Raw genomic sequence first — 57,671 nt, forward strand, 5'->3', positions numbered from 1 at the left:
CCGCAGCCAGCCGGTGAGCACGGCGCGGTCGCCCGGTTCGAGGGTGTCGCCGACGGCGTACGCCCGCAGGTCCCGGGCCAGGGCCCGGGGGGTGCTGGTGTCGCGGCGGTCGCCCGGTTTCGCCTCGTTGAGCGCGGTCTCGGAGCGGGCCGGTTCGGTGATCTCGTCGCCGAGTTCGCGCAGCTTCTGCTTGAAGCCGGGCGGTCCGCCGAGGTGGTGCAGCAGGAGGTTGGCGGCGGTGTTGTCGCTGTAGCGGATGGCGGCGTCGGCGATCGCACGCAGTGTCATACCGTCGGCGACGTGTTTTTCCGTGACCGGTGAGTAGGTCACCAGGTCGTCTGCCGAGTACCGCACGACCCGGTCCAGTTCGGCGTCGGTGGTCCCGTGGAGGACCTGCGCGGCGGCCAGGGCCTTGAACGTCGAGCAGTACGCGAACCGTTCGTCGGCCCGGTACTCCACGGTGCGGCCGGTGCCGGTGTCGATCGCGTACACCCCCAGCCGCGCGTCGAACTTCTCCTCGAGCTGCCGGAAATCACGACTCCGGTCGGTCGGGGGCGACACGTCGGCCGTGACCTCCCGGCTCGGCTTCGCCTGCCCGGCGGCTTCGGTGGTGCCGCACGCGCTCAGGCAGACCGCTGCGACCGCAGCGGCGAAGAGGCGTGGCGTGGACCTCATGCTTGCTCCTTCTGCTGTCGGGGAACGCCACCTCGGGGCTGGACGCGAGGTGACGGTTGAGCGTGGACGGCCGTGCGTGCCGGTCCGGACCTGCGGGTGCTCCACCAGATGACGGCGGTGACGGCGATGACGGTGACGGTGGGGATGAGCAGGTACGGCGAGCCGGTGCCGGCCGAGCGGTCCTGCGTGGCGTTGCCCAGATCGACATGAAGGACCAGGGCCAGCAGGAAGGTGAAGGTGTTGAGCACGGCGTGGAGCATGACCGGGATCTCCAGCCCGCCGGTGCGCCAGGTGATGACGGCCAGCCCGGTCCAGAGCACGAAGTACCAGACGATGATGTACGGGTCCGTCGCGCCGTGGGCGGCGGTGAACAGTGCGCTGGAGAACAGGATCCCGGTGACCAGTCCTACCCGTGGATTGCGGCTCCAACTCGCGACGACACGGAAGATCAGCCCGCGGACGCCGTACTCCTCGCCTGCCGACTGCAGCGGGGTGAACAGCATCGTGGCGAGGAAGAGTGCGATGAGGTCGGCGCGCAACCACGGGAACTCGGCGGCGGGGGTGAGAGCGGGCAGGGCGTTGACGACCAGCCAGCCGGGACCCAGGATCAGCAGAGATTTGCCGAACAGGTCGAAGCGGAACCGTGTGGTCACGGAGTGCAGGGACGCGCCGGGTACCCCGTAGAGCCACCGCTGGATGAGCATGCTCCACGGAATCAGCAGGGCAAGAGCGATCATAGAGCTGGCGTGGGAGAGCGGCGTGTAGTCGGTGCCGCCCAGAATCGGCGGGGTCTCACCCATCTGTACGTCGACGAGCGCCGTCGCCCGGCCGATGACCGTCGGAAAGACGACGAGGCCCGCCAGCAGCAGGACGATCGCGAGGATGCCGCGCCCGATCCGGCGCTCGTCACCGGCAAGGACGCGGTGGTATTCCACCCCGGGTGGGATCGGTGGCCCGTTGCGGGGTGCGCCCGAACTGAGGAGCCAGGTCGGCTGGATGGTGGTGGTCATGACTTCCTTTCCGGGGGTCGCTACTTTCCGGCGTGGTCGAGCAGGCTGTAGCGCAGGCGGAACGCCCGTTCGGTGCTCGCCAGCACGGCCCCGACGGCGAGAGCGAAGTTGAGCCAGATCGGCAGCTGTACCGGCGACTCGAAACGTCCGGTGCGCTCGGCTATAGCAGGCAGCTGCGAGACGGGCTCGGCAAGTTGCAGCAGGTTCAGCCCCACACCGATGACGAGAAGTAGTACGGAGAGGAGTCCGAGCAAGCGGCTCAGCGCCGGGTGACCGCGTTCGAGGCGGGCGCGGCGGCCCTCGGCGGACCTGGGATCGGCAATGAGCTGCTGCTCGTCGCCGGCGGCGGTGACGTAGTGGCAGCGCTTGATCCCGAAGGCGCTGATCGCCACCTGTATGGTGCCGCCCTCGACGGTGAAGGCTGCCGGCAGCTTGGACTCGGCATAGTGCCGGCCGTCGAGGTACAGGTGCGCCCTTGCCTTGCCGCTGCCCGTGTCGGACCGGTAGGGGATGTCGACGGCATAAACCGTCCGCCGGCCATCCCGGTGCGGCAGCGGTAGGTGGAACAGCGCCCGGAAGGGCAGCTGCCACCAGCGGATCGGATTCAGTGCCCGCCCGTTCCCGGGCCTGACACGCTTGGCCATGCGCCGTTGCCGCCAGTCGTCGATCATGTTCGCCCGCCCACCTCTCCCCGGTGCGATCCCACTAGCACGCTGTACTAGTGGGAAACTAGCACGGCGTACTAGTACGATGTGATGGGAGGTGGCATGTGACACAGGATCAGGCGGGCACCGGCTCACGGGAGCGAATCCTCGCGGCCGCGGCGGCGATGTTCGCCGAGGACGTGACGACGACGCTGAGTGTGCGCGCGGTGGCGGCCCGGGCCGGGGTGAGCACCGGATCGCTGAGGTTCCACTTCCCGACCCAGCTCGCGCTACGGGAAGCCGTGCTCGCCAGGATCTACAGTCGGATCGCTCCGGACGACCCGATCCTGGACCGCTCGGTGCCCGCCCGGGACCGGCTGGTCAGCTGCCTGCGGCAGGTGCTCGCCCCGGCGGGCGTCGGCGAACAGGCGCGGGAAGCCTGGACCAGGGCGTATCAGGCCTACATCGCGCCCGACCCGACCGAGCGGGTGCGCACCGCGTACTTCGCCGTGGAGCGCGAGGGTCGGCGGCGTGTCGAGTACTGGCTCAGCGTGCTCGCCGACGAAGGGGCGCTGCCCAGGGAGGATCACACCCGCCGGGTGAGATTCCTGCTCACCGTCCTGGACGGGCTCTCGATCGAACGAGCTCTGCCCGCCGAGGATTCGATCCTGAGGGCGGAGACCGAGACTCTCTACATGGCCGTCGACTGCGTCCTCAGCCGCCCGGCTGAGTGACGCCGGCACTCGGTGCCGCGGCGGCTCGCGCGCTCAGCCAGCGTTCCGCCCGCTGGTAGGACCAGCCGTTGTCGTCGTGCAGGGTGAAGAAGTAGGTGCTGCGGGCCCGCCGGCTTCCACGGGCGTGCGTAGCCGGGAGGACTACCACGGTGCGCAGGAGCGGGGCCGTCCCATGAAACGCGGCCGGATGATGCGCGCCATATACCCCCAGGGGGTATATGGTCGGTGGTGAGGAGGTGACGGGATGTCGCGTCACACAACCCGGCACGGCACGTCCGGGCACGGGGATCACGACAAGCACGCCGGGCATGATCCGGAGGCGTTCCGCCGTCGGTTCTGGTTGAGCCTCGTACTGACCGTGCCGATCGTGGTGACCAGTCACATGGTGATGGACTGGTTCGGTTACCACGTCGACTTCCCCGGGATGGACCTGGTCGGGCCGGTGCTGGGCACCGTCGTGTTCGGCTACGGGGGCTGGCCGTTCCTGCAGGGAGCCGTGCGGGAGGTACGGGACCGGGCGCCCGGGATGATGCTGCTGATCGCGATGGCGGTCACCGTGGCCTACGTGGCGTCGCTGGCCACCGCGCTGGGCGCGTTCGACCTGGACTTCTGGTGGGAACTGGCCGCGCTGGTGACCATCATGCTGCTGGGGCACTGGCAGGAGATGAAGGCGATCGGCCAGGCCCAGGGGGCCCTCGCCGCGCTGGCCGCGCTGCTGCCCGACGACACCGAACGCGTCGGCGAGGACGGCCGACCGCGGCCGGTGCCGGTCGCGGACCTGCGGGTCGGGGACGTGGTGCTGGTCCGCCCGGGCGGGCGGGTGCCGGCCGACGGTCAGGTGGTCGACGGTGGCGCCGAACTCGACGAGTCGATGATCACCGGGGAGTCGCGGCCGGTCGCCCGGGGTGTCGGTGACCGGGTGGTGGCCGGCACGGTGGCCACCGACGCGGCGATCCGGGTCCGGGTGGACGCGGTCGGTGAGGACACCGCTCTCGCCGGCATCCAGCGCTTGGTCACCCAGGCGCAGCAGTCCAGCGGGCGGGCGCAGGTGCTCGCCGACCGGTTCGCCGCCTGGCTGTTCTACATCGCCACCGCCACCGCGGCGGTCACCCTCGTCGTCTGGGCCGTCGTCGGCAATCTCGGCGAGGCTGTGGTCCGCACCGTGACGGTGCTGGTGATCGCTTGCCCACACGCGCTCGGTCTGGCCATCCCCCTGGTGATCGCCCTGTCCACCGCCGTGGCTGCCAAGGGCGGGATCCTGGTGAAGGATCGGCTCGCGTTGGAGCGGATGCGCACCGTGGACGCGGTGCTGTTCGACAAGACCGGCACCCTGACCCGCGGCGAACACGCGGTGACCGGCGTCGCCGGCGTCGCCGGCACCACCGACGACGAGGTGCTCGCCGTCGCCGCCGCGGTCGAGGCCGACAGCGAGCACCCCCTCGCCCGGGCGATCGTGTCCGCCGCGCGGCACCGGCAGTTGTCCCGCCGGGCATCGGGGTTCCGGTCGTTGACCGGGCGGGGCGTACGGGCCGAGGTCGACCGCGTCAGCTACGCGGTCGGCGGTCCGGCGCTGCTGCGGGAACAGGGCGTGGTGGTGCCCGGGGAGTTGGGCAGCCGACAGCGGGAGTGGTCCGACCGGGGGGCCGCGGTGTTGCACCTGCTGCGCCTGGACGGCGAACAGGCCACCGTCGTCGGTGCCCTCGCGTTGGAGGACGAGGTCCGCCCGGAGGCCCGGCAGGCCATCGCCGACCTGCGTGACCAGGGCGTACGAAAGATCGTCATGATCACCGGGGACGCCCGGTCGGTCGCCGAGGCGGTCGCCGCCGACCTCGGCTTCCGCCCCGGCGAGGACGAGGTCTACGCCGAGGTGCTGCCCGCCGACAAGGACGACGCCGTGGCCGAGCTGCAGAAGCGGGGCCTGCGGGTGGCGATGGTCGGCGACGGGGTGAACGACGCCCCGGCGTTGGCCCGTGCCGACGTCGGTATCGCCATCGGCGCCGGCACCGATGTGGCCATCGAGTCCGCCGGGGTGGTGCTGGCCTCCTCCGACCCGCGCGGGGTGACCGGGGTGATCGCGCTGTCCCGGGCCTCGTACCGCAAGATGGTCCAGAACCTGGCCTGGGCCGCCGGCTACAACGTCGTGGCGCTCCCTCTCGCCGCCGGAGCGCTGGCGTGGGCCGGGGTGACGCTCAGCCCGGCCGTCGGGGCGGTGCTGATGTCGGCCTCGACGATCGTGGTGGCGCTCAACGCCCAACTGCTGCGCCGCGTGCGCCTGCGCCCTGAGCAGACGAGGTGACGAGGTTGGCGACGCGAGCCGCCAGGTGCCCGGTAGCGTGATGGCTGTGACGGGCATGTCGGTGGTGCGAGGCGGATGGCTCGTCCGTCTCGTGCTGTCGACCGCCGTCCTGATCGGGCTCGCGGCGATGCACAGCCTGGGTCACGAGCCCGTCATCGCTGACCACCACGACCGGTCGGGCATGTCTGCGACCACGCACACGGTGCTTCAACCCGTAGCGGCCTTGACGGGGACGGGTGCCGCGATGGGTACGGCTGCCCCGAGCGGGTGTGCCGGGGCTGGGTGCGCCGGGCTGAGTTCCGCCCCGGGTGACCCACCCGGGCACATGCCTGGCTGGGTCGTCTGCCTGGCGGTCGTCGGCGCGTTCGGGGTGGCGCTGGCGCTCGGGGCGGCCCTGCTGCGGCGCGCGACGGTCACCACGCCGGGTGACCGTCGCCAGTCCTCCGTGGCGGCGTCCCGTGGCCCGCCCGCCTGGCCCCGGTCGGGACAACGCGTCGCCGAGGTGTCGGTGCTGCGCATCTAGGAGCGACCCCGCGGCGGGCACCTGTGCCCGCGCGACCGGCCTCCGCGCATCCTCACCGACCGAAAGGCTTATCTCGACATGTCCCGTACCGTTCTGCGCCGTGCCCTCGTGGCCGGCGTGACCCTCACCGCCGCCGCCGTTCTGGTCGGCTGCGGCAGCAACGACCACAGCGCAGCCGGCGGCGACCACGGATCGCCCACCGCCACCGCCACCGGCCCGTCCGACGGCACGTCGTCCGCGGCGCACAACGCCGCGGACGTGATGTTCGCCCGGATGATGGTCCCGCATCACCAGCAGGCCGTGGCGATGACGGACCTGGCCGCCACGAGGGCCGCCGACCCGCAGGTCAAACAGCTCGCGAATCAGATCAGGAACGCCCAGGCCCCGGAGATCGCCACGATGAGCGGCTGGCTGACCGCCTGGGGCACGCCAGCGCCGACCGGTACCCCCACCGCCATGCCGGGCATGGACCACGGCGGTGGCGCCGGCCCGACCACCTCCGGCATGCCCGGGATGGACCACGGCATGCCGGGCATGATGTCCGACGCCGACATGAACCGGCTGGCGGCGGCCTCGGGCCGCGACTTCGACAGGCAGTTCCTGACGATGATGATCGCCCACCACGAAGGGGCGGTCACCATGGCGCGGACCGAGGCGGCGCAGGGGGCCAACAGCGACGCCAAGGCCCTCGCCGAGCGGATCAGCATCACCCAGCAGACCGAGATCGATACGATGAGGACCATCCTGGCCCGGATCTGACCAGGGGGCCGCGGTGGCCGGACCCGTCCGGCCACCGCACCCGGGACCAGGTACGCGAGGCTGACCGTCAGGCGGGTCTGCAACGGGCCGGGATCCGGTCACCGGATGACCATGGCCGCCCCACCACGCGAATCCCTAGGATGTCGCCTATGGTGAGGCAGGCACGTGCTGAGCAGACACGAGCGGCGATCCTCCGAGCAGCAGCCGACGTCTTTGACCAGTTCGGCTACCAGACGACCAGCCTCGGCGACATCATCGCCAAGGCCGCAGTGACCAAAGGTGCGCTGTACTTCCACTTCGGTTCCAAGGCCGAGTTGGCACAGGCCGTCGTCGATATGCAGCACGTCGCCTGGATGAGAGTTGCCGAGCGGGCGGCGGCGCCCGGCACCCGCGCACTGGACACGATGATCAAGCTCTCGCACGCCCTCGCCGGCCAGATGATCAAAGATCCGGTGATTCGCGGTGGCATTCGCCTCACCCTGGAGCGGGGTGCCCTCGAGCAGGACGGAAGAACTCCTTACCTGGACTGGATCGGCATGACCGGGGAGTTTCTGGACCGCGCCGTCGAAGAGCGTGACATCAGCCCGGCGATCGACACCGCTGAGACGGCCCACTTCATCGTAGGTTCATTCACGGGGCTCCAGGTGCTGGCGCAGGTGCTCAATGAGCGGCCCAGGTTGAACGACAAGGTCGCACAGATGTGGCGGTTGGTTCTTCCCGGTCTGGTGCCCGCTTCCAGGCTGCGGGAACTGCTCGAGCTGGCTGACGAGTCACGATCGGAGTTCATTTCTCAGTCAGCATGACGAAACCTTGGGCGGTGTTTCGTTCGTTCTGCCGGAAGTGGACGTCGGCATGCGTGCCGTCGGTCTCCCTGAGCGAGACCAGGATATGGCAGGGTTGGTCCAGTTCGGTGAAGTGCGTGAATTGGACGTCGGCGCCCACCATGGAGAACCGGCGGCCCGCTGTGACGCAGGCGGCCTGGCGCATTGCTTCGTAGAGGAGTATTCCCGGCGCATGGTCGAGGGGATGGTCGAAAAAGACGGGATGTTCGATCGGGACTCTCAGCTCGAGGCCGTCGCGGGGGTTTCCGGCGACGACGACATCACGCGGATCGACGCGACCGACCGAAGCCGGTTCCACTGGCTGTAGGGGCCGCGGTAGTGCCGGCCTGGGACCGCCTTCGCCCCACCTCAACCGTGGATAGGAGGCGGGACTGACGCAGCGGGTCCACCCGGTCGCCGAGGCGAGCAGGCGCGCGTCACGGTGCAGCTCGAACTCGAACCTGATGAAGGACGTGCCGTTCGGACGGATCTGGGCATCCATGCCGCGGACGGTGACCACGCAGTTGAACGGGTGCCCCCCGCTGTGGACGAGGGGTGCGAAGAGCCGCCAACGCAGGCGCTGCATGATGAAGGGATTGTGGGTGGGGACCCCGTATCCTTCGTGACCGACCAGAATGCCGGCCTGCCTGACGGTTTCGATGATCACGAGTGCGTCGAATTCGTCGTTGTCGGCGGCGTAGAGGCTGTGTCCGCGGGGCAACTGCGCCCCGCAGACGAAAGTCCCTTCGCCTGCGCGGTGCCAACTCGTCAGCAGCACCTCGGAGACCGCTGCTCGGTGCACCAGTGATCGTGGGACTGTGGAATCGTACGAGAGGGCAGTTGGTGCCGGCGGGCCTAGTTCTCGCGGAAGAGGGCGTGGGGCATCAATCTGCTGACTCACAGATGCCTCCCGTTATATTGATAAACTTCAAAGCATTGTACCGTCGGCGAGATTCGCTGGCCAGTGAAAATTCCGCATCCCCGAATCGCGCTTTGCTCAACCCTGCGGACCGACCGGACGGTCGCGGTGCCTCCGATTACTGTCCGTGACGGCCCATAACGGGTGGTGTTGACAAAACCGGGAGGTCGGTTTTTTATTGAATCCATCCACCGCCGTCCATCGTCGCCGCAGGTTCGCCACCCCGCCGCCGTAGTCGGGTACCGAGGCGGCGGACGTTCCAGGAGAGCGAGGACGCTGCCCGTCCTCGCAGCACACAGAGCGCAAGTCCGATCAAGCTCCACCGGATCGCTCCCACACGGGGGGAGCCCTACCCAGGCGAGGTTCTCTATGCATGTGATCATCGCGGATTCCGATGCGATGGGACGCCGGTTGATCCGCAAGGTGGTGGACAGTCTGACCGACCATGACGTCATCGGCGAGGGGGAAAACCTGGGGCAGGCGATCGACTCGGTCCGGCAGCGCCACCCGGACGTCCTCGTGTTGTCCAGCACCCTGTTGGCCGAGGGGCCGCAGACGGTCGGCGAGTTGATCGACCGGACGGAGGCCGCGCTCGTGGTGGTCGCCGTCGGTGGCAGTGGATCGAGCGTCTGGCACGGCATGAGCGGCGGGGCCAGTGGTTACGTGCTGCGGGACCGACTGCCCAGCGACCTGCCCCAGGCCCTCGGGGCCGCCGAAGCCGGAAGCGCGTTCGTCTCGGCCCCACTGGCCCGTCAGATGATCGGCTACCTGACCGACTGCTTCGACAACGACTACGACGGTCCCAGCCGCGCTGACGTTATCCGGACCCTGCTGCCGAGGGAACGGGAGACGCTCCATCGACTCGCCGGTGGAGAGTCCACGGGGGAGATCGCCGAGGCGATGTCGGTCACCACCGCGACGGTTCGGGCGTACGTATCCAGGGTCCTGCGCAAGCTGCGGGTCCGTAGCCGTGGCGAGGCGGTGGTGGTGGCGTACCGCTCCCGCTTCTACTCGCCACGGCATCCGCAGCAGGAGGCGCACCCGCGGGCCGGTGGGGATCACGGCACGGTCAAGGCCCTGCACCGGTAGCCGTCGGCTCGATCGAGGAGATCGAGGGAGCTACGCAGGGACCGCACGACGAAGAGCCGTTGCAGCCAACGGTCCGCGCCGTCGTACCGGGGTGTGAACTCACCCCTCCCGTGAACAGTTGTCGAATTGTCGATGATCGCCAGGTCACCCCGTACCAGGATGGCTTCGCGTCGGACGGCCTGCAGTGCCTCGTGGAGAGCGTCAAGTGCCGCAGCGCTCTGCAGATCGTCCGGCGCGGTGTCGTCGAAGTCGACGGTGAGTAGAGGGAAGCTGGCGCTGCCGGTGAGAACGGGCGCCGGGTCGAGGTACGGCCGGTGGGCCTGACCGCGGCAGAACGACGGCGCCAGACGGGTACGGAATCGTGGCTCGCGGAGCACGGCCTCGTCAGCCGGGCTGAGCAGCCGGACGGCCTCCGTGATCGAGCTGGTGATCGAGGCGGCGCGACGATCGTGGTCGGGCCTGAGGCACAGCAGGCCGAGGAAGTCCGGTCGGGCGGCGTGGAAGGCGTTCTCGGTGTGCAGCTTGAAGTAGACCGCGCCGGTGTTCTGCTGCTGTTCCTCTTCACCGGGTACGGGACAGATGTCGTGGATCAGGGAACCGTGCTTCTCCTCGACGTACGAGATCGGGTCCCCCATCCGGGACATCAGCAGCAGCAGCAGGGCGGCCGAGGGCGTGCAGTCCACCGCTACCGAGTTGGCGCTGCGCGGAGTCGGGGGGAGATCCTCCGGCAGGGGGAGATTGCGGATGGTGAGCACTCCGTGCGGGCTGCCGTAGCGACGGAAGTCCCCGATCGCCCGTAGCAGACCTTCGGGCAGGTACCCGTGGAGCAGGTGCGCGACGGTCACCGTCTCCGGCCGGTCGACCTTGGACACCCGGTGCCGGAACTGGTCGACGACCAGTGCCACCTGTTCGACCTCGGCCGGGGAAAGGACGTACGTGCCGGAGTCGACGCGGTCTTCCACGGTCCGGACGAACGATGTGTGGGTCATTTGGACTCGCTCTCCTGCGCCGACCTCTCGGGTGCTCCGGCGAACGGGATGATCAGGCGATACTTCCCGCCGGCGGACTGTTCGGGTGCCTCGTCGCTGCGCGTCACACTGATGTCGTGGAGCTGATGGGCATGCAGGAACGTCTGGATCTCGGCGCGGACGACCCGCCACAGCTCCTCCAGGTCGGCATGGTGTGCCGCCCGTAGCCGCACACTGAGCTGGCTCGGTGAGGTCTGGTGCACCTGTGCCAACTCCAGACCTGGAGCGCGGTCGATGACGCCGGCCAGCGCGACCGGTGCGACCGGCACCTGGTTGCCGCGGCCGTCCCGGAACAGCAGTGCGTCGCTGGCCCGTCCACGAGCCCGGATCGCCGGGAACGGATCGCCGCAGGGGCAGGGATCCGGACGTACGAGCAGGGAGTCGCCGAGGTCGTAGCGCAGGATCGGCTGGACCTCGTTGGCGAGGTTGGTGATCAGCACGGTGTGTGATGCCTCGCCGGGCGACACCGGGCGGTGGTCCCGGTCGACCGGTTCGACGATGACCCAGTCACTGTTGACGTGCAGCCAGTTCTGCGGGCAGCTGGCGGCCGTCGACATGAACTCGCAGGCACCGTAGCCGTTACCGATGCGCGACTGGAATACGGAGGCGATCCGCTCGTAGCCCTGCTGGGACAGGCCCTCCGCGCCGAGCACGACCAGGGTGGGCCGGATCCGGAGCCGGCCTGCCTCCTGCTCGCCGGCGAGCAGGGCGAGTTGGCCCGCGTAGCCGATCAGGACAGCCGGACGGAAGTCGTTCAGTTCGGCGACCAGCTGCGGCAGTGGCGCGAACACCGAGAAGACCCGGAGCCGGTGCTCCCCGATCCGGCTGCCGTCTCCTCGCCGGGGCAGCACCGTCGAGGATCCGAAGTGCCCGCCGGTGGCGAGGATCGTCGCCACCCGGGCGCCGCCTGCGACGATGCGGGCGGCGTCCCGCCAACGTAGCCACCTCCCGAACCCGCGAAGTGCCATCGCGCTGGTGACGGCGGTGCTCCGGTCATCGAAGAGGAAGATGCCACGGATGCCGCTGCTACCCGAGCTGGTGCCCACCCGGTACCGGTCGAGGAAGGGGCGGCCGACCTGTGTCGGATCGTCGATGAACGAGCGGGCTCGTTCGAGGGTCACCCGCCGGTCCGTGCACCAGTTGTCGAAGTCGGCCATCAGCTTCCGCTTGTCGGTGACCGGCAGGAGCTTGACGTCGTGGACCGGGTCCGGCAGCCCTCGGTAGAGCTGGCGGTAATAGGGGGAATGGGCACGCGCATGCGACACCACTCTCGCGAGTCGGTCACGCTGGCGCCGGGCGACGCCGTCCGCACCACCCCTGCGCGCCCTGCGCATGTCACGCAGCAGCCAGCTGATGCTTTCCGCCATGTCAGTACACGCCCTCGACGACCGGCTTGCCGGAGAACTGGGTCACCGGTTGCACATCGGCGATCGAGTCACCACCGGTGCCGCGGGGGTGCGGCACCCGGATCGCCGAGTCGCGCTCCAGATTGTTGGGCAGGAGCAGGCCACGGCTGATGTGGTGCTGGAGTACCTGGCCACGCTCCCCGTACGGAACGCTCACGCCGGTCGCCGGATCGATCACCGAGAAGATGGTCACCGGCGAGGGCGGGTCGAAGATCGGCGACTCCCCCTCGACGCCGTCGGCGCGTTCCACGATGCCGCCGACGATCATCGTGCTGGCGTAGCCGCCGATGAACTTGACGCCGGGAAAGACCTCACGCTGGTAGTGGTTGCGTACCTCGGTGTCCATCTTCGTGCCGCCCCAGCCGATCACGTCGACCCGCTCGTTGATCAGGTCCACCATGTCGCCGCGTCGGCAGAGCGCGTCGAGCAGGGGCGGGGTGCTGTAGAAGACCGAGATGTCCTGGCTGCGCAGAATCCACTCGGCCTGGTCGACGACGTGCTCGACGTAGAGTGCGATCTCGTCGGTCGCCCCCCGCTCGACCAACCGCTTGACCCAGCGCGGATCGAGGTCGAGCAGGAAGCACATCGCGTTGAACTTGGCCGCGGTGGCGCGGATCAGATGGCCCGCCATGTGGGGGTCGGTAGGCCCCATGCAGAGCCAGTCCCCGCCGCGCCGGAACGCACCGTGCCGGGCGAGGCCGTCGGCATGCCAGGCGGTCGCCTGCTCCAGGGTCTCCGCCATCCACATGAGTCGCTTGGGTGGTCCGGTCGTCCCGCCACTTTCGGCGATGATCGGCTGCTGGTAACTGGTCCCGTAGCCACGGGGGATGAGATCCCGGATGGGTACGTCGCGTAGCTCGTCCACGATGTTCGGAAAGAGCGTCAGATCCGCGATGGTCCGGACGTCCCGACGAGGATCGAAGTCGAAGCCCTTGGCCCGATCCAGCCAGAAGGGCGAGCCCGTGCTCGGGTCGAAGTGCCAGTCCATGGCTGCTTCGATGAGTTCCTCGGCGTCGATCCGCTCGGACCAGGGCCGGTCCAGGGGCGAGAGGGTGCTGGTTGACGATGTCACGGTTCTCCTCGAGTGGTCAGTCGATTGGTATTGCGACGCCCATTTCGTCGGCGATGCGTAGCGCTTCTTCGATCAGGGTCTCGACGATCTGTCCCTCCGGGACGGTCTTGACGACCTGTCCCTTGACGAAGATCTGCCCCTTGCCGTTGCCCGAGGCGACCCCGAGATCGGCCTCACGGGCCTCACCCGGCCCGTTCACCACGCAACCCATCACGGCGACCCGCAACGGCACCGGCAACCCCTCCAGACCGGCGGTGACCTCCTCGGCCAACTTGTAGACATCCACCTGAGCCCGGCCACACGACGGGCAGGAAACGATCTCCAACCCACGCTCACGCAACCCCAGCGACTCCAGGATCTGGTTGCCGACCTTGATCTCCTCCACCGGCGGCGCCGACAACGACACCCGGATCGTGTCGCCGATCCCCTCAGCCAGCAACGCCCCGAAAGCCACCGCCGACTTGATGGTGCCCTGAAACGCCGGACCGGCCTCGGTCACCCCCAGATGCAGCGGATAGTCACACTGCTCGGCAAGCTGCCGGTACGCCCGGATCATCACCACCGGATCGTTGTGCTTCACCGAAATCTTGATATCCCGGAAACCGTGCTCCTCGAACAACGAGCACTCCCACAACGCCGACTCGACCAACGCCTCGGCGGTGGCCCTGCCGTACTTGGCCAGCAGCCGCTTGTCCAACGAACCCGCGTTGACGCCGATCCGGATCGGCGTACCCGCCGCCGAAGCCGCCGCCGCGATCTCCTTCACCTTGTCGTCGAACTGCCGGATGTTGCCCGGGTTGACCCGCACCGCCGCACAACCCGCATCGATCGCCGCGAACACATACTTCGGCTGGAAATGGATGTCGGCGATCACCGGGATCTGCGACTTCCTCGCGATCGCCGGCAACGCCTCCACATCATCCTGACTGGGCACGGCCACCCGGACGATCTGACAACCCGACGCCGTCAACTCGGCGATCTGCTGCAGGGTGGCATTCACATCGGAGGTGAGGGTGGTGGTCATCGACTGCACCGACACCGGCGCACCACCACCGACCGGCACCGAACCGACCATGATCTGGCGACTGACCCGACGCGGAGCAAGCGGCGGAGGCGGCACGGCAGGCATACCGAGACTGACAGCGGTCACTTCAGGCCCCCCGTTCCATGCCCTGGGCGTAGCGCCGCCCGCAACTCCTGCGGTAATGCGAAGACCGTGTTCTCCACCGCGGTCGTGACGTTCTCGACAGCGCCGTAGCCATGGGCGCGCAACCATTCGAGCGCGTCCTGCACCAGCTCGTTCGGAACGGATGCGCCGGCGGTGAGGCCGACCGTCCGGGCATCCCGCAGCCACTCCGGCGAGATGTCGTGTGCGAAGTCGACCAGGTACGCGGCACCCGCCCCTGCTTCCAGGGCGACCTCACACAGTCGCTGGGAGTTGGACGAGTTGGGGGACCCGACCACGATGATCACGTCGCACTCGGCGGCCATCGCCTTGACGGCCTCCTGCCGGTTCTGGGTGGCGTAGCAGATGTCGTCGCTCGGTGGCGACTCCAGCGACGGGAACCGGGCACGGAGCCGCTCCACGGTCTGCTGGGTCTCGTCGACGGACAGCGTGGTCTGGGAGAGCCAGACCACCCGGTCCGGATCACGGACCGTGACCGCTTCGACATCGCCGGGGGTGTCGACGACCTGGATGTGCGTGGGTGCCTCGCCGGCGGTACCCAGTACCTCCTCATGCCCCTGATGGCCGATGAGCAGGATGTCGTAGTCCTCGGCGGCGAACCGGCGCGCCTCGTTGTGCACCTTCGTCACCAGGGGGCAGGTCGCGTCGATCACCCGTAACGACCGCGCGGAGGCGGATTCGTGGACGTAGGGCGCCACCCCGTGCGCGGAGAAGATCACCGTCGCCCCGCTCGGAACCTCCTCGTTCTCCTCGACGAAGACGGCCCCCCGCGCCACCAGCGTCTGGACCACGTGCCGGTTGTGGACGATCTCCTTGCGTACGTAGATCGGTGGGCCGTACAGCTCAAGCGCCTTCTCCACGGTCTGTACCGCACGCTCCACCCCGGCGCAGTAGCCTCTGGGGTTCGCCAGTAGGACTCTCTTCTCTCTGCCGTCCATCTCCGCATCGCCCCTCTACTGAACCAACAGCCGGTCGGCGATGAGTCGCCGAAGCCTCGTGACCAGCCCTTCCGAGGTCAACCCGAGCTCGTCGAGCAGCTGTGACCGCGACGCCACCGTCAGGAAGGCCGTGGGGATGCCGAAGGTCAGGCACGGTGCTTCGATGCCCTCGTCGGTGGCTGCCTGCGCGAACGCGGCACCAACCCCGGCAACCTTCAGGTTGTCCTCCACCGTGGCGACCAACCGGTGCGTCCGGGCGAGGTCCAGCAGCACGGGGTTGATCGGTCGCACCCACCGGGGGTCGACGACGGTCACCCCGACGCCCTGCTCGGCAAGCTGCCGGGCGGCATCGACGCACGGCTGGGCCATCGCCCCGACCGCGATCAACAGCAACTCCCGCCGGGAACCGAACCGGCCGATGATGTCGACGCCGTCGACGTGCTCGATGGCGGGAATGTCCGGCGCCACGCCCCCCTTGGGAAAGCGGACGACCGTGGGTGCGTCCGTGACCTCGACCGCCTCACGTAGCAGCGCCCGTAGCCGGGTTCCGTCGCGCGGCGCGGCGATCCGCAGTCGTGGCACTATCTGCAGTACCGACATGTCCCACATGCCGTTGTGACTGGGCCCGTCGTCACCGGTGATCCCGGCCCGGTCCAGGACGAACGTCACGCCGGCCCGGTGCAGGGCGACGTCCATCAGCAACTGGTCGAACGCCCGGTTGAGGAACGTGGCGTACATGGCGACGACCGGATGCAGACCGGTTGCGGCCAGCCCGGCCGCGCAGGTGACCGCGTGCTGTTCGGCGATGCCCACGTCGATGACCCGGTCCGCGAACTTCTCCGCGAAGGGCTGCAGGCCGACCGGTTGCAGCATGGCCGCGGTCACCGCCACCACGTCGGGACGTTGCGCGCCGATCTGGACCAGTTCGTCGCCGAGGACCGACGTCCAACTCTGCGCCGAGGAGGCCGTCAACTGCCGTCCGGTCAGTGAGTCGATAGCTCCGATGCCGTGGAAGCAGTCCCGGTCGTCACTCTCGGCGAGCGGGTATCCGCAGCCCTTGCGGGTCACGCAGTGCACCACCACGGGTGCGTTGAGGGACCTCGCTCTGGTCATCGCCGCCTCCAGGGCGGCGATGTCGTGGCCGTCGACCGGCCCGATGTAGTGCAGGCCCAGCTGAGCGAAGATGGCGGGCTCGTCGAGTGGTGACGCCCCTTCGCGCCGGACGCCACCGCGCAGGACGGACAGGTGCCGTGCGAGGCCGCCGATGGTGGGCGCGTACGAGCGGCCGTTGTCGTTGACCACGACGATCACCGGTCGGTCGGTGGCGCCCGCGATGTTGTTGAGCGCCTCCCAGGCCATCCCACCGGTGAGGGCGCCGTCGCCCACCACCGCGACGACGCTGCGATCCCGTACGCCGAGGAGTTGCCGTGCCCGTGCGATGCCGTCGGCGTAGGAGAGCGCTGTCGAGGCGTGCGAGTTCTCGATGAGATCGTGGTCGGACTCCTCGCGACTCGGGTACCCGGACAGACCACCCTGCTGCCGCAGCCGCGAGAAGTCCTGCCGGCCCGTGAGCAGTTTGTGCACGTACGCCTGGTGGCCCGTGTCCCAGAGAAGGGAGTCGTGCGGAGAGTCGAATACCCTGTGTAGCGCGATCGTCAGCTCGACGACGCCGAGGTTCGGACCGAGGTGCCCCCCGGTCCGGGAGACCGCGGTCACCAGGAAGCTGCGGATCTCCGCGCTCAGTGTGGCGAGCTCCGCAGGCGTCAACCCCTTGAGGTCCTGTGGCGTGTGGATGTTCGTCAGCATGGATCTCCCCCTCTCCGGCTCATGCGCCCGGCAGTGTGATGGCCTGCACCGGGCACCGGGCCGCCGCCTCGACGACGTCCTCCCACACCTCGCCGGCGGCCGCGGCGGTCCTGATCACGACTACGCCGTCCAGGTCCTGGTCGAAAACGTCCGGCGCGTGCATCACGCACTGGCCGGCGCCGATGCAGGTGACGCGGTCCACCGTCACCCTGTGGTCCACGCTCATCCCGCCCGCCTCGGCAGCACCATCGACAGGCCGCGGGGCATCAGCGTGACCGTTCCGGTCGGTCGCACCGCAGCACCGTTCACCGGCCGCAGGTCGCGCTGGGCCGCGATGATGGCGAGCGAGGTCATGGCCTCGGCCCAGGCGAATCCCTCACCCACGCACCGGTGCGCACCCTCACCGAAGGGCATGTACGCCTCCACGGTGACGTCCGCGGCGCGCTCGGGAAGCCACCGGTCCGGATCGAAGCTGTTCGGGTCACGGAACAGCGTCGGGTCACGGTGTTGCGAGTAGAAGGAGTACAATACCGTGCTGCCGCGGGGGATCAGGTGGTCGCCGAGACGGACGTCCGCCGTGGCACTGCGGGAGAGGAAGTACGTCGGGGGATACAGCCGCAGTGTCTCCTTCACCACCCGGCGGGTCAGCTCAAGATCGACCAGCTGCTCGTGCCGGGGAGCTTCGCCGTCGGGCAGGACCCGGTCGACCTCGGCCCGCAGCGCGCGGAACACCTCGGGATGTTGGCCCAGCTCGTGACACGCCCAACTCATGGTCAGCGCTGTCGTCTCGGCGGAGGAGAGCAGGATGCTGATCACCTCGTCACGCAACTGAAGGTCGGTCATCCCCTGACCCGATCCCTCGTCGGTCGCCACCATCAGCAACGAGAGCAGGTCGTCGCCCTGCTGCTCCGTCCTCCGGTAGGAGGCGATGATCCCGTCGATCACCTGGTGCAGCTCCCGCATGGTGGCATCGAAGCGACGGTTCGCCGGCAGCGGCAGGTGTTCCACCAGCCCGGTGGGATCCATGGCGCGCAGACTGACGCCGCGCGTCAGCACCGGCAGCGCCCGTTCGATGACGGAGACCGCGGCAGCGCCCAGTTCGGTCGAGAAGAGGGTCCGGGTCCCGATCGTCGTGGCCAACGAGACGAACTCCGGCTTGAGTTCGATCGGCTCGTCCTCCGGCCATGACGAGATCCGTTCCGTGGCGATCTGGCGCATCACGTCGCTGTAACCGTGCACCCGCTTCCGGTTGAAGGCCGGTAGCACCAGGCGGCGCTGTCGGCGGTGCGGGGGACCCTCGGCGGTGATGATCCCGTCGCCGGCTACCGCCCGTGCCTTGCGGAAGTGGATGCCACGGGGGAACAGCGCGGCGTCCTTCACCAGCATCTGGTGCAGCAGGGTGTGGTCGTTGACCAGATAGGCGGTGGAGGGACCGAGCCCGACGCGTACGACAGGACCGTAACGGCGAGCCTCCTGCAGGAATTCCAGCCGCCGCCGGAGCAGCTGGAGGCCGTGACCGATGAGGGGCAGTCCTGCCGGGAGGCGGGGTGGCCGGGGCGATTGTCGCGACTCGTGCATGGTGGCGGACACGGAGAACCTACCTTTCGCGATGACCACCGACGGGTGGCCCGGTCAGCTCTGGCTGCGGTAACGCGCCGATCGCGCCGGCCAGCGGACTGCGGCCGACATGAACGACTCGTAGTGGTGGAGGTAGCGCCGTACGGCCTCGCTGTTTGGCAGCCCGAAGCGGTCGGGGTCCTCGCTGACCTCCTGAAAGGTGAGCAGCGCGTGCTCGGCCATGCGTCTGGCGTGTGCCGTGGCCCGCTCCTCGGTCCAGCCGTACTCGTGCTCCAGGATGATCACGATGTTCGAGGTGACTCCGGCCCGTCGCTCCGCATCGAGCGAATAGAGGTCGTTTGCTATGCACCCGTAGTCGGCGACGGAGGCGTCCACCAACCGCAGGCACGGGTGCTGTCGGACGGACTCGGGCAGGTGGAGCCGGTCGACGAAGTAGTCCAGTTCGACCTGCACCGTCATGGTGCTGAACACCCGGCGCATGAACAGGTAGGAGGAAAGATCGGGTATCCGGCCCCGGCTGCGGAGATCCACTTCCCACAGCGTCGCGGCGAGATAGTTGCGGATCTCCCCCCGCAGCCGGGACGTGTCAAAGTCCGGGTCGAGGTGCCCGATCTCGTCCAGGATCCGTCCGAGCAGCCGTACCAGGGCTCCGTCCGCGGGCCCGGCCGGCCGCCCACCCAACACCTCGAGGATGACGGCGTGCTCAGCCAGCACCCGTTGGCGCCAGTCCCCGTCGATCTGGACGAGATCGCTCCACGCGTCGTCGAACAGGACCAGAAAGGCGATCCAGAGCGTGGCGACCTGTAGCCGCTCCTGGTCCGTGTCCGGATACGTGAGTGCCGCGGCCTCGCCGAGGGCGATCCCGTGTAGCACCTTGGCACTGGACGGGCCCGTCAGCTCGATCTCAGCGGCGACCCGCCGGACGTGGTCGGCGGCGGCGGCCGCGCCGGGATGCGACCGGTCGGGAAACGGGCACGGCAGCAGCAGGGTCTCAGTTTCCATGGTCATCCCTATTCAGACTGTGCAGCACGGCGAGGCAGGTCGCCCGGACGATCCGTACCGGGGTGTAGACGTCCTTGCCGATCCAGAGCGCCGGCGTCCGCTCGGTCACCTCGGCACCGACGAGCGTTTCGCGTGCCGCCGCCAGACCCGACCGGATGTCCGCGCGGTTCGCGGCGGAGTTGCTCAGGCCCAGGATCCAGGCCGCGTACGCGGTCTCCTCCTCGGTTCCGCGACCGTGCCCCCACCGGTCGCCCTGCCGCGTGTCGAGGATCCACTCGACGGCCCGTTCGATGGCCGGGCGGGCCTGCGGGCCTCCGTAGGTGGCCAGGGCATTGACGCAGGTGGCGGTGGCGTAGAAGGGGGAGCCGTGCCACTTGTCGGTCCAACTGCCGTCGCCCGACTGCGCGCTGATCAACCAGTCCCGGGCGGCCCGGGCCGGAGCCTCGTACCGGCCCGCGTCACCGCCCCGACGTCCGATGCGCTGCCCCAACGCCTCCAGGGCATGCGCGTTCGCGGTCGGCGATGGGGTGCGCTCCTCCGGGTAGGTGAAGAACCGTGTGCCGTCGTAGTAGTGCAGCAGGGGGGCCAGGTCGTGGATCCGGCCGTGCACGTCGAGCGCCCAGAGCACCGACGCCGTGTCGTCCGCGTCCACCGGGAGACCGTCTCCGGCCGCGATGCCGTCGTCCCCCAGCGCCGATTCGAGTGAGCTCAGCACAGACTCCGGCACGTGGCACGGGACGCCGTGCACGTGAAACAGGTTGATGATCCAGGAGCGTTCGAAGTGCGGCATCGGCGCGCCGACCGGAAAGAGGCCGTTCGAGCGGGACTGCACCGCGTTCAGGTAGCGCAGGGAGGGGTGGGACGGCTCGGGACGCGTACGCAACCAGGCCGCGGTGGCCGCGGGGGAACAACCGACGCTGCCGGACACCGGAGTTACCGCGGGATCCTCCGACAGGTCCGACCCGATGATCTCCCAGCTGTGCCAGAGTTTCGGCGGGACCGGGTGGGCCGAAGCCGTCGCACCCCGGATCTGGACGAGCAGCTCAGGTGCGGTCGCGGCGGGCGTCCGGAGCGGGCCGCCGCGCACCAGCTCGGCCAGGGCCGGATCGGTGGCGTGGCCGAGTTGACGCAGATGGTCGTTGACCAGGTCGATCAGCCGGGGCACCAGCACCTCGATGGCGACCAGGTCCGGCAACGGGGTCTCGTCGTGGTCGAGCAACGTCCGCAGGGCCTGGACGCCCGCGCCGGCACCCGCCGCCAGTGCGTCGGCGGGCAACTCCCTGTCCACGGGGAGGCCGCGACGGTGGGCCGTGAGCAGTGCCTCGGTGGCGCTCAGGCTGGTCACCAGCCGGAAACCCGGCACTCCCCAGCCACCGTCTACGGCCTGCTCGTCGAGCAGGAACCGCAACCGGGCCGAGTGCCCGTCCAGCCACGGCGCGTCCGAGACGATCCGGCCGCACTCGTACACCGATGGGCTGATCAGGGCCCAGTCGTCGGCGGCCGCCTCGCGGAGCAGCGCGTCCGCCGAGGTCGTCGTCGTGGCGTACGGCGTGATCCTCATGCCGACCTCACCGCCGCCGCCCGGGCCAGATCGCGCAACGCGGCCTTCGCCTCCGGATGGAAGTCGGCGCCTTCGAGCACGGCCAGACCCTGACGGAGCCGCTCCTCGATCATGCGCTCGACCTTCGCCGGCGCACCGGTGGCGAGCAGGATGCGGCGGGCGGTCTCCGCGCCGGCCTCGTCGAGGTTCGGATTGCCGACCAGATCCGCCAGGTCGGACCGCTGCCCGTGGTCGGCCTCCTCCAGGGCGATCGCCAGCAACACGGTGCCCTTGCCTTCACGAATGTCGTCCAGGGTGGACTTTCCGGTGCTCTTCGCGTCCCCGAAGATGCCGAGCAGGTCATCGCGCAACTGGAACGCCTCGCCGATGGGCAGCGCGAACGCCGTACACGCGGCCAGTAGCGACTCGTCGGCGCCGGCCAACGCCGCTCCGATCTGCAGCGGCCGCTGCACGGTGTACCGGCCGCTCTTGTAGCTGGCCACCCTGAGGGCGGTCGTGACGTCGGGTGGTCTGTGGCTGCTCAACAGGTCGTGGTACTGACCGAACATCAGTTCGGTCCGCATCTGGTCGAGGATGGGACGCACCGCCCGCATCTGGACCGGGGTGACGCCGCTGGAGTGGAGCATCTCGTCCGACCAGACCATGGCCAGGTCGCCGAGCAGCATGGCGCTGTCCACGCCGAACCGTACGTTGCGGGCCGGGTCGTCGCTCCGACCGTGCCCGACGAGCGTGACGTGCAGGCAGGGATGCCCGCGACGTACCGCCGCGTTGTCGACGATGTCGTCGTGGATGAGCGCGAAGGCGTGGAAGAGTTCGAGGGAGGCGGCGACGGCCACCGCGGCCGGGTGCTGCGGCCTGCCGCCCGCCGCCTGCCACCCGCAGAGACAGAGCAGCGGTCGCAGGCGCTTGCCGCCGACCAAGACGTAATCGCGCAGCGCGTCCACCACGTCGACCATTCCGGACCCCGCGGCGAGCCGGGCCTTGTCGGCGAAGAAGACAGTCAGTGCCTCGTCGACGCAGCGGCGCATCTCGGAGTACAGCGCGTGGGATCCCCGGCCAATTCCGACCTCGATGGTCACCATATCGTCAGCGGGTTCCTTCCAATTCATCTTCCGGCCCGCGTCGCGCTTTCCCGGCGCGCGGAATGAATGAGGATGTCACCGTGAATGGGGTGTCCGGATCCTCGACCCTCACGACCCTACCGGCGATTATTCGGGGCCGGCAAGGTTGCCGATGTCATCATTGGCGCTACGAATGTTGACGCCGTGGGTGTCGATCGTAGGGCTTTCCAACAGCATGGACATGCGTCAGTCTCCGGTGATCCGATCTGAGATAACCACCGGAGGGGAACCGTGACTCTGCCGCCGCTGGCCGGGGTTTTGCTGCCGCTTGTCATCGCCGTCCTGATGTTCGGGCTCGGCACCACGCTGACCCTGGGCGACTTCACTTCTGCGTTGCGCCACCCCAGGGCGCTCGTCTGTGGGCTCGTCTGTCAACTGCTCGTCATGCCGGTGCTGTGCTTCGGGCTGGTCGTCGTTCTCGACCTGCCACCCGAACTGGCCGTCGGCATGTTGCTGATCGCCGCCTCGCCGGGGGGGACGACCGCGAGCCTGTTCAGCCACCTGGCCCGGGGCGACGTCGCTGTCAACATCACCATGACCGCGGTGAACACCGTGTTGTCCGTGGTGACTCTGCCGATGATCGTGAATCTCGCGTTGGCGTACTTCCAGCCCGCCGAGGTGGGCCGCGCCGGCCTCGGTGCCGCCGAGGTCACCCGGTTGCTGCTGGTCATCCTGCTGCCGGTGGTTGCGGGCCTGGCCGTACGCGCCCGCAGCGCCGACGTCGCACGGCGGCTCGACCCGGTGATCCGGGTGGTCTCGGTGGTGTTCCTCGTGCTCATCGCCGTGACCACGGTGCTCCGCGAGCGGGACCAGCTCATGGCCCAGTTCGGCCGGGTCGGACTGGCCGCCACGCTGTTCTGTGTGCTCAGTCTGGTCCTGGGCTACACCGTGCCCCGCCTGTTCGGGGTCGAGGGACCGCGGGCCGTGGCGGTGGGCATGGACGTCGGTGTACACAACAGCGCGCTCGCCGTCACCATTGCGCTGGACCCCGGCATGCTCGGCAATCCGGAAATCGCCATACCGGGCGTTGTCTACGCCATGGTGACTGTGCCCTGCGCCGCACTCGTCATCTGGCTGATCAACGGTCGGCGGCGGGCGACGGTACCGGCGTGAGGCCCCGCCGTGTGCCGCTAATGTGGACGCCGGTGTCACAAAGAAGGAGTGTTCCGACGACGTCGGCGCATCGTTGAACGGCAATTCGTTGAGAAGGGTTGCGGCCCTTAATTCGATGTGCTCATATGACTGCTGTTGCCGCTGGGACGCGACGAATGGTCGCCCCCGGTCAAGCGGAGACGGTCATCGCGCGGGTGCACGTGCGGGTGTCGTCTGATCGGGAAGAGGGTCTTTCTCTGATGGCTTCTGACGCATTGCCCATCGGATCGGAACTTCGACGTCGATTCGAAGCGGTTCTGATGCCGAACTATGGAACTCCGCCCGTGGCGATCTCACACGGGAGTGGGAGCCGGGTGTGGGACGTGGACGGCCGCGAGTACCTGGACCTGATCGCCGGCATCGCAGTCTCGGCGCTCGGGCACGCCCATCCCGCACTGGTGGAGGCGGTGCGTCGGCAGGTCGGGCGGCTCGCCCACATCTCGAACCTCTACCTGCACGAGCCGGAGGTCCTGCTCGCGGAGCGACTGCTCCACCTGCTCGGCGGCTCCGGGCGGGTGTTCTTCGCGAACTCGGGCACCGAGGCCAACGAGGCGGCCCTGAAGCTGGTCCGCCGGTACGCGGGTAGGAAGCGGTCCTACGTGGTGTCCGCGTGGCAGAGCTTCCACGGTCGGTCGATGGGCTCGCTCGCCCTGGCCGGCAAGCCGGCGATCCGCGAGGCGTTCGCCCCGTTCGGTATCGACGTGCGGTTCGTGCCGTACGGCGACACCGAGGCGCTCACCGAGGCCGTCACCCCCGACTGCGCGGCACTGTTCCTCGAACCGATCCAGGGCGAGGCGGGTGTCGTCGAGGGTGCCGCGGACTACCTGCGGGCTGCCCGTTCCCGCTGCGACGAGACGGGGGCCGTACTGGTCTTCGACGAGGTGCAGAGCGGGATCGGTCGGACCGGGGAGTGGTTTCACCACCTCGCCGTCGGCGTGCGTCCCGACGTGGTGACCCTGGCCAAGGGTCTCGGCGGCGGGCTGCCCATCGCCGCCTGTGTGGGGTTCGGCGGGTTCGGTTCGGTCTTCGCCAAGGGCGATCACGGCTCCACCTTCGGCGCGAACCCGGTGGCCTGCGCCGCCGCGCTGGCCGTGCTCGACGTCATCGAGCAGGACGACCTCCTGTCGAACGCCAAGAGCGTCGGCGCCGCACTGCATGACGGCATCGCCGGCATCGACCACCCGTTGCTGCGCGGTGTCCGTGGTCGTGGTCTCTGGCTGGCGGTCCTGCTCGACGGGCCGCACGGAGCGCGGGTGGAGGTCGCGGCGCTGGAGGCGGGGTTCCTCGTCAACGCCGTGCAGCCGGACGTCGTGCGGTTGTCCCCACCGCTGATCCTCAGCGCTGACGAGGCACGGTCCTTCGTGTCCGCGCTTCCGGGCATCCTCGACGCCGCCGCCGCTGCCGAGGTGGGCTGATGCGCGCGGTGACGATCCACGGGCCGGGGGACATCCGGGTCGAGCACGTACCCGACGCGGCGATCCGGTCCGCCACCGACGCCCTGGTCCGGGTCTCCCATGCCTGTGTCTGCGGAAGCGACCTCTGGGCGTACCGCGGGCAGGTTCCGCGCCTGCCGGGCCAGCGCATCGGCCACGAGTTCGCCGGGGTGGTCGAGGACGTCGGGTCCGAGGTGCGGACCCTGCGCCGCGGCGACCGCGTCCTCGCCCCTTTCGTCTGGTCCGACGGCACGTGCGCCCGGTGCCGTGAGGGTCTGCCCACGTCCTGCCCCCGTAAGGGCTTCTGGGGCGACCCCGGGGCCGACGGGGGCCAGGGTGAGGCGGTGGCCGTGCCGTACGCGGACGCTACGCTGGTCGCGCTGCCGTCGGCGATGGACGAGGACCAGATGCCCGCGGTCCTGTCGCTGTCCGACGTCATGTGCACCGGGCACCACGGCGCGGTCAGCGCCGGCGTGCAGGCCGGCTCTGACGTGGCCATCGTCGGTGACGGTGCGGTGGGCCTGTGCGCGGTACTGGCCGCGCGGCGGCTGGGAGCCGACAGGATCACCGTCTTCGGTCACCACCGGGCGCGCGCCAGGCTGGCCCGCCGGTTCGGGGCGGACTTCGTGATCCTCGCCGAGGCCACGTCTGTCGCCGAGCACGCCAGGGAGTTGTCCGACGGCCGCGGCTTCATGAGCGTCGTCGAGGCCGTTGGTACCGCCGATGCCATGGCCGCCGCGATGGCGGTCGCCGCCCCGGGTGGTCGTATCGGCTTCGTCGGTGTGCCGCACGGCAGCCAGGAGGGCGTGGACCTGCGGGCGATGTTCGACCGCAACCTCACGTTGGCCGGGGGGATCACTCCGGCCCGCACCTACATTCCGCAGCTGCTGCCCCACGTCCTGTCCGGTGCACTGGACCCGGCCCCGATCTTCGATCTCACCGTCGGGCTCGCCGGTGTGCCCGACGGTTACGCGGCGATGAACGATCGCCGAGCCCTCAAGACCCTCATCCGCATCTGAACCACGCGGACGAACCGTTCAGGAACGAGGAGACTGACATGTCCATCGACGTCGGTGCGAAGAACGAGGTCGTACGCAATGACTACGAGCAGGACCTAAACGATCACTGGGAGGAGAAGCAGAGCGACCCCATCAACCTCCTGCTGGGTGCGATGGACGGCCTGTACCACCACCACTACGCGGTCGGTGAATTCAACCGCAACCTGCTGCAGGCGCCGCCGGAGGATCGCGAACGGCTCATCCTGCGCGAGATGCACCGGATGGAGAACGAGCAGGTCGGCCTGATTCTGGACGCGCTCGAAGGGCTGGCACCGGATGCGCGGGTGATGGACGCTGGATCGGGTCGCGGCGGGACCAGCTTCATGGTGCACGAGCGGTACGGATGCCAGGTGGACGGGGTGAACTTCTGCACCCACCACATCGAGTTCGCCGAGCGGTTGGCCGAGCAGCGGAAGTGCGCTGACAAGGTCAACTTCCACTACGCCAACATGGCGAAGACGCCCTTCGCGGACGGTACGTTCGATGCCATCGTCAGCAACGAGACCACGATGTACGTGGACCTCGACGAGACGTTCGCGGAGTTCTCCCGGCTGCTGCGCCCCGGTGGCCGCTACGTCCTGGTGACCTGGTGCCAGAACGACGCCGTGGCCGAGCACTCGGACGACGTCGCCGCCATCGACGAGCACTACGTGTGCCACATCCACAAGCGCAGCGCCTACCTGAAGGCGTTGTCCGACAACGGCCTGGTGCCGTCCCGCGTCCTGGACCTCACGACCGAGGCGATTCCCTACTGGGAGCTGCGGGAGTACAGCGCCCTGAAGACGGGTGTGGAGGTGCCCTTCCTCTCCGGCTACCGGAAGAACTCGCTGAACTACCTGGTCATCGCGGCCGAGCGGGTCCTCGGTCCCAGCGGCAGCTGACCCGGGAGTGGGCATGAGCCTGACTCGGCAAAATCACCGGGTCGGTACGGATCCCCGCCTCGGCGTGGCCAGTGATCTGGTCGACGTCGCCCTGCGGGAAGCCGTCGGCAGGTTGCATCCCGACCTCGGCCGGTTGGCGAGCTACCACTTCGGTTGGTCCGCAGCGGATGGCACGGCGATCAGTGACGGCGCCGGGAAGCTGCTGCGGGCCACGCTGACCCTCCTGTCGACGAGCGCCGTCGGCGCCGAGCCGAGCGACGGAGTTCCGGGCGCTGTCGCGGTGGAGATGATCCACAACTTCTCGCTGCTGCACGACGACATCATGGATGCCGACGCGCTCCGGCGGGGACGGCCGGCGGCGTGGGTCGTCTTCGGGACAGGCATGGCCACCCTCGCCGGTGACGCGCTGATCGCCACCGCCTTCGAGATGCTGCGTTCGACAGGCAGCTCACGGGGCAGGCACTCCGCCGACCTCCTGCTGGCGGGGCTGTACCAGATGATCGACGGTCAGGCCGCCGACCTCGCACTGGAGCGGGTGTCCGCCTCCGAGGTGGAAGCTGACCACTATCTGCGGGCGTGTGCCAAGACGACGGCGCTACTTGAGGCCTCGGCGGCGATCGGCGCGGTCCTCGGCGGGGCCGCGCCGGCGACGGTGGACGCTCTGCGTCAGGCCGGTCGTCACCTCGGGCTCTCGTGGCAGATGGCCAACGATGTCGAGGACATCTGGGGCGACCCGGCTGCGACCGGGAAGCCTGCCCGCAGCGATCTCATCAGATCCAAGAAGACCATTCCGGTCATCCTCGCGCTGCGGGCGGGCAACGCGGCGGCCGTCGAACTGGCCGGACTCGTCGACGAGCGGGCCGGGCAGCCCACGGCCGATCACCTGCAGGCCCAGGCGGACCTCGTCGAGCGTGCCGGTGGCCGCCGGCAGGCGGAGGAGCTGTCCGCGCGACACCTGGCGCTGGCGATCGACAAGCTCGGCGAGTCGGACGTGGCGCAAGCTGGACGACAGCGGATCGACGAGCTGTTCCGGATGGTCCTGGGACGACACGGTGTGTCGACGATGCGGGGCGGATAGTCGGCCGCGCACCCCCTGGTGCATGGTCGGACCGCAACATCGGGGGCGCGGGCAGTGCGCCTGCCCGCGCCCGGTGTGACAGCCCACGCCTGAGCAGATGTGGGGGCCGGGCGCCCGGAGGGGTACGCCGGATCGCCGTCGACACCGACCTGACCGCGCCCCCCCGGCCGGTGCCACCCACGAGTGACTAGTGGCGCAGTGTTCCGCTGCGGACCGCACGTCGGGACCGACGACCGGCCGACACCGGACGGTCGACCGGGTCGGGGGGTGGCTCCGGCCGGTCGGACCGGGCTGCCGGCCCATGGCGCCCGAACCGTCGCATGATCGGCATCTCCACCCCGTGATGCAGCGCCCAGGCCAGGCCCAGCGCGATGCCGAAGAGCGCGGCGACCGCCGCTGCCGAGCCGAGCGGCCCGAAACTGGTCTCGGGGCCGATCACCTGCGTACCGGCAACGACCACCATCCAGTGCACCAGGTAGAAGGCGAACGAGAGATCCCCCAACCGCACCATGGCCCGATGCCGTAGGGGGGACGGTCGGTCCCGGAGGTCGGCGGTGGTCGCCGCGGCGATCAGCGGGACGAACCACAGCGATGCCAGCCCGCCGGTGGCGAACAGGTACGGTGCGGTCAGGACGAACCCGTAACCGGCCACCGCGATGCCGGCCGCGGGTAGCAGGCCGATTCGCGGCCATCGACCGGCCAGCACGATCCGGGCGAGCGTCATGCCCACCAGGAATTCGAGCGCCCGCACCGGCGGGAAGAAGTACACGAACCAGATCTGGCCGAAGGACAGCGACCCACCGGCGATGATCGTCAGCCGGGGCTGATCGCTCACCAGGAACTGCGCGATCAGAGCGGCACCGGTGATCAGGACGGCCAACGAACCCATCGTCCACCAGAGCCGGTTGGCCGGGATCCGGTCCAGGAGCGGCAGCAGCAGCGGGAAGGCGAGGTAGAAGAAGAGTTCGCAGGAGAGGGACCAGCTGACCCCGTTGAACGAGGTGCTGGTGTTGAGGCTCGGCACCCACGCGTGCAACAGCAGAGGATTCGTCACCCAGTCCAGGAGGCCGGTCGCCCGCCCCGCCACGACGGTGAGCACGGCGGCCAGCGCGAAGGTCACCAGGTGACTCGGATAGATCTTGACGACGCGTCGCCGCCAGAAGCTCGTCGTGCGGTCCGCCTTTCGCGCGGTCCAGGTCAGCACGAATCCGCTCAGAACAAAGAAGAAGCCGACGCCGTACGGGCCGGCGAGTGGGAACGTGGACGCGACGAAATCGCCGAGCGAACCGCCGATGAATTGCGTGATCACCGCTATGTGGCAGGCGAACACCAGTGTTGTCGCGACAAATCTCAGGCCGGTGAGAGAGGGCAGCCTCCGGGCAACCGCGTCGTCTGTCATGGCCATCTGGTCACCAGACGACCGGAAGGGCGCTGATCTCGCGGGCCAGGCCGCCGGACTCCCACGTCAGGTCCTTCGGCTCGACCGCCAGACGCAGCGTGGGGAAGCGGGACACCAGCGACCCGATGGCGATCTGCAACTCCGCTCGGGCCAGATGCGCGCCGGGGCAGTGATGCGGCCCGTGCCCGAACGCGAGGTGTGGATTTCTCGCCCGGGCGAGATCGAGCACCTCGGGATCGGTGAACACCGTTTCATCGTGGTTCGCGGAGATGCGCGACGGCAGTACCGCCTCACCGGCCTTGACCACGAAATCGCCGACCCGGACGTCCTGCGTCGCGTAGCGGGCGAAGACCGCGGCCTCGTCGGTCTTCGCGTACCGCAGCAGTTCCTCGACGGCGACATTGATCAGACCGGGTTCCTTCGCCAGCCGCGCGAGCTGCGCAGGGTGACTGAGCAGGAGGTACGAGCAGTGCGCCAGCTGGTAGCTGACGCTGCCGTGACCGGTGGCCAGCATCAGCCGCGCCAGGGTGATCACCTCGTGCTCGTCCACGCGGGAGTCCGCCTGGTAGCCCTCGATCAGGGCGCCGATGAGGTCGTCGGTGGGTGACGACAACCGCTGGTTGAACAGCTCCGCGACGTACTCCTGGAGTTGCCGCACGTGCTCCTGCGCCACCTCCGGAGGCATCGAGGAGGTCGCCGTCATCGCCTGGGACCACTGCGCGAACTGCGTCCGGTCCGCCTCGGGAACGCCGAACAGGTCAGCGATCACCCCGATGGTCAGCGGTACGCTGAAGTCCCCGACCAGGTCCGACGGGGGTCCCTGCGCCGCCATCCGGTCCAGCAGGTCGTCCGTGAGACGCTGGATCAACGGGCGCATCAGCCGGACCCTCCGTGCGGTGAAGACGCGCGAGACCAATCGCCGCAACCGGTTGTGATCGGGCGGATCCATTCCGAGAATGTTCTCCTCGGGCATCACGGGAAAGGCCCTCGGCTGGTCGTGCCCGCTCGCACTGGCGCGGCTGAACCGGGGGTCACTGTGCACACACTTGACGTCGGCGTAGCGGGTCGCCAGCCACGCCTCGTCCCCGAACGGCATTTGGACCAGGCTCATCGGGGCGTCGCGGCGCAGGCGGGCGTACTGCTCGTGGATCGGTGGCGCGTCGTCCGCGTGGAACGGATAGGGGCGGGCTCTGTCGGTGGGCGCCATGCTCGTCCTCACGGTACTGAGTGAATTTCCTGCAGGTTGTGACCGCACATTATTCGGTGGGTGAGAGGCGAGCAATGCTGCGTTTGTCGATGTCGGTGCAGCGTTAGTGGCAGGTGCTACGGACGTTGCTCTGCCGTCAATATGAGCAACCTTGCCCGCCCGTGTGCCGCTCCTTTAGGTTTGGCTGCGCGTCACGTTGGTGAAATGCGTGACGCGGGCAATTTTTGAATTGTCTGTCGACAGCCTTGGAGGGTGAAGTGCGAGCAGCGGTCCTGCACCCGGGCGGCGGTACGTCCCTGGATCTCCGCGACGACGTCACCGCCCTCGGTCCCGATGCGGGCGAGGTGAAGATTCAGATCAGGGCCACCGGGGTGTGTCACTCGGATCTGTCGGTGGTGGCCGGTGGGCTACCGAGCCAGGGCACGATGATCGTCGGCCACGAGGGTGCCGGGATCGTCTGCGAGGTGGGCCCGGGTGTGACCGGGGTCCGGGTGGGCGACCACGTCGTGGTGAACTGGATTCCAGCCTGCGGGCGCTGCCCGGACTGCGTCAACGGCGAGGCCCACCTCTGCATGACCTACATGTCGGACCTCTTCGGCAAGGCGCGGTTCGCGGTCGGCGACACGCCGGCTTTCGGCATGGCCGGCACCGGCACCTGGGCCGAGCAGATCGTCGTTCCCTGGGAAGCGGCCGTACGGATCGATGACGACATCCCGTTCGAGTACGCCGCGCTGCTCGGCTGCGGAGTTTCCACCGGCGTCGGCGCGGCGATCAACACCGCTCGGGTCCGAGCGGGATCGTCGGTGGCGGTGCTGGGGTTGGGTGGCGTCGGGCTCTCCGTCGTCCAGGGCGCGAGCATCGCCGGCGCGGCGCGGATCGTGGCGGTCGACCCCAACCGGGGCAAGCATGGTGTCGCGATGGAATTCGGTGCCACGGACGCGATCACTCCGGACGACCTACGCGCCACCCACGACGCCGTCACCGGTGGGCGGGGCTTCGACTACGTCTTCGAGGCGGTCGGTCGGGCCGCGACCATCCAGGCGGCCTGGGATGTCACCCGGCGTGGCGGGGACACCGTGATCGTCGGTGCCGGCGCTGCCGACGACCTGGTGCAGATCAATGCGTTCGAGCTGCTCTTCCGCGCCCGCAACCTGGTCCCCAGCGTCTACGGCAGCTCCGACCTCCGTCGCGACCTGCCCCGCCTGATCGCCCTGTTCCGGCAGGGGCGGCTCAACATCGAGAGTCTGATCAGCCGCCGCATCCAGTTCGACGAACTGAACGACGCGTTGTCCGCCCTGGAGAAGGGTGACGTGATCCGCCAGGTGGTGCTCTTCGACGACTGAGCTCGACCCCTCCGCTGCCTGGCACTCCGTGACTCCCTGACGACGCCGGCTCGCTGTCGGGTGCGGGGGCCGGCCGTGATCGGCACGAGGGCCCGTGGCCCTACATCTGGTCCCGGCGCAGTTGCAGGGCGGGATGGCGTGGCGGTGCGAATCCGAGGGTTCGGTAGAGGCGTTCGCCGCCCGGGGTGGCGTTGAGGTCGACCACGCTGACCGTGGTGTCGTCGGCGAACCAGCGCAGGAGGGCGTTGAGGCAGTCCCGGGCGTGGCCGCGTCCGCGCGCGTGGGGCACGGTGCTGATGTTGAAGACGTGGCCGCGTAGCCCTCCCGGATTGCCGGGTCCCGGCGCGTGCCGGTCGCAGAGGCCGGAGGCGTTACTGACGATGCCGTGTCCGGGGTCTTCGATCACGAACGCGGCGAACGTCTGCGGGTCGCCCAGCGAACGGGTGAACCAGTCCAGGGCCGCGGCCCGCCACGGTGCCGTGGCGTCGCCGACGGGTGCCCCCATCGCCTCCAGCATGGTGACGCGGAGTCGTACCAGCGCAGCCGCGTCGTCGGGGACGGCCCTACGTGGTCGTGCCATTGTTCGTCCTGCTCCCTGCGGCTACCGGCCGATGTCGAGGACGACCTTGCCGGATACCCGTCCCTCGGTCAGGGCCCGGATGGTGGTGCCGGCGTCCTTCCAGCTGTCGCGCCTGGCGATGCGCGGTGTCAGCGTATTGTCCGTGACCCGCGCGGCCAACCAGGCCAGGTCCTCGGACAGCCCGGCGTGGGCACCCAGGAAGAACGAGGTGACGGAGCGGTCGTTGCGCCCGTCGTGGCCGGAGAAGGCGAGGGCGGGGAAACACTCACCCGTACCACCGACGTTGCCGACCGAAACCAGGGTGCCGTGTTCGGCGAGCTTGTCGTACGCCTGCACCAGGGTTTCGCCACCCACCACCTCGATGACGCCGGTCACCGCCCGGTCGAGCTGCCCGGGGGACCGGATCACCTCATGGGCACCCAGTTCCCGTAGCTCGTCGCCGTGGGCGTCGGGATTGCTCGTCGAAGCCGTGACGTGCGCACCGCCGAGCCGGGCCAGTTGTACGGCGTACCGGCCCACCGCACCGGTGGCACCGGTCACGAGCACCCGGCGTCCGATGATCGGGCCGAGTCGGCGCAGGGCGCGCAGCGCGGTCGCGCCGGCGACCGGCACCGTACTGAGGGGCCCCAGGTCGGCGTTCGGCGGTGCCACGCCGATCCAGTCGGTACGCACTGCGCGTAGCTCCGCCCAGCCGCCCGCGAAGCCCAGCGTCACCACCGGCGTGCCGACGGCCGGACCGGAACCGTCCGCGGCCGCCTGCACCACCACTCCGGCGGCGTCGTAGCCCGGCACGGCTCCGTCCGGGGCGTTGTCCAGGTACAGGTCGCCCGGATTGACAGAGCTGGCAACGACCCGGATCAGGGCCTCGTCGGTGGCGGGCAGCGGGTCGGGTGCCGAACCGAGCCGGAGATTGCCGGGCGCGGTGCGATCAACGAGCAGAGCTTGCATGACGTCGCCTCTCGGGTTGGACTTGCTTCCGAAGTAGAGTGCCACTGAGTGGCATTAGCGTGCAAGTGGCGTACGCCGCTCGGTAGTATCGCCGCATGGCCACCGCGTCGTCGTACCCTCCTCCTCCGCGGCCCTCGCTGCGGGAACGCAAGAAGCAGCGCACCCGTGAAGCACTGACGGACACCGCCCTGGACCTGTTCACCCAGCGGGGCTTCGACGGGGTGACGCTCGACGAGCTGTGCGACCGCGTCGAGGTTTCCAAGCGCACGTTCTTCCGCACCTTCGCCAGCAAGGAGGAGGTGGCGATGGCGCCCTACGAGGACCTGTGGAGAACGTTCCTCGACGACCTGGCGCTGCGGCCGGCCCCTCCCGGCCAGCCGGTCCTGCGGGTGCTGCAGGACAGCGTGTTGGCCGCCATGCAGATCATGGACTCGGGTGACTGGACCCGTCGGCTACTGCTCTGCACGCAACTGGCCGGCAGGACCCCCGCGATCGAAGCCCACTGCCTGTACTTCTGCGACGTCACCGTCCGTGCCGCGCTCGACGTCCTGCACCGCAGGTTCGGTCTCCCGCCTGACGATCTCCGCCCCCGGCTGGCGCTGGACGTCCTCGTCGCCGCGTTCCACCGTGGGCTCGAGACCTGGACCACCCGGCCGCACGCGGCCACCGCCGACCAACTGGCCACCGACACCCGCGCCGCGTTCGCGGCGATCCCCGGCGTCCTCACCCTCGCCACGACCACACCTGCGCAACCGGCCTGACCACGACGCCGGCACGGCGGGAGGACCCGGGTACGGGGGCGGATCAGCTGCGGTACGCGCGGTGCAGGCAGTACAGCCCGACACCCACCCCGCCGAGCAGCAGTGCGGTGCTGCCGACGTGACCCCACCAGTGGTCCAGCAGGCCCTCGGCCAACGTGCCGGAGCGCAGCAGTTCCTCCATCACGACGGCCACCGCGAGGACGACTGTCGCAGCGACGATCCATCCCCGGCGGCCCGTGTTCCCGTCGCCTGTCATGCCTGCAATCGTCTCCCTGTCTCCCGCCTCGGCTATCGTGCCGCAGCGATTCGCCCGTCTCCGTGGTCCGGGGACGGCGGGCGGGCCCGTGTCGTGGGCCCGCCCTCCGAGTATGTTCGGCCGGTCCACCGCTGGCCGTGGCCGGCTACTCCTTGATTCCGATGCCGGCGACCGGGGGGACGCGGAGCAGTCGCGCAACCGGCAGGACCGTGGTGAACAGCGCCAGCAGTGTCGTACCGCCGATGATGGACACCCATCCCAGCGGTGGCACGTAGGGCACCAGCTGCCCGGTGAGCGTGTGCACGATCGACACCAGGGTGACGGCTGCGATGGCTCCGCCGATGAGCAGCGAAACGCCGAGCAGGCCGGTCTGTTCCGCGTGGACCATCCGCTTGACCTGCCTGGCGGTGACGCCGACCAGGCGCAGCAGGGCCAGCTCGCGGCTTCGGGCGAGTGCGGCCATGACCATGGTGTTCGCCGCGGCGAGAGCGGCGTAACCGACCATGATGCCGATCAGGAGCTTGTTGAGCCAGGCGCTCAGCGCAAGGTCGTCGGCGAGCTGACCGCTGACGTCGGCCGTCGTGGTCACCGAGCTGCCGGGGTACTGGCCGGTGACCTCATCCAGCGCGGCGGAGACATCCCTGCCGGGCTCGGTGCGCACCAGGATCCGTTCGTAGCCGGCGACGGCGGTGTGCCCGGCGACGACGTCCTTGACGACGGTGACGTCGCCGAACGCGAAGCCCCGGTCGTAGATCGCCACGACGCGCAGGTCGGCGGGTGTGCCGTCACCGAGCCGCACCGTGACCTGATCGCCCACCCGCCAGCCGTTCGACCCGGCCTGCAGGGTCGACGCTGCCATGGCCGACCCGCGCAGGTCCGCCAGGCTCCCGCTGCGGACCTTGAGGTCCATGGTGAGGTCGACGCCCTCCGGGTCGATCGCCTGGGCGTCCGCGCCCTCGACGGCTCCGTCCGGGATGATCGAGGTGTTCCGTACGCCGGTGGCCGCGAGCACGCCGGGGATGTCGCGGATCTGCGCCAGCATCGTGTCGGGCAGTCCGGTGGCCGAAACCACGGTCTGCTGGGCCAGCATCCCACCACGGTTCTCGGCGACGATCTGCTTGTCCAGGTTGTCCTGGAGGAACCAGATCGAGCCGCCGAAGCCGACGGACAGCACCAGTGCGGTCAGCACCGTGACCATGCCCTGGGCGTTGGCGCGCAGATTCGCCGCGGCGAGGTAACCGCTGTCGCCCCACAACCGCCGCAGCAGCGGGGCGAGCAGACGGGCGGCCGCCCGGTTGATCCACGGTCCGAGCAGGGCGACCGCGAGGACGAGCAGGCACAGCAGACCCATCGCGGGCCCGAGGGCAGCGGTCCCCTTCGCCACGCCGGTGAGGGCGATCAGGATGACGCCACCGGCCAGGGCGAAGAAGCCGGAGACCAGGCGGAGGACGCCGTTACGGTCGGATTCCACGGCGATCTCACCGAGCGCCTCCGTCGGGCGGATCCGCACCGTCCGGCGCGCCGCGATCAGCGCGGCACCGGCCGCCACCGTGACCGTTGCCACCGCCACCGCGATCGCCGCCCAGCCGCCACCGCGAACCGGGAAGGTGTCCGGGATGAACGCCCGGTCCACCAGCGCCCGATGCAGCCAGCGGCTGGCGAGCCAACCGACGGGCACACCGATGACGACGGACAACAGGCTGAGCAGTCCCACCTCGGCGAGGACCAGACGGGCGACCTGGCCGGGGGTGGCGGCGACGGCGCGCAGCAGGGCGAGGTCACGGCGGCGGTGCCGGACCGCGAGACCGATGGTGCCCGCCACCACCAACATGACCAGCAGCGCCACGTAGCCGCCGAACACGCTGCCCAACTGGACCAGCATGCTGGAGGCCACCTGGTCCGCGGACTGTTCCAGCAGTCCCCGCTCGTCGCCGGCGTAGGCCTTGACGCCGGCCCCGGCGGCCAGCCGGCGCACGTCGGCCACCACGGCCGGGGCGGCACCGGGCTCGGCCAGGACGGCGACCGCGTCGACCTGTCCCAGCCGCGGGTGGATGACCGCCGCGTGCGCGTCGGTGAAGAACACCGCGGGTGGTGCGTGCGGGTCCGACCGGGGGCCCGCGTGGCGGACGAAACCGCTGACCCGGTACGTCCGGGCGCTGCCGTTCACCAGGACCGGCACCTCGTCGCCGGGAGCCACCGAAGCGGCCAGCCGTTCGTCCAGCGCGACCTCGGTGTCGCGGGTCGGTCGGGCACCCCTGGTCAACTGGTACGGGGTGATGGCGGTGCTGCTCCAGCCGTGGCCGGTGGCGGCGCCGTTCGGCAGGATCGCCGGCACCGTCCGGTCGGCGATGACGGTGGCCACCCCCGGCAGTTGCCGGATCCGGTCGACCATCTCCGCCGGGACGGTTCCGCCCTCGGGCAGCACGACGGTGTTCGTCTCCTGCTCGCCCAGCATGGTGGAGGTGAGCGTGATGTCGCGGTTGGCGACGACGACGTCGGCGGCCGCGTAACGCTGTGGCGCGGCCGTGAAGCGCAGGCCGGACTCCACGAGGACGCCCAGCGACATCAGGATCAGCACTCCGGCGGTCATCGCCAGGAGGGTGGCGACCGCGCTGCCCTTGCGGTGACGCAGCATCTGTCCGGCCAGTTTCAGCACGGGTCAGCCCTCCCGCGTCAGCTGCGGGCGACGTCCGAGCGTCGCGAGGTGCTCGGCGATCCGCGCCGCGCCCGGCTGCGGCATGTCGTGCACGATGCGCCCGTCGGCCAGCACCATCACCCGGTCGGCGTAGGACGCGGCCACCGGGTCGTGCGTCACCATGATGACCGTCTGTCCCGCCTCGTCCACCACCGAGCGCAGCAGGGCCAGCACCTCGCCGGCGGTCTGGGTGTCCAGCGCGCCGGTCGGTTCGTCACAGAAGATGACCTCCGGCCGGGTGGCCAGTGCCCGGGCGATCGCGACGCGTTGCTGCTGCCCGCCGGACAGTTCCGAAGGGCGGTGGGACAGCCGTTCGGTGAGCCCGACCCGCTCGACGATCTGCTGAATCCACAGGGGGTCCGCCCGCTTTCCGGACAACCGCAACGGCAGCGTGATGTTCTCCTGCACCGTCAACGCCCCGACGAGGTTGAACGCCTGGAAGACGAACCCGATCTCCGACCGCCGCAGCTTGGTCAGCTTTGTCTCCGACAGCTTCGACAGTTCCGTGTCGCCGACCCACACCAGGCCGCTGGTCGGGCGGTCCAGCCCCGCCGCGGTCTGCAGCAACGTGCTCTTGCCCGAGCCGGACGGGCCCATCACCGCGGTGAACGTCCCCCGCTGGAAGGCCGCGTCGACACCGGCGAGCGCGGTTACCGCCTGCCGATCCCCGCCATAGACCTTGCGTAATTGCTGTACCCGCACCGCCGCCACCGGCATCGCTCTGTCAATTGTCGACACAGAATCGGGTCGCGCATTATTCACCGACATCGCCGGACTCCCATTTTCGTTGATTTCTTCCGCGCCAAGAAACCATATTTTCGGGAATCGCCGACAACAATCCAGGTGGCGGGCCGATCGAGGTAGTGCTGGCTGTACCGTCGTTCGTCACCCGAGGGCGATCGGGGAGTGGGTGACCGGCTGCTAGATCATGCGGCGTCGTACCCGCCACACCACCACGCCGGTCAGCACCGCCGCGACGGCGACGAACAGGGCCGCCTCGATGAGCTGGAACGTCCAGAACCGGCCGGCGGGGTGGTAGACCCCGAACTCCTGGACGCCCCGGGCGTGCAGGAACTGGTTGAGGTTGGTGCCGGCCCGGTCGGCGGCGTCCTGAAGCTCGTGGTACTCGGTCGAGCCGAGCCTGCGCCCGGTCGCGTCGGCGTAGCCGTGTTCGATCGTCCAGTCGGCGACGCCGGGTCCGGACCCGTGCCCGGCACCGCCGACGGGGATCGGCCGCACGGCGGTGATCGGGGTGGCGTACGCGGGGCGGGCCAGCAGCGCCACCGACATCCGGGCGGCGAGGAACGCCCCGAACGCGACGCCGAACGCGGGCAGGCTGCGCCGCAGGACCGCCCCGGCGGTGGTGGCGACGGCGAACGCGAACAGCGCGTACGCCACCGGAACGACCCCCTCCAGGTCGAACGCGTCGTACTGGAACCGCCCTTCCCACGCGTCGAACGGCTGCCGGAACCAGGTGAGCACCACGGTGAACGTGCCGGTGAGCGCGACGGTGACGCCGGCCAGTGCGGCGAGCTTGGCCGCCAGCCAGCGCATCCGGGGCACGGCCTGCGTCCAGGCGAGCTGCCAGGTGCCGTCCTCCAGTTCGCGGGCGAGCAGCGGCGCGCCGAGGAACGCGCCGATGACGACCGGGACCAGGTAGAAGGCCGCGAGCAGGTTCTCGACGTTCCCGTACTCCTCGTCGAGCCGGCGGAAGGAGGCGGTGCAGGTTCCGTCGGGGCCGGCCTGCCCCGCGCACCGGGCGGGGCCGCCGGGGAACAGGTCGTGCGCCTGCGTCCCCAGCACGAGCAGACCGACGCCGAAGATGCCGACGAGCAGGCCCAGCACGCAGACCTCGGTCCGGTGCTGCCGCCAGATCAACCAGGTCATGCCGGCACCCCCGGGGTGGTCGCCGCGCCCGACCCGGACGGCCGGCGCAGATAGGCCGGCACCAGGACCGCCATCGTGCCGGTGCTCGGGGCCGGCAACCCGACGACCAGGCGCGGCAGCGTGGTCTTGCCCGGCCCGGTGTTTGTCACGCCACGTCCTCGTTGCGCGTCTGCTGGTGCACGGAGGTGAAGAGCGCGGTGACCGCCTGCTCGTCGAGGCCGGCGGCGTAGGCACGGCGCAGCCAGGTCGCCAGGCCGCCGCGCAGCGAGGTGTACGTCGCCGGCGGTATCACCGCCGACTGCTGCTCGTTGACGAACGTGCCCTGGCCGGGCCGGCCGGTGACGAGGTTCTCCTGCTCCATCTGCCGGTACGCCTTGGCGACGGTGTTCGGGTTGATCGCCAGGTGCTCGACCACCTCGCGGATGAGCGGGAGGCGGTCGCCGGGTTGCAGGAATCCCAGCAGCACCGCCTGGCGTACCTGCTGAACGAGTTGCAGGTACGGCGGCACGCCGGAGTGGGTGTCGAGGCGGAAGACGAACACTGTATCCCCTTACTGCTTTACTAGGAGACTAGTAAAGCAGTAAGGGGCGGTCAACACGGCACCCCCGCCGGAAGGGTCGGCCGTATCGCGGACGTATCGGAAAACGCATACGCCGGTGCAACGTGCCGGCGTCTTGACTACGGCGATGAGTTGGAGCACACCACTGTCAACGCACGAACCGTCGACCGGGCAGGGAGCGTGACCATGCATGCGGACCCCGTACGGGGCATCGACCGGCGGCGGTTGGTCACCTGGGGCGGCATGGCCGCCGCCGGGCTGGTGGCGGCGGGCGGGCCGCTGACGGCCGCCGGGACCGGCCACGCCGGGCCGGCCCGCGCCGGCTCTCCCGGACGCGACCGGATTCCGCCGGACACCCGCCCCGGCGGGGCCTACGACCGGTACGTGGCCCAACTGGCCGCCGAGGGCAGATTCTCGGGCGTGGTGCTGCTGTCGCACCGGGGCCGGACGGTGCTGTCCCGCAGCTACGGCATGGCCGACCGGGAACGGCAGGTCCGCAACCACGAGGGCACCGCGTTCAACCTCTCCTCGGGCAGCCAGCCCTTCCTGTCGGTGGCCATCCTCCAGTTGGTGCAGCAGGGCAGGGTGGCGCTGGCCGACCCGGTGGGCACCCACCTGACCGGGCTCGCCGGCCCGATCGCCGAGCAGGTGACCATCCACCACCTGCTCACCAGCACCTCCGGCCTGGACGCCCCGATGCCGGACTGGCAACGCGTCTTCCACAGCCGCCAGGAGGTGCACGGCTACCACGAGCAGTGGGTCCGGCAGGCGACCCTGACCGGGGTGCCCGGCACCGGGTCCAACGGCCACCTTCCCGGTGGGGGCGTCGGCCTGGCCATGGCCGCACAGGTCGTGGAGGCCGTGTCCGGCCAGACGTTCTGGGACTACGTGCACGAGCACGTGTTCGGGCGCTGCCGGATGACCGGCTCGGCGTTCTACACGAGGGACCAGTGGCTCACCGACGGGCACATCGCACACCCGTACCTGCGGCAGGCCGACGGCAGCCTGGTGGACGCCGTCCGCAACCTGGACAAGGGCAGCCTCGACCCGAACATCCCGGGCCGCAACCCGGGCCGGGCCTTCATCGGGTACGCCTCCGGCGACGGCTTCGCCACCGCACCGGACCTGGTCCGGTTCGCCGAGGCGCTGCGCGACGGCACGGTGCTCGACCGGCCGTACGCCGACCTGTTCGCCGGAGCGAAACTCCCGGGCCCGGTGCCCACCGCGTACGAGGGGTACACGATGCCGGTGAGCATCGTCAACGGTCAGTGGGTGATCGGCCGGGGCGGCGGAGCCGGCGGCATCGGCGCGAACTGGAGCATCTACCCGGACACCGGGTGGGTCGGCGTCATCCTCGCCAACACCGACGGCGTACCCATGCTGGACATCTGCCTGCGGGAGGCCGAGGCCGTCACCGGAGCGCCGGTCGGCCCACCCGGCGGCGGTGGCTGAGTGGCCCGGCGGGACCTCCCGACCCGTACCGTCACGCTCGCCGGCCTGGCTGTCCTCGGGCTGGCGGGCGCGGCGTTCGCGGTACGGCGGCCACTGCTGATGTCCGCCCCGACGTGCCTGGCCGGGCGGTGGCACGGCTGCTACGACACGTTCAACGGGGTGGTGCTCATGACCCTGGTGGGCCTGCCGGTGGCGGCCCTGGTGGTGTGGGCGCTGGCGCGGCTGCGGCGGGCCGCCGGCGGCACCTCGCCCTGGCGCAGGTCGCTGGCCGAGGTGGGCATGGTCTACGGGACGGTGCCGTTCGGGTGGATGACGCTGATGCCGGGGGCCGCGCCGGGCGTCGCCCCCGGCCGGGTGAGTCTGGTGCCGCTACGGGACCTGGTCACCATGGGGCCGATCGGGATCGGCGGCAACCTGCTGGTCCTCGCGGCGCTGGGGTTCTTCGCCCCGGTCCGGTTCCCGGCGCTGGCGTCGGTGCCGCGGGTCCTGGCGCTCGGCGCCGGCTGCTCGGTCCTGATCGAAACCGCACAGTACGCCCTGTGGCTGGACCGGGTGTCGTCGGTGGACGACGTACTGGTCAACACCGCCGGTGCCGGGCTGGCCGCGCTCGCCTCACGCCGCTGGTGGCGTACCCCGGGGAGGGTGCCTCCCGGTCCCGCGCCGGCAGCGGCCGACCCGGCCCGAGCCCGGCACGAGCGCGTCGGTGCCGCCGCCCGCCGGCCGTAGGCTGCCGCCGTGCGCGTACTGATCGTGGAGGACGAGCCGTTCCTGGCCGAGGCCGTCCGGGACGGCCTGCGGCTGGAGGCGATCGCCGCCGACATCGCCCCCGACGGCGACACGGCCCTGGAACTGCTCGACCTCAACCACTACGACCTGGCGGTCCTCGACCGCGACATCCCCGGCCCCTCCGGCGACGAGGTCGCCCGACGGGTCGTCGCCTCCGGCAGCGGCATGCCGATCCTCATGCTCACCGCCGCCGACCGGATCGACGACAAGGCGTCCGGCTTCCAGCTCGGCGCCGACGACTACCTGACCAAACCGTTCGACCTGCGGGAACTCGTGCTCCGGATCAGGGCGCTCGACCGCCGGCGCGGGCACGCCCGGCCCCCGGTCCGGGAAGCCGCCGGCCTGCGGGTCGATCCGTTCCGCCGGGAGGTCTTCCGCGACGGACGCCACGTCGCGCTGACCCGCAAGCAGTTCGCCGTGCTGGAGGTTCTCGTCGCCGCCGAGGGCGGGGTCGTCAGCGCCGAGGATCTGCTGGAACGGGCCTGGGACGTCAACGCCAACCCGTTCACCAACGCCGTCCGGATCACCGTCTCCACCCTGCGCAAACGGCTCGGCGAGCCGTGGATCATCGCGACCGTGCCCGGCGTCGGCTACCGCATCGACACCGGACATCCGGGCGACGGCCGTGGCTAGGGCACCCGGCCTGAGCGTCCGGCTCAAACTGACCGTCAGCTACGCCGGGTTCGTCATGCTGGCCGGCGCCCTGCTCCTCGGCACCGTGTGGGTGTTCCTGCTGCGGTACGTGCCCGAGGTGATCGACACTCCCCGACCGCCCGCGCCGGCACCCGACAGCTCCCCGCCCCCCACCCCCGTCATGTTCGTGCCGGACCGCTTCGACCTGCTGCGCGCCTTCGCCCCGAGAGCGGTCCAGGTGCTGGCGATCCTGCTGGTCTTCGGCCTGCTGGGCGGCTGGCTCCTGGCCGGCCGGATGCTCGCGCCGCTGACCCGCGTCACCCACGCCACCCGGATGGCGGCGGCCGGGTCGCTGTCCCACCGGGTCCGGCTGGAGGGCCGCCAGGACGAGTTCCGGGAACTCGCCGACGCGTTCGACTCGATGCTCGAACGACTCGAATCCCACGTCGCCGAGCAGCAACGGTTCGCCGCGAACGCCTCGCACGAACTGCGTACCCCGCTGGCGATCTCCCGTACCCTCCTCGACGTCGCCCGCCGGGACCCCGACGCCGGGCCGGCCGAACTCCTCGACCGGCTGCACGCCGTCAACCAGCGGGCGATCGACCTCACCGAGGCGCTGCTGCTGCTCGGCCACGGCGACCGGGGCACCTTCACCCGTACCGACGTCGACCTCTCCCTGCTCGCCGAGGAGGCCGCCGAGACGCTGCTGCACCTCGCCGAACGGCGTCGGACCACGCTGGAGGTCACCGGCGGGGCGGCCCGGACCAGCGGCTCGGCCGAACTCCTGCTGCGGATGGTGACGAACCTCGTGCAGAACGCCGTCGTCCACAACCTGCCCACCGGCGGCGCCGTGACGGTCCACACCGGGACGTCCGGCGACACGATCCTGCTGCGGATCGAGAACACCGGTCGCCGGCTGCCGCCCGAGCTGGTGCCGACCTTCACCGAGCCCTTCCAGCGCGGCACGGAACGGGTACGCACCGACGAACACGCCGGCTTCGGACTCGGTCTGGCCATCGTGCACAGCATCGTCCGCGCCCACGCCGGGACCCTCGACCTCGTCGCCCGCCCCGACGGAGGTCTCACGGTCACGGTCCGGCTCCCCGGCACGGGCCATCCCCGCCGGACGGGGTGACCGGCCGGTCCGGTCGGTGCTACGGGCCGGTGTGGATCAGCGCCGCCCACACCTCCGGGCGGTCCGGGTGCGCGCGTCGTACCCGGTCGATGGCCCGGTCCAGCGCGACGGCCGCACCGTCGGCGTCCAGGCGTCTGCCCACCCGCAGGCCGGCGTAGACGTCGTCGGCGACCTGGGCCGCCACCCGGTCGGAAACCGCCCACTGGCTGCCGATGACGTGCCGGAAGCCGGCCATCTGCAACGCCGCGGTGAGGTGGATGCCCTCGTCGGGCAGGTCCCGGCCACCGGCCGCGGTGCGACACGCGGACAGGTAGGCCAGGTCGCACCCGCCGGCCGACTGGCTGCGGGTGGCGAGCCGGCCGGCCAGGTCCAGGACGCTGAGCCTGCCGTCGACCAGGCGGAGGGCGGCGGCGCTGGGCCGCTTGAAGTCCTGGTCGCCGTGGCAGGCGAAGTGCGCCCAACTGTGCCGTTCGAGCGCGGTCAGCACGCCCTCGACGGTGGCGCTGCGGCCGGAGAGCACCCGCAGGCCGGGCACGTGCGAGCTGACCGCGCGCAGCTCGTCGCTGACCGCGGGCAGCGGCGCCTGACCGGGCAGGGTGCCGACCCCCACCGCGAACGCCTGCGGCGCGGTGTCCGGCGTCGGGGTGGCGCGGGCCCGCAGCAGCGCGGACAGGCTCGGGGTGTAGGACGACACGCAGCGGGCGGCCACCGAGATCCGGCGTCTCGCGGCGAGCGGGGCGCTCGCGCCGAACCGACCGGCGGCGTGCAGCGGCAGCATCGTCAGCGGCCCGGTCGGGCACCACCACACCCGGTGCCGCCGGTCCGGCCCGCCACCGAGTATGTCGTCGAGGGCCGCGCAGACGGACTCCCCGACGGTGTCCCAGAGCCACCGTTGCAGGGACACCAGCGTCTGGTGCAGCGCGGCCCGCTCGACCGGCCCGCCGCCCTCCTCCACCGCCCGCTGCACGTCGAGGAACGCCACGGCCCGCCGCTGTGCCGCGTCGTGGGACAGCCACGGCAGCGGCACGGCGCGTACCCCGTCGGCGGTGACGATGATCGCGTCGCTGCGCCAACGCGACGTGTTGACCAGCACCGCCGCCCCGCCCACGGTTGCCGGCTGGAGGGTGGCGAACGACGGCGGGTGCAGGAAGTTCCCGAAGCCGGGCAGGCGGCGGGCCTCGGCCGCGAGCTGCTCCCAGCGTTCGGCCAACCGGCGGCGGTGACCGGCGTCCTCGGTCTCGACGCGGTACGGTCCACCCAGCGCACTGGTCAGCAGGTCGCGGCCCAGCTCCCAGCCGGGACGGGCCGGTACCTCGACCACCGGGGACACCCCGGTGCCGTCCAGCTCCCGGCGCGTCCGGTCGAGTTCGTCGGCGAGCGCGGGCGCGACCGCGGCCAACGCGGACAGGTCGCTGCGGGTCTGCAGGGCCTGCGACCACAGCACCTGACGCCCGTGCTCCAGCAGCTCCACCGCGCGGTGCGGCCGCCCGGCGGCGAGGGCCCAGGCAGCCGCGTCGCCGGCCAGGCCGGACACCGCGGCCAGCCGCTTCTCCTGCACGGTACGGTCCAGGCCCCGCCACGCGAGCAGCGGCAGCAGACCCACGGCCGTGCCGTACGCCTCCAGGGCCAGCTCCGCGTCACCGGCCTCGGCGGCGGTCTGCGCCCAGGTACGGGCCGCGGTCATCCGGATCTCGACGGCACCCGCCCGGGACGCCGCCGCCGACCGCCACATGCCGACCGCGGCGTCGAGGTCGGCCGGGTCGTGATCGATCAGGTAGCGGATCCGCAGGGCGGTGCCGAGCACGTTGAGGGCCCGTGCCCGGTCCGGGTGGCCGGGCGAGAATCCGGCCAGCGCGGCCATGCCGGTGTCGACGGCGTCGCTGACCCCGGCCGGGTCGCTGCTCATCCGGGCCCGGATGAGCAGCGAGTGGGCCAGGCTGACCAGGTGACCGGCCCGTTGGGTGCCGGGCGTCGGCGCGTCGACCGCCTGCCGGGAGCTGCGGATCGCCTCGTCCAGGTACGCCGACGAGTTCCTGCTGAGGCCGTGCATGACCAGCAGGGCGCCGTGGGTGGCCAGCAGTTGCGCGCGGACCGTGCCGATGGCCGGCAGGTCGGCGACGACCTGCCGGCTGACCCGGACCGCCTCGTGCAGATCGGTGTCGTCGGCACCGTCCAGACTCACCCAGCGTTGCACCAGCGCGATCACCAGCACGCCGTTGAGCGCGGCCCGGTCGATGTGCCGCTTGGGTATGGCGGCCAGACCACTGCGGCAGTGCGCGATCGCCTCGTCGACGTCACCCGGGCCGCCGGTCCTGGTGAACCGCATGACCAGGCAGAGTGCCAGCAGCTGGTGGGCGGTGAGCACGTGGTCCGGGTCGGTCGAGCGGTGGATCTCCCGGCTGAGGCGCACGGCCGTGTCGATGTCCGCCAGCCGGCCGAACCGCTCGAAACTGAGCCGGTACACGTTCACGCAGCGGATCAGCACGTCGATCCGGACAGGGTCGTCCTCGTCGACGGCGGCCACCGCGACGTCCGCGTGCCGCCTCGCCGTGGACAGGTCCGACACCTCGCGCCGCTGCTCGAAACGGAAACCGACGACCAGGGCGAGCTGGGCGTTTACGTACGGCCACCACGGATCGTCGGGCGGGGTCAGCGTCGTCGCCCGTTCGGCGGCGGCCACCGCGGCGTCGAGCTGCTTCGGGTCCGAGGCGCGGCCCCGCAGCATCAGGACGGTGGAGAGCGTGGCGAGCACGTCCACCCGGGACGGGTCCGCCGCGAGCAGGTCCCTCGCCACCTCCTCGGCCCGGACCAGCAGCGACTCGTCGCCGGTGTCGTTGTAGGCGACGATGAGCGGGTCCACCGCATCGATGGACCGCTCGGGCGATGGCACCGGTTCAGTAGATTCGACGGCAGCTCGGGCGTCAACCGACGGGAGTGTCGTACATGGAGCAACGCCGGCTGCTGGCCTCGTTGTGCGCCGCCGTGCCGACCCTGCGGCAACGTGCGGAGGCGGGGGCCTGGAGCGACCTGCTCGACGAACTCCTCGACGAACTGGTCGCCGGCAGGCCGGTGGTGGAGGTCTGCCGGCAGCTCGGCTGGACGACCGGGACCGAGACCGAGCGCAGCGTCGGCGTCGGCCCGTACGACCACGCCGAGGGTGCCCGGCTGGAGGGTCTCGCACCGGTGGTGCTCGACGGCGACTACCGCTGCCCGCTGCACCGCTGCGCGCGCCGGGCCCACCGCGACGACCGGGGCCGGGTGCCGCACTGCGCGCTCGCCGACACGGCGATGACGTACCGGTCCGAGACATGATCGAGGTGCTGCTGGGTGAGGTCGGACGGCGGCTCAACGACCGCTGGCTGACCCGGGCGCTCGGCCCGGCACTGCTGTGGCTCGCGGTGGCCGCCTTCGCCGTCCTGCCGGGGCGTAACGCCGTCTTCGACGTGCCCGGGGCGGCGCTCGCCGCCGCCGACGCCGTCGACCACCTCCGGGAGCGGGTCGGTCTGGCCCTGGTGGTCGGGGTGCTCGTCGTCGCGGCCGCGGCGGTGGCCGCCGGCTGCGCCCAGGCGGCCGGCAGGGTCGTCCGCCACGTCTGGCTGGGTGTCTGGGTCGGTCCGGCCCGCCGGGTGGCGACCGCGTTGACCGCCCGGCGGCGGGCCGCCGCCGCGCGTCGGCTCGCCGCGCGGGCACGGGTGGTTCCGGCGGTGTACCTGCCGGCCCGACCCACCTGGATCGGCGACCGGATCCGGCTCGCCGACGACCGGGTGGCCGCGCAGTACGGCCTCCGCCTGGGCCTGGTCTGGCCGCGACTGTGGCTGCTGCTCACCCCCGAGGGGCGCACCGACGTGATGCAGGCGCGTGACCGGCTCGACCGGGCCGTCGCCTGGGCCGGCTGGGCGGTGCTCTGTCTCGCGTTGACCCCGTGGTGGTGGCCGGCGGCGGTGCTCGGCGTGACCCTCGGTGTCGTCTCCTGGCGGCGGGCCCGGTCGGCGGCGGGCCTGTTCGCCGACATCGTGGAGGCGACCGTCGACCTGCGGCACCGCGGCCTGGTCGCCGAGCTGGGCTTCCCGGTCGAGCAGGGGCGTCCGCTGACGCCGTCCACCGCTGCCGCCGTCAACGACCTGCTGCACAAGGGCGCCAGCGGTCACGGGCAGTACGACCGGGTCGGCGCGGAGAGCGAGCCGACGTGGTATCCGTCGTCGTCGGTGACGAGCGAGAGCCGGGAACGCCAGCAGCCGGACGACGAGCCGGCACCGTCCGGGTCGAACACCACGTTGACCTGAGGGCCGCCGGTCGCGGTGCGGATGCCGATGATCGTCGCGACGGGGAACGGGCCGTTCTTCGTCAGGGTGCCGGCCCGGGCCAGCTGGGTCCGGCTGCGGTCGTCCAGGCGTGGTGAGTCGGTGTTGATCCCGCACAGGAAGCCACGGACGGCGGTGACCGAGGACTTCGTCCGGGTGGACGTCCGGTTCAGGCCGGTGCCCACTTTGACGTCGGTGAAGAGACAGGGCTTGGCCAGCGGAAGGAGCTTCTCCAGGTCGAGCCCGGTCCGCAGGGGCAGGCCGGGATACCGGGTCACCCCGGCCGCACCGCCGGTGGGCCGGGTCAGACCCGGGATCCCCGTCGGCAACGGGGGGTAGGACGGCTGCCCGAGAAGTCCGGTCGGCAGAACCGGCCTGGTCGGGTAGGGCCTGCCCGGAGAGTCGTCGTTGCCACTGAGCAGGCCGGCCAGCACCGCGACCGCGGCCAGCGCCGCGACGGCCAGACCCCACCCCCGGCCGGCCGGCCGGGCAACGGCCACCGCGGGGACGGGTACGGGGCGTACCGGGTCAGGACGGGCGGCGGCCGGGCGGGTCGGCTCCGGGCCGGTCGGGGGAGAGGCCCGGCGCGGCGGTGCCGTCGGCGGGGTGCGGCGGATGCTCCGCTCCAGGGCGTCCGCCCACTGCTGCGGGGCGGGCCGCAGGTGCGGGGCGGGGTCCAGGCTCCGGCCGGCGAGGGTGACCAGGTGCCGGTCGAGCCTCGGCCGGGCCGCCTGCGGGTCACGGGTCTGCTGGTCACCGGCGAACAGGCGCACCGCGAGCAGCCCGAACTTGTACGCGTCGGTGGCGGGCGTGGCCAGTTCCTCGGCGTCCGCGTCCGGCACGTGCCACTCGGGGGTCTCGGCCTGCGCCAGCACCGAGTCGCCGTCGAGCCGCATCGCGTCGCAGTCGATGAAGTAGCAACGGGGCCGGGAATCGAGGCTGAACAGCAGGTTGTTCGGTGACAGGTCGCCGACGCAGACGCCGAGCCGGTGCAGCAGGGTCAACGCCTCGCCGGTGTCCCGCAGCAGTTCCAGGCGCATCCGGTCGTCGACGTGCAGCCCGCGGTCGCGCAGGTAGTCGTCGCTGTTCAACAGGTACTGCACCTGGGCCAGGACGGTGTCCGGCCCGCGCGGCAGTTGGATGCGGACCCGGAACCGGTCGGGCACCCGCGGCATCAGGAATCCCCGGACCACGCCCTCCTTGCGGACGATCGCGGTGGGCCAGGCGGCGAGACCGAGCAGGGTCTCCGCGTCCGGGCCGGCACCCGCGGTGAGCCGGACGAAGCGGTTCAACGTGGTGACGTCGACGTCGTCGACGAACCGGGTCGCGTACTCCTTGTAGACCCACCGGGGGTCCTCGGTGAGGGCGTAGACGGTGCCCTGACCGCCGGTACCGATCCGGGTACGCGGGCCGAGCGCGGACAGGCTCACCTCGGGCGGCAACGGCCCGGTCATGACGGCTCGGGCGGCACCGGCCAGACGGCCAGCACCGTGCGGTCGTCGTCCCACGACCCGCCGGTGAAGTCGAGCATCCAGGCGAGCCGGGTCATCGCGGGCGGCGTGGCCAGCGCGTCGCCGAACAGCCGCCCGAGGTCCCCGCTGCCGGGGCCGAGCGGCTCGGCGAAGCCGTCGGTGCCCAGCACCAGCACGTCGTCCGCTTCGAGCGTCACCGCCACCGGGTCGACCTCGGCGGGCACCCGGGGCAGGGCGGCGACGCCGTCCGGGAGCAGTTCGTCCTGCGGGTCGGCCGGGTCGGTGAACAGCGGCTCCCATCCGCCGTCGCGCAGCCGCCAGGCGGTCGAGTCGCCGACCCGGACCAGGTGGGCGACCGCCCGCCCGGGGCCGTCCGGCCGGACCAGGGCGACCACCACGGTGCTGGCCAGCAGCGTCTCGGCCCGCTGTGGATCGGTCTCGCCCAGTTGCCGTCCGGCGTACTCGACGAGTGCCCAGCCCGCGCAGCGCAGCAGGTCGTGCCAGTCGACGGGGTCGTCGGCGCGTTGCAGGTAGTCGACCACCGTCCGGCACACCATTGTCGCGCCCAGGTGGGACAGCGGGGCGTTGGAGACCCCGTCGGCCACCACCGCGATCACCGAGCCGGCCGCCGTGGCCAGCGCGAAGTCGTCCTGCCGGGGTACGCCGGACGCCCGGTGGCCGGGTCCGCGTACGGAGGCCGCCCGTACCTCGAAACCGGCCGCGGCCCAGCCGTCGGCCACGGTGTCCGGCCGGTACGGCTGCGTCCGCGGGGCACGGGCCGGCACCTGCGGACCCGGTACCCCGATCAGCGGTGACGCCCAGTCGAAGCTCACACCACGTCCACTGCCATCCGGAAGCTGTCCGGCCGCTCCACGACCAGCTCTGCGGCGTCACCCCCGACGGCCTGCCCCGACCTGATGACACTGCGGGTCAGCGCGGTGCAGAACTCGGCGATCGCGAAGCCGACCTCCACCCCGGGCGTGGCCACGAACGCGAACTCGGGCCGGGTCGCCACGTGCAGGATCGTCTCGGCCCGCGCCTCGCCGATGCCGCACGCGATGATGTTCGGCGCGGTCGGGGTGCGATCCCGGTCGGTCAGCTCGGCGTAGACCGGCTCCCACTGGCCCGGGTCGGTGGGCTGCCCGTCGCTGAGGAAGAACACCGCCGGCCGGTGCACCGCGAAGCCCTCCCGTTTGAGGGCCCGCACGTCGGCCGGGATCCGGTCGACCAGCAGACCGAACGCCGCGCCGTAGGAGGTCCCGGCGCGTACCGACAACTGCGGCAGCGCCGTCTCGTTGCGCAGGTCGGACAGGGCCGAGTGGACGATCACATCGTCGGAGAAGCCGATGATGGAGAATCTGACCTTGGCCGCCGCGAGGGGTTCGCGCAGCAGGGCGTCGTGCAGCGACTGGAGCCCGGCGTTCAGTTCACCCACCACCGGGGTCATGGAGGCGGACTCGTCCGCCACCAGGTAGACCGGCAGCACCCGCCCGGCAGTCTCCGACATGCGTACCCCCAACCGTCGTCAGTGGACGGCCTCAACGTAACACTGTGTGTCTATGTGGCGATGGCGGTCCGCGACGTCCCTGCCCGGTGGGGTGTCGCGGACGAGCCGGTGGCGCAGCCGGCGTCGGGCGGATCGGGTCGAGGTGACCCGGAACCGCGCACCGGTTGGTGCAAGTCGTTGACAGCCATCGATGTGTTGCCGCACGGTGGACGTATGCCAGGGGTCCGTTCGTCAGTGCCGCGCCGCCGCGTGCGGCCCGGCCTGCTCGCCGCCGTCGTCTCGTCGATCGCCGTGTTCGGCGTGGGAGCGATCGCCGTACCGGCCGCCGGTGCCGGCACCACGGTGCTCCCCGCACCGGCCGCCGGCGGGCTCCCCGGGGTCGCGCCCGCACCCGCCGCGGGATCCCTGACGGGAGCGGCCGCGACGCCGTCGCCGACCGTGACACCCACCATCCCGCCGGGCACACCGGACACCTCGCCCTTCCCGCCGGGCGTTCCGACGAACGTCACCGCCAGCCAGGTCAGGACGAGGTCGGTCACCCTCACCTGGACGGCCGCGACCCGCGGCTGCTGCGCCATCGCCGGCTACGACATCACGTACTACAGCCCCTTCGACGACGTCGTCATGTCGGCAAGCGTCGGCGACGTCACCACCACCACGATCAGCAACTACATCACCCCGGGCCGGCAGTACTCGTTCCGGATCGCCGCCCGGGACGTCGTCGGGCACCGCTCCCTGTCGTCGGAGCCGGTCATCGTGGTCACCCCGGTCACCGACACCGGGCCGGACACCACTCCGCCGAGTGCGCCGCAGAACCTGACCATCGGCGCCGTGACCGACTCGACCGCCAGGCTCTCCTGGTCGCCGTCGACCGACGACGTCGGGGTGAGCGGCTACAACGTCTACCGCTTCGACGGCTGGTTCACCTCGTTCCTGGTCGCCACCGTGCCGACGACGACGTACACGGTCGCGCTCCCCCCGCCGCCACCGCCGTCGACGCCGCTGCGCTACCAGTTCTACGTGCGGGCCCGGGACGCGGCCGGCAACGTCTCGATCGCCTCCAACACGGTGTTCGCGCCGACGACGCCCACCCCGCCGACCACGCCGCCGCCGTCGACCTGCCGGGTGACCTACCAGAACCAGTCCGAGTGGCAGGGCGGGTTCGTCACCGTCGTGACGGTGACGAACACCGCGACCGTGCCGGTGGACGGCTGGACGCTCACCTTCAGCTTCCGGGGGGACCAGCAGATCACCTCCGGGTGGAACGCGACGACCGGCCAGAGCGGGGCCACGGTGACGGCCCGCAACGTCGACTGGAACCGGGTCGTCCCGGCGGACGGCTCGGTGAGCTTCGGCATCCAGGGCAGCTGGAAGACCAGCAACGCGCCGCCGACCAGTTTCGTGCTCAACGGCGGCCCCTGCACCGTGGGCTGAGCGACGGACCGGCCGGTCCGGGTCACGTCGGGGCGGGCCGCCGGGTCCGTGGGTCGCCCTCCTGCACCGTCTCGACGACGGCGAAGACGACGCCGAGCACGGTCAGCAGCAGCAACGAGACCACGGCCGGCAGCGTGACGGTCACCGGTGCCAGCACGGTGACCACGCCCGCGCCGATGAGCCGGTGGCGGCTGACCGTCCGGAAGATCCGCAGCCAGAACATCTGGTTGCCGAACAGGTACAACGCCACGCCGAAGAACAGCGTGTAGTGGCCCAGCAGGGCGCCGTGTTCGTGCTGCTGGGACGAGGCGAGGGTCTGGTGCAGGCCGTAGGCCACCAGGACGATTCCGGCCACCATCGGCAGGTGTAGATAGGTGTACGCGTCCCGCGCGGCCCGGACCCGGCGGTCCCCCTCGTAGGCCGCGACCGTGATCCGGGCCGCGTCGATGCCGGTGAAGTAGCTCCACCAGAGGGTGCCGAGGGCGACCACGGAAGCGACGACGACGACCAGCGCGGGAACGGAGATCGGGTCGTCGTCGATGGAGACGCCGATGGAGAGCACCGCCTCGCCGAAGGCGATCAGGATGACCAGGGCGTGCCGGTCGGCCCAGTGCCGGACCAGCCTGATCCGCCACAGCCGCCCGCCGGCCCGGTAACCGGCGACGTACTGCACGAGCAGCGCGGCCACCCAGGGCAGCGTCATCGCGGGGTGCCGGGTCACCGCGTCGGGGGCGACCAGCTCGATGGCGGCGATCACCAGCAGGATGACGATGGTGACCGCCGTGGCGACGAACCGGGTACCGGTGCCCCGCAGGTCGGGGTTCTCCCGGACGATCTGCCGGAAGATCAACCCTTGCAGGAGCTGGATGGCGGTGTAGCACCCGATGACCAGCAGCGGGCCGGGCAGGCTGTCGGGCAGGGGAACGAAGGCCTGCGGGATCGCCAGCCCGATCAGCAGCACCGCCGTCATGATTCCCGCCGTGCTCAGCCGTACTGTCGTGCTGTCGTGCCGGACGGCGTTGGCGAGCCAGGTGTACGACGTCCAGGCCCACCAGAGCAGCGCCAGCAGGATCATGCCCTGGGCCAGCCCGAGCAGGGTCGGGAAGCGGTTCATCACGGCGGTCACCTCGATGAACGCGTACACGAACACGAGGTCGACGAAGAGTTCCCGGGGGTCGACCGTCCCGACGTGGAGCTTCGCCGACTCGATCGACTCGTGGAGCTGGCGGTGCCGCTGCCGGAAGGCGGTGTTGTCCAGCACCACCATCGCGCAGGTGGCGACGACCAGGACCACCAGCGCCTGCACCTCGGAGATCCGGCCGACCACCGTCAGCAGCGCGGTCAGCAGCGCCACGCCCGTCAGCGGACCCCGACCCAGCAGCCGGACCGCCCGCCACTCCACCGCGACGAGCGCGCCCAGGTAGAGCAGCACGCCGCCGTAGAGGACGGCGATGCCGGCCGACGGCCACGGATGGTCGCTCGTCGGGGTGTCATGCGTGTTGAGGCGCTTGAGTCCCAGCGCGAAGAAGATCAACCCGCCGATCATGGGCAGGTGCAGCCCGCTGTAGACGTCCCGCCCGACCCGGGCGCGGTCCCTGCCGGCGCTGGCGTTCAGCGCACGCTCGATGATCACCTTGGCCAGGTCGAAGTAGCTCCACCACAGCGCGAAGACCACGGTGATGCCCAGCACGGCCCCGACGGCCAACTGTGAGGTCACCGGGCGGTCCACGCCGAGCCCTTCGCTGGCGCCGATCGAGATGATCGTCTCGCCGAGCGCGATGAGCACGATCAGGGCGTGCCGTTCGGCCAGGTGCCACGGCGAGACCACCCGCCAGCCGCCCCTGCTGGCCACCACGAGGATGAGAGAGTCGATCAGCAGAGCGCCCGCGAACAGCGCCACCTGCACCAGGGCGGCGTCGACGGTCGTCGGCAGCAGGGGTGGCACCAGGGCGGAGGCGAGCAGCACCAGCCCACCGGTGATGAAGATCAACCAGGCGGCGACCACCGACCGCCGTCCGCCCTCGCCCCGGTGGCTGACGAACGTGAGGACGACCATGGTGACCGCCCGGATCAGCAGGTATCCACAGATCAGCACCAGTGGGCCGGGTAGCCCGCCCGGACGGTCGGTGAACGCCTCGGGTATCGCGACCCCGATCACCAGCAGGGCGGCGGCGATGCCGAGCATGATCGGGGGCATGATCCCCCGGTCGAGGTGCACCACGTTGCCGAGCCAGACACACGGCGTCCAGCAGTGCCAGATGAGCAGGACCACGAGCGCGCCCTGGACCAGCCCGAGCGGGCTGAAATGCTCACCCATCAGGGTGGTGACGGCCAGGAACGCGAACACGAAGAGCAGATCGACGAAGAGTTCGACCCAGCTCACATCGCCGATGGCCTCAGGGTCACGGGCCACCAGACGCCGACCCCCGGCCGTCGGGTGTGGCGCGGGATCATCCCTCCGCACCCGATAAGCCTCGCAAACCGGACACGGCTTGTCCCGCCAACGTCGATTAGCGCAGCGAACGGTCGGAGCCGAGCGGACGTCACCTCCGCCGCGTACGCCACCGGGGGCGGGCCGGTGCCTCCCCGGGTGTGGGAGACACCGGCCCGGTCCGCGTGGTGCGGGAGCGGTCGCCGCTCGGGCCGTCAGGTCAGGGGCGTCAGGGTGAACCGCTGGTTGGTCTGCCCGTGACAGTCGTAGAGCTGGACCTGGGCCCCGTTGGCCGTGCTCCAGACGTCCAGGCACCGCCCGGACTGCACGCTGCTGACGGTGCCGTTGGCGTTGATGTTCCACTGCTGGTTGGTCTGGCTGTGGCAGCCGTAGATCTGGACCGCCGCACCGTTGCCGGAGCCGGCCGCGTCCAGGCACATGTCGCCGTACACCCGGAGTTGTTTGTTCGTGGTGTACGTCCACGACTGGTTGGCCTGCCGGTTGCAGTCCCACAACTGCACCCGGGTGCCGTTGGCGCGGGAGGCGTTGGGCACGTCGAGGCACCGGTTGGACTGCGCGCCGACGATCAGGCTGGCCGCGCCGGGCGGGTTGCTCGGCGGCGGCGTGGTCGGTGGCGGGGTGGTCGGGATCGGCGGCGGGGTGTCCGACGGGATCGGCGGCGGGGTGGTCGCCGTCGGCGGCAGCAGCGGGCAGGTGCTGCGGTAGCTGACCACGCCGTTGTTGTCCGCCAGCGGGCAGAGGAACTGGCTGTACCGGGCGTCGTTGTCGACGAACATCTTGAGGAACGGCAGCATGGTCCGGATCAGCACCGGGTTCGACCGGCCGACCATGAACCCGTGGTCGGCCCCCGCGACCTCCAGGTAGGCGCTCTCGGTCGTGGCCGGGAGGCTGTTGTACAGGCCGGAGGCGTAGGACGGCGTGACCACCGTGTCCGCCTGCCCGGCGAAGACCATCGTGGGCACCCGGTCGTTGGCCAGGTTCGACGACGGCGAGTACGGCGCGATGCCGACCGCCGCCTTCAACGCAGGGCGGCGCAGGGCCGCACTGAGTGCCCCGCCGCCACCCATCGAGTGACCGGAGACGGCCAGCCGGTTGGGGTCGATCCGGTCCCGGACCGGGCTCTGCTGCACCAGGTAGTCCAGCGCGGCGAGCAACTGGGTGCCCCGGGCGGTGTCGAAGTCGTTGCGGCTGTTGGTTTCGATCCCGATCACCACGAAGCCGTGCGAGGCCAGCCACGGCCCCATCCAGGCCAGCTCGACGGAGAACAGCGCGGTGTAACCGGGTGAGATGGCGACCGCTCCGAAGGTGCCCTGGCTGGTGTCGGTCGGGTAGTAGATCCGGCCGCCGTTGAAGCCGTACCCGGTCGGGACGGCGACCGAGGTGTTGGCGAACGGGCCGGTCACGGACGCGACGCTGCTCCGGGTCGGGTCCGGGCCCCGCTGGTACGGGTTGTCGGCGGCCGACGCCGTCCCGGTCGTCACCGTCATGGTGAACAACCCGACGACGGCGGCGGCGATCCCGGCCGCGGCGAGCGTGACCAGCCGGCGTCGCCGACGGGGGGAGACCCGGGCCGGGCGGGGCTGTGCCGGGGGCGGGGAGTGCGGTGCGTGTCCTCGCACTGTCGGTACCTCCTGGTGGTCGGTGGTGGTGGGTGGCCCGTGCCGTGCTGTGAACGTTCACTTCCATCGATGGATTTCAGGTTGGCAGGTAATCCCGGGGTTTTCAACCGGTAGTTTCGAGCAGGTGACCCGATAGTTTCGGGTCACCGCGCCGGGCGGTTACGCACCGGCCCTCCCCGGACGCCGTGACGTCCGGGGAGGGCCGGTGGTGGGGGCCCCGTCGGGTGGCCGCCCGTCGCTCAGCCGGTGGTGCAGGAGCGGATCTGCGGCCGGGCGCTGCTGTTGCCGTTCATCATCGTGGTGAAGCCGAAGGTGTTGCCGCTGCCGTTGGACCGCATCGTCATCACGTAACCGGAGCTGTCCCAGCTGGGGGTGCCGTTCCAGGTGGTGTTGACCCGCTGCGGCGCGGTCAGCGCCACCACCACCGTCCAGTTGCTGCCGCCCTGGACCGTCACCGAGGTGTTGTACCGGTCGCCCCACACGTTCGGGTACGTCGCCGTCGCGGTGCACCCGCCACCGGCCGGCGGGGTGGTCGGGGTGCCGGTGGGCGGGGTGGTCGGGGTGCCGGTCGGCGGGGTGCCGTCCGGGGCCACCGCCCGGCCGGTGCTCGGCGAGATCATGCCCGGGCAGAGGCCCCGGCTGTTCAGGTTGGCCATGATCTGCGGGATCGCGTCGCGGGTGTTCTGGATGCCGTCGTGCATCAGGATCACCTGGCCGTTCTGGAGCCGGCCCGCGTTGGAGACGATCTGGCTGACGCTCGCGCCGTTCCAGTCCTGGGAGTCGACGTCCCAGATCACCTGGCGCATGCCGAGCGACGAGGCGACCGACTGGAGGGTCGAGTTGGTCTCGCCGTACGGCGGGCGGAACAGTTGCGGCCGTACGCCGGTCGCCGACTGGATCGCCGAGTTGGTCTGGGAGAGGTCGGACTGCATCTGGCTCTGACCCATCGAGGTCATGTGCGCGTGGTTCCAGCTGTGGTTGCCGATCCACATACCGGCGTCGACCTGGGCCCGGGCGGCGGACGGGTTGCCCTGCACGTTCTGCCCGACGTTGAACATGGTCGCCCGGACGTTGTTGGCGCGCAGCACGTTCAGCAGCGCGCCGGTGCTGCCGGTCGGGCCGTCGTCGAAGGTGAGACCGACGTAGCCGTTGCAGGCGGCGGCGCTGGACGGGGTGGCGGAGACCGCGACGCCGACGGCGCCCAGCGCCACGGTGGTGGCGAGCACCGCCAGCCGGACGGTCAGGCGGGAGGCTCGGGAGCGGGACGGGTGACCGGAGCCACCGGTGCTGGAGATCATGCGCAGGTCCTCCTGGGGGTGGTGCTGCCTGGGAATGCGGGGTTCTATCGAGATGCGTTGATGTCGCTGTGGATCGGAGTATTGCAGCGGCATTTCGAACGCGTCAACGACTTTCGGAAACTTTCGGAAACGTGTCAGATTCGGGCCGCCCGGTACCGCCGTCGTGACTGGCAGAGC

General features: G+C 70.6%; 51 protein-coding genes (1 of these 51 running past the window's edge). 19 read left to right on the top strand and 32 right to left on the bottom strand.

Going from position 1 to position 57,671, the window contains the following annotated elements; genetic code table 11:
- The 3 genes in view from bla to ACN260_RS30325 are tightly spaced (at most 20 nt apart) and all read right to left on the bottom strand, a layout consistent with a single transcriptional unit that may run on beyond the window.
- Window positions 1-675, bottom strand: the 5' portion of a protein-coding gene (gene bla, locus ACN260_RS30315) for a class A beta-lactamase (protein WP_422754139.1). It extends 231 nt beyond the left edge of the window; the window shows 675 of its 906 coding nt (coding positions 1-675); its start codon is at window positions 673-675; its stop codon lies off the left edge, out of view.
- Window positions 672-1,685: a lysostaphin resistance A-like protein gene (locus ACN260_RS30320; protein ID WP_422754140.1), complete on the bottom strand. Its 1,014-nt coding sequence runs from the start codon at window positions 1,683-1,685 to the stop codon at window positions 672-674. The genes bla and ACN260_RS30320 overlap by 4 nt, the downstream gene beginning before the upstream one ends.
- 20 nt (window positions 1,686-1,705) lie before the next feature.
- Complete coding sequence (locus ACN260_RS30325; RefSeq protein ID WP_422754141.1) at window positions 1,706-2,356, bottom strand: hypothetical protein; 651 nt, start codon at window positions 2,354-2,356, stop codon at window positions 1,706-1,708.
- A 98-nt stretch (window positions 2,357-2,454) separates the two neighbouring features.
- Between ACN260_RS30325 and ACN260_RS30330 the strand changes: the two genes are divergently transcribed.
- From ACN260_RS30330 to ACN260_RS30350, 5 genes are all read left to right on the top strand, one after another.
- Window positions 2,455-3,063 carry a TetR/AcrR family transcriptional regulator gene (locus ACN260_RS30330; protein WP_422754142.1) on the top strand — a complete coding sequence of 203 codons (609 nt, stop codon included), beginning with the start codon at window positions 2,455-2,457 and terminating at the stop codon, window positions 3,061-3,063.
- Window positions 3,064-3,307: 244 nt separating this feature from the next.
- Window positions 3,308-5,359 carry a copper-translocating P-type ATPase gene (locus tag ACN260_RS30335; protein WP_422754143.1) on the top strand — a complete coding sequence of 684 codons (2,052 nt, stop codon included), beginning with the start codon at window positions 3,308-3,310 and terminating at the stop codon, window positions 5,357-5,359.
- A 325-nt stretch (window positions 5,360-5,684) separates the two neighbouring features.
- A complete protein-coding gene (locus ACN260_RS30340; protein WP_422754144.1) occupies window positions 5,685-5,882 on the top strand; it encodes a hypothetical protein in 198 nt (65 codons plus the stop codon).
- A 78-nt stretch (window positions 5,883-5,960) separates the two neighbouring features.
- Window positions 5,961-6,641, top strand: coding sequence for a DUF305 domain-containing protein (locus tag ACN260_RS30345; protein WP_422754145.1), 681 nt, complete (start codon window positions 5,961-5,963; stop codon window positions 6,639-6,641).
- Window positions 6,642-6,790: 149 nt separating this feature from the next.
- Window positions 6,791-7,444: a ScbR family autoregulator-binding transcription factor gene (locus ACN260_RS30350; protein ID WP_422754146.1), complete on the top strand. Its 654-nt coding sequence runs from the start codon at window positions 6,791-6,793 to the stop codon at window positions 7,442-7,444.
- On the opposite strand, the gene ACN260_RS30355 is transcribed toward ACN260_RS30350, so the two are convergent.
- Window positions 7,425-8,363 (bottom strand): ScbA/BarX family gamma-butyrolactone biosynthesis protein, encoded by a 939-nt coding sequence (locus ACN260_RS30355; protein WP_422754147.1) that lies wholly within the window; start codon window positions 8,361-8,363, stop codon window positions 7,425-7,427. The two genes, ACN260_RS30350 and ACN260_RS30355, sit on opposite strands and share 20 nt — an antisense overlap.
- A gap of 387 nt (window positions 8,364-8,750) precedes the next feature.
- On the opposite strand from ACN260_RS30355, the gene ACN260_RS30360 reads away from it, so the two are divergent.
- Complete coding sequence (locus ACN260_RS30360; protein WP_422754148.1) at window positions 8,751-9,470, top strand: LuxR C-terminal-related transcriptional regulator; 720 nt, start codon at window positions 8,751-8,753, stop codon at window positions 9,468-9,470.
- Here the strand turns inward: ACN260_RS30360 and ACN260_RS30365 are convergent.
- The 11 genes from ACN260_RS30365 to ACN260_RS30415 all read right to left on the bottom strand — a co-directional run bounded on the left by ACN260_RS30365 (window position 9,440) and on the right by ACN260_RS30415 (window position 22,126).
- On the bottom strand, window positions 9,440-10,459 hold the full coding sequence (locus ACN260_RS30365) for a TauD/TfdA family dioxygenase (protein ID WP_422754149.1): 1,020 nt from the start codon (window positions 10,457-10,459) through the stop codon (window positions 9,440-9,442). The genes ACN260_RS30360 and ACN260_RS30365 overlap by 31 nt on opposite strands.
- Entirely contained in the window at window positions 10,456-11,763 is a 1,308-nt protein-coding gene (locus ACN260_RS30370; RefSeq protein WP_422754150.1) for a phenylacetate--CoA ligase family protein, read from the bottom strand. The genes ACN260_RS30365 and ACN260_RS30370 overlap by 4 nt, the downstream gene beginning before the upstream one ends.
- Before the next feature lie 103 nt (window positions 11,764-11,866).
- A complete protein-coding gene (locus ACN260_RS30375) occupies window positions 11,867-12,976 on the bottom strand; it encodes a hypothetical protein (protein ID WP_422754151.1) in 1,110 nt (369 codons plus the stop codon).
- Window positions 12,977-12,992: 16 nt separating this feature from the next.
- The gene (gene ispG / locus ACN260_RS30380; RefSeq protein ID WP_422754152.1) at window positions 12,993-14,126 is read right to left on the bottom strand and encodes a flavodoxin-dependent (E)-4-hydroxy-3-methylbut-2-enyl-diphosphate synthase; all 1,134 of its coding nucleotides are present in this window, start codon (window positions 14,124-14,126) and stop codon (window positions 12,993-12,995) included.
- A complete protein-coding gene (locus ACN260_RS30385; RefSeq protein WP_422754153.1) occupies window positions 14,123-15,100 on the bottom strand; it encodes a 4-hydroxy-3-methylbut-2-enyl diphosphate reductase in 978 nt (325 codons plus the stop codon). Before ACN260_RS30385 ends, ispG begins: the two co-directional genes overlap by 4 nt.
- 15 nt (window positions 15,101-15,115) lie before the next feature.
- On the bottom strand, window positions 15,116-16,906 hold the full coding sequence (locus ACN260_RS30390; protein ID WP_422754154.1) for a 1-deoxy-D-xylulose-5-phosphate synthase: 1,791 nt from the start codon (window positions 16,904-16,906) through the stop codon (window positions 15,116-15,118).
- A gap of 19 nt (window positions 16,907-16,925) precedes the next feature.
- Window positions 16,926-17,108 carry a ferredoxin gene (locus ACN260_RS30395; protein ID WP_422754155.1) on the bottom strand — a complete coding sequence of 61 codons (183 nt, stop codon included), beginning with the start codon at window positions 17,106-17,108 and terminating at the stop codon, window positions 16,926-16,928.
- A 20-nt stretch (window positions 17,109-17,128) separates the two neighbouring features.
- A complete protein-coding gene (locus ACN260_RS30400) occupies window positions 17,129-18,496 on the bottom strand; it encodes a cytochrome P450 (protein ID WP_422754156.1) in 1,368 nt (455 codons plus the stop codon).
- Window positions 18,497-18,538: 42 nt separating this feature from the next.
- On the bottom strand, window positions 18,539-19,486 hold the full coding sequence (locus tag ACN260_RS30405) for a terpene synthase family protein (RefSeq protein WP_422754157.1): 948 nt from the start codon (window positions 19,484-19,486) through the stop codon (window positions 18,539-18,541).
- Window positions 19,476-21,047: a prenyltransferase gene (locus tag ACN260_RS30410; RefSeq protein ID WP_422754158.1), complete on the bottom strand. Its 1,572-nt coding sequence runs from the start codon at window positions 21,045-21,047 to the stop codon at window positions 19,476-19,478. Before ACN260_RS30410 ends, ACN260_RS30405 begins: the two co-directional genes overlap by 11 nt.
- A complete protein-coding gene (locus ACN260_RS30415) occupies window positions 21,044-22,126 on the bottom strand; it encodes a polyprenyl synthetase family protein (RefSeq protein ID WP_422754159.1) in 1,083 nt (360 codons plus the stop codon). The genes ACN260_RS30410 and ACN260_RS30415 overlap by 4 nt, the downstream gene beginning before the upstream one ends.
- Window positions 22,127-22,399: 273 nt before the next feature.
- Between ACN260_RS30415 and ACN260_RS30420 the strand changes: the two genes are divergently transcribed.
- The 5 genes from ACN260_RS30420 (at window position 22,400) to ACN260_RS30440 (ending at window position 27,770) form a co-directional block, all read left to right on the top strand.
- A complete protein-coding gene (locus tag ACN260_RS30420) occupies window positions 22,400-23,281 on the top strand; it encodes a bile acid:sodium symporter family protein (protein WP_422754160.1) in 882 nt (293 codons plus the stop codon).
- A gap of 239 nt (window positions 23,282-23,520) precedes the next feature.
- On the top strand, window positions 23,521-24,735 hold the full coding sequence (locus ACN260_RS30425) for an acetylornithine transaminase (protein WP_422754161.1): 1,215 nt from the start codon (window positions 23,521-23,523) through the stop codon (window positions 24,733-24,735).
- Window positions 24,735-25,772, top strand: a complete 1,038-nt coding sequence (locus ACN260_RS30430) for a zinc-binding dehydrogenase (RefSeq protein ID WP_422754162.1) — start codon at window positions 24,735-24,737, stop codon at window positions 25,770-25,772. The genes ACN260_RS30425 and ACN260_RS30430 overlap by 1 nt, the downstream gene beginning before the upstream one ends.
- A 38-nt stretch (window positions 25,773-25,810) precedes the next feature.
- Complete coding sequence (locus ACN260_RS30435; RefSeq protein WP_422754163.1) at window positions 25,811-26,692, top strand: methyltransferase domain-containing protein; 882 nt, start codon at window positions 25,811-25,813, stop codon at window positions 26,690-26,692.
- 13 nt (window positions 26,693-26,705) lie between these two features.
- Entirely contained in the window at window positions 26,706-27,770 is a 1,065-nt protein-coding gene (locus ACN260_RS30440) for a polyprenyl synthetase family protein (protein WP_422754164.1), read from the top strand.
- 187 nt (window positions 27,771-27,957) lie between these two features.
- On the opposite strand, the gene ACN260_RS30445 is transcribed toward ACN260_RS30440, so the two are convergent.
- Together ACN260_RS30445 and ACN260_RS30450 are read right to left on the bottom strand one after the other, a co-directional pair.
- Window positions 27,958-29,175 carry an acyltransferase family protein gene (locus ACN260_RS30445; RefSeq protein WP_422754165.1) on the bottom strand — a complete coding sequence of 406 codons (1,218 nt, stop codon included), beginning with the start codon at window positions 29,173-29,175 and terminating at the stop codon, window positions 27,958-27,960.
- A gap of 4 nt (window positions 29,176-29,179) precedes the next feature.
- Window positions 29,180-30,376, bottom strand: a complete 1,197-nt coding sequence (locus ACN260_RS30450; RefSeq protein ID WP_422754166.1) for a cytochrome P450 — start codon at window positions 30,374-30,376, stop codon at window positions 29,180-29,182.
- Between the two features lie 257 nt (window positions 30,377-30,633).
- On the opposite strand from ACN260_RS30450, the gene ACN260_RS30455 reads away from it, so the two are divergent.
- Window positions 30,634-31,719, top strand: a complete 1,086-nt coding sequence (locus ACN260_RS30455; protein WP_422754167.1) for a Zn-dependent alcohol dehydrogenase — start codon at window positions 30,634-30,636, stop codon at window positions 31,717-31,719.
- A gap of 100 nt (window positions 31,720-31,819) precedes the next feature.
- Here the strand turns inward: ACN260_RS30455 and ACN260_RS30460 are convergent, their stop codons facing one another.
- Together ACN260_RS30460 and ACN260_RS30465 are read right to left on the bottom strand one after the other, a co-directional pair.
- The gene (locus ACN260_RS30460) at window positions 31,820-32,299 is read right to left on the bottom strand and encodes a GNAT family N-acetyltransferase (protein WP_422754168.1); all 480 of its coding nucleotides are present in this window, start codon (window positions 32,297-32,299) and stop codon (window positions 31,820-31,822) included.
- Between the two features lie 21 nt (window positions 32,300-32,320).
- Window positions 32,321-33,247, bottom strand: coding sequence for a zinc-binding dehydrogenase (locus ACN260_RS30465; RefSeq protein ID WP_422754169.1), 927 nt, complete (start codon window positions 33,245-33,247; stop codon window positions 32,321-32,323).
- A gap of 95 nt (window positions 33,248-33,342) precedes the next feature.
- On the opposite strand from ACN260_RS30465, the gene ACN260_RS30470 reads away from it, so the two are divergent.
- Window positions 33,343-34,008 (top strand): TetR family transcriptional regulator, encoded by a 666-nt coding sequence (locus ACN260_RS30470; protein WP_422754170.1) that lies wholly within the window; start codon window positions 33,343-33,345, stop codon window positions 34,006-34,008.
- A gap of 43 nt (window positions 34,009-34,051) precedes the next feature.
- Here the strand turns inward: ACN260_RS30470 and ACN260_RS30475 are convergent, their stop codons facing one another.
- The 6 genes from ACN260_RS30475 to ACN260_RS30500 form a co-directional block, all read right to left on the bottom strand.
- A complete protein-coding gene (locus tag ACN260_RS30475) occupies window positions 34,052-34,264 on the bottom strand; it encodes a hypothetical protein (protein ID WP_422754171.1) in 213 nt (70 codons plus the stop codon).
- Between the two features lie 145 nt (window positions 34,265-34,409).
- On the bottom strand, window positions 34,410-36,920 hold the full coding sequence (locus ACN260_RS30480) for an ABC transporter permease (RefSeq protein WP_422754172.1): 2,511 nt from the start codon (window positions 36,918-36,920) through the stop codon (window positions 34,410-34,412).
- A gap of 3 nt (window positions 36,921-36,923) precedes the next feature.
- Complete coding sequence (locus tag ACN260_RS30485; RefSeq protein WP_422754173.1) at window positions 36,924-37,676, bottom strand: ABC transporter ATP-binding protein; 753 nt, start codon at window positions 37,674-37,676, stop codon at window positions 36,924-36,926.
- 204 nt (window positions 37,677-37,880) lie between these two features.
- Window positions 37,881-38,846 carry an ABC transporter permease subunit gene (locus ACN260_RS30490; protein ID WP_422754174.1) on the bottom strand — a complete coding sequence of 322 codons (966 nt, stop codon included), beginning with the start codon at window positions 38,844-38,846 and terminating at the stop codon, window positions 37,881-37,883.
- Entirely contained in the window at window positions 38,843-38,995 is a 153-nt protein-coding gene (locus ACN260_RS30495; RefSeq protein ID WP_422754175.1) for a hypothetical protein, read from the bottom strand. The genes ACN260_RS30490 and ACN260_RS30495 overlap by 4 nt, the downstream gene beginning before the upstream one ends.
- Entirely contained in the window at window positions 38,992-39,387 is a 396-nt protein-coding gene (locus ACN260_RS30500) for a GntR family transcriptional regulator (protein WP_422754176.1), read from the bottom strand. The genes ACN260_RS30495 and ACN260_RS30500 overlap by 4 nt, the downstream gene beginning before the upstream one ends.
- Before the next feature lie 204 nt (window positions 39,388-39,591).
- On the opposite strand from ACN260_RS30500, the gene ACN260_RS30505 reads away from it, so the two are divergent.
- The 4 genes from ACN260_RS30505 to ACN260_RS30520 are packed head-to-tail and all read left to right on the top strand — an operon-like array spanning window position 39,592 to window position 43,411.
- The gene (locus ACN260_RS30505; protein ID WP_422754177.1) at window positions 39,592-40,857 is read left to right on the top strand and encodes a serine hydrolase domain-containing protein; all 1,266 of its coding nucleotides are present in this window, start codon (window positions 39,592-39,594) and stop codon (window positions 40,855-40,857) included.
- A complete protein-coding gene (locus tag ACN260_RS30510) occupies window positions 40,858-41,583 on the top strand; it encodes a VanZ family protein (protein ID WP_422754178.1) in 726 nt (241 codons plus the stop codon).
- A 9-nt stretch (window positions 41,584-41,592) separates the two neighbouring features.
- Window positions 41,593-42,276 carry a response regulator transcription factor gene (locus tag ACN260_RS30515; protein WP_422754179.1) on the top strand — a complete coding sequence of 228 codons (684 nt, stop codon included), beginning with the start codon at window positions 41,593-41,595 and terminating at the stop codon, window positions 42,274-42,276.
- Window positions 42,269-43,411 carry a sensor histidine kinase gene (locus ACN260_RS30520; RefSeq protein ID WP_422754180.1) on the top strand — a complete coding sequence of 381 codons (1,143 nt, stop codon included), beginning with the start codon at window positions 42,269-42,271 and terminating at the stop codon, window positions 43,409-43,411. Before ACN260_RS30515 ends, ACN260_RS30520 begins: the two co-directional genes overlap by 8 nt.
- Window positions 43,412-43,430: 19 nt before the next feature.
- On the opposite strand, the gene ACN260_RS30525 is transcribed toward ACN260_RS30520, so the two are convergent.
- Window positions 43,431-46,301: a CHAT domain-containing protein gene (locus tag ACN260_RS30525; RefSeq protein ID WP_422754181.1), complete on the bottom strand. Its 2,871-nt coding sequence runs from the start codon at window positions 46,299-46,301 to the stop codon at window positions 43,431-43,433.
- A gap of 53 nt (window positions 46,302-46,354) precedes the next feature.
- Here ACN260_RS30525 and ACN260_RS30530 point away from each other — a divergent pair, with 53 nt between their 5' ends.
- Window positions 46,355-46,723 carry a hypothetical protein gene (locus ACN260_RS30530; RefSeq protein WP_422754182.1) on the top strand — a complete coding sequence of 123 codons (369 nt, stop codon included), beginning with the start codon at window positions 46,355-46,357 and terminating at the stop codon, window positions 46,721-46,723.
- 832 nt (window positions 46,724-47,555) lie between these two features.
- Here ACN260_RS30530 and ACN260_RS30535 read toward each other — a convergent pair.
- From ACN260_RS30535 to ACN260_RS30545, 3 genes are read right to left on the bottom strand one after another with little or no spacing between them, the layout of a single operon-like run.
- On the bottom strand, window positions 47,556-49,166 hold the full coding sequence (locus ACN260_RS30535; RefSeq protein ID WP_422754183.1) for a hypothetical protein: 1,611 nt from the start codon (window positions 49,164-49,166) through the stop codon (window positions 47,556-47,558).
- The gene (locus ACN260_RS30540) at window positions 49,163-50,017 is read right to left on the bottom strand and encodes a protein phosphatase 2C domain-containing protein (RefSeq protein WP_422754184.1); all 855 of its coding nucleotides are present in this window, start codon (window positions 50,015-50,017) and stop codon (window positions 49,163-49,165) included. Before ACN260_RS30540 ends, ACN260_RS30535 begins: the two co-directional genes overlap by 4 nt.
- Window positions 50,014-50,691: a vWA domain-containing protein gene (locus ACN260_RS30545; RefSeq protein ID WP_422754185.1), complete on the bottom strand. Its 678-nt coding sequence runs from the start codon at window positions 50,689-50,691 to the stop codon at window positions 50,014-50,016. The genes ACN260_RS30540 and ACN260_RS30545 overlap by 4 nt, the downstream gene beginning before the upstream one ends.
- Before the next feature lie 234 nt (window positions 50,692-50,925).
- On the opposite strand from ACN260_RS30545, the gene ACN260_RS30550 reads away from it, so the two are divergent.
- Window positions 50,926-52,125 (top strand): cellulose binding domain-containing protein, encoded by a 1,200-nt coding sequence (locus ACN260_RS30550; RefSeq protein ID WP_422754186.1) that lies wholly within the window; start codon window positions 50,926-50,928, stop codon window positions 52,123-52,125.
- 22 nt (window positions 52,126-52,147) lie between these two features.
- Here ACN260_RS30550 and ACN260_RS30555 read toward each other — a convergent pair whose 3' ends face one another.
- The 3 genes from ACN260_RS30555 to ACN260_RS30565 all read right to left on the bottom strand — a co-directional run bounded on the left by ACN260_RS30555 (window position 52,148) and on the right by ACN260_RS30565 (window position 57,494).
- Complete coding sequence (locus ACN260_RS30555; protein ID WP_422754187.1) at window positions 52,148-54,538, bottom strand: low temperature requirement protein A; 2,391 nt, start codon at window positions 54,536-54,538, stop codon at window positions 52,148-52,150.
- Window positions 54,539-54,771: 233 nt separating this feature from the next.
- Entirely contained in the window at window positions 54,772-56,196 is a 1,425-nt protein-coding gene (locus tag ACN260_RS30560; protein WP_422754188.1) for a ricin-type beta-trefoil lectin domain protein, read from the bottom strand.
- A 239-nt stretch (window positions 56,197-56,435) separates the two neighbouring features.
- The gene (locus tag ACN260_RS30565) at window positions 56,436-57,494 is read right to left on the bottom strand and encodes a polysaccharide deacetylase family protein (RefSeq protein ID WP_422754189.1); all 1,059 of its coding nucleotides are present in this window, start codon (window positions 57,492-57,494) and stop codon (window positions 56,436-56,438) included.
- Window positions 57,495-57,671: the final 177 nt, after the last annotated feature.

It is taken from the genome of Micromonospora sp. WMMD708 (assembly GCF_049315245.1).
Taxonomy (GTDB): Bacteria; Actinomycetota; Actinomycetes; order Mycobacteriales; family Micromonosporaceae; genus Micromonospora; species Micromonospora wenchangensis.

Excerpts from the sequence above, each read along its gene's own strand:
- ACN260_RS30320 (WP_422754140.1), bottom strand. The coding sequence starts at position 1,685 with ATGACCACCACCATCCAGCCGACCTGGCTCCTCAGTTCGGGCGCACCC.
- ACN260_RS30325 (WP_422754141.1), bottom strand. The coding sequence starts at position 2,356 with ATGATCGACGACTGGCGGCAACGGCGCATGGCCAAGCGTGTCAGGCCC.
- ACN260_RS30335 (WP_422754143.1), top strand. The coding sequence starts at position 3,308 with ATGTCGCGTCACACAACCCGGCACGGCACGTCCGGGCACGGGGATCAC.
- ACN260_RS30340 (WP_422754144.1), top strand. The coding sequence starts at position 5,685 with ATGCCTGGCTGGGTCGTCTGCCTGGCGGTCGTCGGCGCGTTCGGGGTG.
- ACN260_RS30345 (WP_422754145.1), top strand. The coding sequence starts at position 5,961 with ATGTCCCGTACCGTTCTGCGCCGTGCCCTCGTGGCCGGCGTGACCCTC.
- ACN260_RS30350 (WP_422754146.1), top strand. The coding sequence starts at position 6,791 with ATGGTGAGGCAGGCACGTGCTGAGCAGACACGAGCGGCGATCCTCCGA.
- ACN260_RS30360 (WP_422754148.1), top strand. The coding sequence starts at position 8,751 with ATGCATGTGATCATCGCGGATTCCGATGCGATGGGACGCCGGTTGATC.
- ACN260_RS30365 (WP_422754149.1), bottom strand. The coding sequence starts at position 10,459 with ATGACCCACACATCGTTCGTCCGGACCGTGGAAGACCGCGTCGACTCC.
- ACN260_RS30385 (WP_422754153.1), bottom strand. The coding sequence starts at position 15,100 with ATGGACGGCAGAGAGAAGAGAGTCCTACTGGCGAACCCCAGAGGCTAC.
- ACN260_RS30390 (WP_422754154.1), bottom strand. The coding sequence starts at position 16,906 with ATGCTGACGAACATCCACACGCCACAGGACCTCAAGGGGTTGACGCCT.
- ACN260_RS30405 (WP_422754157.1), bottom strand. The coding sequence starts at position 19,486 with ATGGAAACTGAGACCCTGCTGCTGCCGTGCCCGTTTCCCGACCGGTCG.
- ACN260_RS30410 (WP_422754158.1), bottom strand. The coding sequence starts at position 21,047 with ATGAGGATCACGCCGTACGCCACGACGACGACCTCGGCGGACGCGCTG.
- ACN260_RS30425 (WP_422754161.1), top strand. The coding sequence starts at position 23,521 with ATGGCTTCTGACGCATTGCCCATCGGATCGGAACTTCGACGTCGATTC.
- ACN260_RS30430 (WP_422754162.1), top strand. The coding sequence starts at position 24,735 with ATGCGCGCGGTGACGATCCACGGGCCGGGGGACATCCGGGTCGAGCAC.
- ACN260_RS30435 (WP_422754163.1), top strand. The coding sequence starts at position 25,811 with ATGTCCATCGACGTCGGTGCGAAGAACGAGGTCGTACGCAATGACTAC.
- ACN260_RS30440 (WP_422754164.1), top strand. The coding sequence starts at position 26,706 with ATGAGCCTGACTCGGCAAAATCACCGGGTCGGTACGGATCCCCGCCTC.
- ACN260_RS30445 (WP_422754165.1), bottom strand. The coding sequence starts at position 29,175 with ATGGCCATGACAGACGACGCGGTTGCCCGGAGGCTGCCCTCTCTCACC.
- ACN260_RS30450 (WP_422754166.1), bottom strand. The coding sequence starts at position 30,376 with ATGGCGCCCACCGACAGAGCCCGCCCCTATCCGTTCCACGCGGACGAC.
- ACN260_RS30460 (WP_422754168.1), bottom strand. The coding sequence starts at position 32,299 with ATGGCACGACCACGTAGGGCCGTCCCCGACGACGCGGCTGCGCTGGTA.
- ACN260_RS30465 (WP_422754169.1), bottom strand. The coding sequence starts at position 33,247 with ATGCAAGCTCTGCTCGTTGATCGCACCGCGCCCGGCAATCTCCGGCTC.
- ACN260_RS30470 (WP_422754170.1), top strand. The coding sequence starts at position 33,343 with ATGGCCACCGCGTCGTCGTACCCTCCTCCTCCGCGGCCCTCGCTGCGG.
- ACN260_RS30475 (WP_422754171.1), bottom strand. The coding sequence starts at position 34,264 with ATGACAGGCGACGGGAACACGGGCCGCCGGGGATGGATCGTCGCTGCG.
- ACN260_RS30485 (WP_422754173.1), bottom strand. The coding sequence starts at position 37,676 with ATGCCGGTGGCGGCGGTGCGGGTACAGCAATTACGCAAGGTCTATGGC.
- ACN260_RS30490 (WP_422754174.1), bottom strand. The coding sequence starts at position 38,846 with ATGACCTGGTTGATCTGGCGGCAGCACCGGACCGAGGTCTGCGTGCTG.
- ACN260_RS30505 (WP_422754177.1), top strand. The coding sequence starts at position 39,592 with ATGCATGCGGACCCCGTACGGGGCATCGACCGGCGGCGGTTGGTCACC.
- ACN260_RS30530 (WP_422754182.1), top strand. The coding sequence starts at position 46,355 with ATGGAGCAACGCCGGCTGCTGGCCTCGTTGTGCGCCGCCGTGCCGACC.
- ACN260_RS30535 (WP_422754183.1), bottom strand. The coding sequence starts at position 49,166 with ATGACCGGGCCGTTGCCGCCCGAGGTGAGCCTGTCCGCGCTCGGCCCG.
- ACN260_RS30545 (WP_422754185.1), bottom strand. The coding sequence starts at position 50,691 with ATGTCGGAGACTGCCGGGCGGGTGCTGCCGGTCTACCTGGTGGCGGAC.
- ACN260_RS30565 (WP_422754189.1), bottom strand. The coding sequence starts at position 57,494 with ATGATCTCCAGCACCGGTGGCTCCGGTCACCCGTCCCGCTCCCGAGCC.